Raw genomic sequence first — 57671 nt, forward strand, 5'->3', positions numbered from 1 at the left:
GTCGAACCCACCGGGTGGCCCTGGGCGCAGGCGCCGCCGAAGACGTTCACTTTGGCGTGATCCAGGCCCAAATCGTCGATCGCCATGAGCGTGACTACCGCGAACGCCTCGTTGATCTCGAAAAGGTCGACGTCATCCACGCTCCAGCCGACCTTTTTCAATAGCGACTCGATCGCCCCCACCGGGGCGATGGTGAACTCGCTCGGGTGGCGCGAGTGGGTGGCGTGGCCGAGCATGCGCGCCAGAGGCTTCACTTTCATGCGCTCGGCGCCTTCGCGGCTTGCCATGATCAGCGCCGACGCGCCGTCGGAAATCGAGCTTGCGTTCGCCGCGGTGATGGTGCCGTCCTTGGCGAACGCCGGGCGCAGGGTACGGATCTTGTCGAGGCGGGCCTGGAAAGGCTGCTCGTCCTTATCGATCACGCTCTCGCCTTGCCGGGTGGTGACCGTCACCGGCGCCATCTCGGCATCGAGGGAGCCGTTCTCAGTGGCCTTCATCGCCCGCTCGAGTGAAGCAATGGCGAAATCGTCGAGGCGCTCGCGGGTGTAGCCGCGAGCGCTTGCGATCTCCTGAGCGAATACCCCCATCAGCTTGCCGGTTTCGGCATCCTCCAGGCCGTCATAAAACATGTGGTCCTTGAGCTCGCCGTGGCCCAGCCGGTAGCCGCTGCGCGCTTTGGTGAGAAGGTGCGGGGCGTTGGACATCGACTCCATGCCGCCGGCCAGCATCACCGAGTTCGTGCCCGCCTTGATCAGATCATGACACAGCATTGCCGCCTTCATTCCCGAGCCGCACAGTTTGTTGATGGTGGTGGCGCCGATCGCATCGGGAATGCCGGCCTGGCGCATGGCCTGACGGGCAGGGCCTTGCTTGACGCCGGCGGGCAGCACGCAGCCAAGAATGCCCTCCTCGATGGCATCCGGGGCGATGGCGCACCGCTCTAACGCGGCGCGAATGGCGACCGCCGCCAGTGCCGGCGCGCTTTGGCTTGCAAGGCTGCCGCTCATCCCCCCCATCGGCGTACGGGTGGCGGATAGAAAGACGATGTCGTTGGCGCTGCTCATGGGAAGTCTCCTGATGGCATTGTTATAAAGACGGCTATAAAGACGGTTGTTAAGACGGCTATCAAGACGATTGTAAAAACGATTGTAAAAACGACTCCAAAAACCACTGATACGGCTGTTGTAGTGATGGTAGCCGTTGAAAAGTATCGCGATGAACAGGTGGCCTCAGCACAAGGCTCACCGTTGGGCGCGACCAACGTCTAACGCCGTTGTAGCGCCGCTCGCTTGCGCTGGCCCGGCAATCCTTTTAGCGTTAGCCAAAGGGCAAGTTTCCGTTAACGTAAACCAATGCCTGCGGAATGCAAGTCTCTTGTTGCACGCTCGATCCCATAGCTTGACCGAATAGCTCGACCCAATAGCTCGATTCAATAGCTCGATTCAATAACAACAGAGAGCCGCCATGACTCACACTGCTTCACTTCCCGCCTATGCCGACTATCTCGAGCGCTTCTCGGCTGACGCCGTGATCGAAGGTCTCGATACGCACAAGGATGGCAAGCTCAACGCGTTCGAGGCGTGCTGCGCGCGCCATCTTGAACAGGGGCGCGGCGAGACGCTGGCGCTGGTACACGAAGATACTCATCAGCAGGTGCATACGCTCACCTATCGCGAGCTCGACGCCGAAAGTGCGCGGCTGGCCGGCTGGCTACGCGACCAGGGCTTGAAAGAGGGTGACCGCATCGCCTGTATGCTGCCGCGTTCCAAGGCGCTGCTGGTGGCCGTGGTGGCGACCTGGCGCATCGGCGCGGTGTATCAGCCGCTTTTTACTGCTTTTGGGCCGGACGCGGTGGAATACCGTTTGAACCGCGCCGATACCCAGCTGGTCATCACCGATCACGCCAACCGGCACAAGTTCGACGGCATCGAGCGCTGCCCGCCGGTGCTGGCCGTCGGTGGCCCAACGGATGAGCACTCGGCGGATCTCGACTGGCAAACGGCGCTGGCGCACGCGCCCATGAGCGACGCGCCGCCGCGGCTCGACTCTCAGGCGCCGTTTCTACAGATGTTTACCTCCGGCACCGTGGGCAAGCCCAAGGGCGTGGCGGTGCCGCTCAAGGCGATGGCGGCGTTCGCGCTTTATATGGAGCTTGCGGTGGATCTAAAGCGCGAGGACCGGTTCTGGAACATGGCCGACCCGGGCTGGGCTTACGGGCTTTATTACGCCATCGCCGGGCCGCTGCTACTGGGTGCAACCACGCACTTCTGCGAGGCGGGCTTCAGCGCCGAAGGGGCGCTTGCGTTCATGAAGCGTCACGACATCACCAACTTCGCCGCCGCACCCACCGCCTACCGGCTGATGAAGGCATCAAGCCTGTTCGATGACGCCCATCAGAGTCTCAATCTTCGCGCGGCGAGCTCGGCGGGGGAGCCACTCAATACCGAGGTCGTCAACTGGGTCGAGAAAGCTTTGGGCTGCGCGGTGATGGACCACTACGGCCAGACCGAAACCGGCATGACCTGCAACTGCCACCACGGCCTCGATCACCCCAAACACGTGGGCGGCATGGGCGTGCCGCTACCGGGCTACCGGCTGGCGATTCTCGACGCCGAGTACAACGAGCTTCCGCCGGGTGAGCCCGGTGTGCTCGCGGTGGATATCGACAACTCCCCCGTGCATTTCTTCCAGGGCTACACCTGGCAGGAGAAGAACCCGTTCGTGAACGGCTACTACCTGACCGGCGACGTCGTGATCAAAAACGAGGACGGCAGCTTTCAGTTCGCCGGGCGCGACGACGATATCATCACCACCGCGGGCTATCGGGTTGGCCCGACCGATGTCGAAAACAGCGTCATGACGCACCCCGGCGTGGCAGAGTCGGCGGCGGTAGGCAAGCCTGACGAGATTCGCGGCGAGATCATCAAATCGTTCGTGGTACTGCGCGAAGGCTTCGAGCCGACCGAAGCGCTGGCCGAAGAGATCCGCACGCTGGTTCGCGAGCGCCTGTCGACTCACGCGTTTCCGCGCGAGGTCGAGTTCGTCGACGAGCTGCCAAAAACCCCCAGCGGCAAGATTCAACGTTTCAAGCTGCGCGCTCAGGCGAGCGCCACGTTTGATAATCCCGGCAAAGGGCTTTGATAAAAGGGCTTTAATATGGAAATAAATCAGCGCGCATTTCTGATCACCGGCGCCGCCTCCGGGCTCGGCGCGGCGACCGCCGAGCGGCTTTTGAGCCTTGGCGCAAGCGTGTTGCTGTGCGATGTGAGCGAGCGCGTGCATGAGCAGGCTAAAGCGCTCGGCGAGCGCGCCCGCGCCATGACCGCAGACATCACCTCGAGTGAACAGATGGAGAAGGTGATCGACGCGGCGGTCGAGCTCGGCGGCGAGCAGGGCTTGGCCGGCGTGGTGCACTGCGCCGGGGTGGTGAGCGTGGCCAAGCTGGTCGACCGCGAAGGCCAGCCGGCGGATCTCGACGCCTATGCCAAAACGGTTCAGATCAATCTGGTCGGCACCTTCAACGTGATGCGCCTGGCTGCCGCGGCAATGGCGAAGAACGCGCCGACGGCGTCCGGCGAGCGCGGGGTAATCGTCAATACCGCCTCGGTGGCCGCTTTCGACGGTCAGGTGGGGCAGTGCGCCTACAGCGCCTCCAAGGCCGGAGTGGTCGGCATGAGCCTGCCCGCCGCCCGCGAGCTTTCGCGCCACGCCGTGCGCGTCATGGCCATCGCGCCAGGGGTGTTCGAAACGCCGATGATGAGCGAGATTCCGCGCGATGCCTATGATGCCCTGGTGGCCGCCGTGCCGTTTCCCAAGCGCCTTGGCCGCGCCGAGGAGTTTGCCCATCTGGCCGAGCAGATCATCACCAACCCGATGCTCAACGGCGAGGTAATTCGCCTGGATGGCGGTATTCGCATGCAGTGAGCACGAACCGTTTGCGCCCGCGTTATCTCAAAACGGGCAAGTGACCGTTCGCTATTCGACTAAAGAGTGCGTGTAAGTAGCGGTCAAATTCAAACGCCTGCTTGACGGGCGTGCGGCGTCGCGCTAATTTCAAACAATCGTTTGAAAGCCGCCTTTTTCTATGGCTTTCGGCCACGGTTGAGGAGACCCGCGATGCCCAGCTACCAAGCCCCCCTGCGTGATCTGCGTTTCGTCATGGACGAAATGCTCGACTACCCCGCGCACTACGCCGCGATCGGCAAAGGCGACGACGCCTCATCGGACGTGGTCGGCGCCATTCTGGAGGAGGGCGGGCGCTTCGCCCGTGAGGTGCTGCTACCGCTCAACCAGATCGGCGATGCCGAGGGCTGTACGCGGCTGGAAAACGGCGATGTCAAGGCGCCGGATGGCTTTCGTGCGGCGTACCTGCAGTACGTCGAAGGCGGCTGGCCCGGACTCTCCGCCGAGGTCGAGCACGGCGGCCAGGGACTTCCGCCGTCGCTTGCCATGGCGCTCTCGGAAATGATCTGTGCCAGCAACCTGGCCTGGGGAATGTATCCCGGACTTTCTCACGGCGCCGTCGACGCACTGCGCCACCACGGTACCGACGAGCAGAAATCCACCTATCTCAGCAAACTGGTCGAGGGCGTCTGGACCGGGACGATGTGCCTGACCGAGCCCCACTGCGGCACGGACCTTGGCTTGATCAAGACCCGCGCCGTACCGAAAGAGGGCGGCGCTTATACCGTGACCGGCACCAAAATCTTCATCTCCGCCGGCGAGCACGATCTTGCCGAGAACATCGTGCATCTCGTACTGGCGAAGCTGCCGGACGCCCCGGAAGGCTCGAAAGGCATTTCGCTTTTTCTGGTGCCCAAGTTCCTGCCGAACGCCGAGGGCAACGTCGGCGAGCGTAACGGCGTGGTGTGTGGCTCGCTCGAGCATAAGATGGGCATTCACGGCAACGCCACCTGCGTGATGAACTTCGACGGCGCCACGGGTTACCTGGTCGGCCCACCTCACAAGGGCCTTGCCTGCATGTTCACCATGATGAACGCCGCACGGCTGGGCGTCGGTATTCAGGGGCTTGGGTTGATCGAGGCAAGCTTCCAGAACTCGCTCGCCTACGCCCGCGACCGGCTGCAGATGCGTGGGCTTTCCGGCAAGCAAGCCCCGGAAAAGCCCGCCGACCCGATCATTGTGCATCCCGACGTGCGTCGGATGCTGCTGACCCAGAAAGCCTTCGCCGAAGGTGGGCGCATGCTGGTGCTGTACGCGGCGCAGCTGCTCGACCAGGTGGAGCACGCAGCACCGGGTGACGAGCGCGAGCGTGCCGATACGCTGCTGGGGCTTTTGACGCCGATCGTAAAGGCGTTCTTGACCGAGGTGGGATTCGAAAGCACCAACGAAGGTGTCCAGGTCTTTGGTGGTCACGGCTTCATCAAGGAGTGGGGGATGGAGCAGCTGGTGCGCGACGCGCGCATCACGCGTCTTTATGAAGGCACCACCGGCATTCAGGCCCTCGATTTGCTGGGCCGTAAGGTGCTGATGAGCCAGGGCGAGTCGCTGAAGGTCTTTACCAAAGAGATTCACAGATTCTGTAAGACCGAAGCCGATAACCCGGCGCTCAAGGAGTTCATCGAGCCGCTTGCCAAACTCAACGCCGAGTGGGGCGAGCTCACCATGGGCGTCGGCATGAAAGCCATGCAGGACCGCGAAGAAGTGGGCGCAGCCAGTGTCGACTATCTGATGTACTCGGGCTATGTGGCGCTGGCTTATCTGTTCGCCCGCGCCGTCAAGAGCGCGGCGACCGGGCTCAACGGTGACGAGAAGGCGTTCTATCAGGCGAAGATCGACACCGCCCGCTTTTACTATCAGCGCCTGCTTCCGCGCACTCGGGCTCACGTCCAAATGATTCAGGCCGGGGCGGCAAGCCTGATGGCGATATCGAGCGAAGACTTCGGTCTGGGCTTCGAAATCTAACGCCGACGACCGGGCGATAACTAATTACCTTCTTGCCGGCAGTTCGATCTGCCGGCTTTTTGTTTTTGCCTGCTTCTTATAGCGTTTCGTTTGGCTCGCTGAACTTTTTGCACAAACCGCTTGCACTCGCCCGACCAAATCCGTAAAGTACGCATCCGCTGCCGGGGACGCCAAGCGTTTCCAGCGGTGGATGAAGGTGAAAACCTTCGGTTTGTCAGGAAGTTAGAGCACTGTTCGGCAGGTTTGAATGGCTCGCTTCACTCGCTGAAATCAGCGGTTGACAAATTCACCGGAATGCGTAGAATACGCCTTCCTCGACGGGCAAGCGGTTCAGGTCATCGAACGGTTCGTCGAACAGCTCTTTAACAATTTGATCAGGCAATTCATGTGGGCGTTTGCCGATGAGGGTGACAAGTCACCTTATATCAAGGCAGACGAACACAGCGATACCTTTCGAGGTATCACGGTAAATTCGTTTGAACCTTGAGCCAGGATTGATTCGCCTCTGCGTCATGTCTTCGTATGTGGGGCAGGCAAGAATCACACTGATTTTAAACTGAAGAGTTTGATCATGGCTCAGATTGAACGCTGGCGGCAGGCTTAACACATGCAAGTCGAGCGGCAGCACGGGAAGCTTGCTTCCTGGTGGCGAGCGGCGGACGGGTGAGTAATGCATGGGAATCCACCCGATAGTGGGGGATAACCTGGGGAAACCCAGGCTAATACCGCATACGTCCTACGGGAGAAAGGGGGCTTCGGCTCCCGCTATCGGACGAGCCCATGTCGGATTAGCTAGCTGGTGAGGTAACGGCTCACCAGGGCGACGATCCGTAGCTGGTCTGAGAGGATGATCAGCCACATCGGGACTGAGACACGGCCCGAACTCCTACGGGAGGCAGCAGTGGGGAATATTGGACAATGGGCGCAAGCCTGATCCAGCCATGCCGCGTGTGTGAAGAAGGCCCTCGGGTTGTAAAGCACTTTCAGTGGGGAAGAAGGCCTGCCGGTTAATACCCGTCAGGAAGGACATCACCCACAGAAGAAGCACCGGCTAACTCCGTGCCAGCAGCCGCGGTAATACGGAGGGTGCAAGCGTTAATCGGAATTACTGGGCGTAAAGCGCGCGTAGGTGGCTTGACAAGCCGGTTGTGAAAGCCCCGGGCTCAACCTGGGAACGGCATCCGGAACTGTCAGGCTAGAGTGCAGGAGAGGAAGGTGGAATTCCCGGTGTAGCGGTGAAATGCGTAGAGATCGGGAGGAATACCAGTGGCGAAGGCGGCCTTCTGGACTGACACTGACACTGAGGTGCGAAAGCGTGGGTAGCAAACAGGATTAGATACCCTGGTAGTCCACGCCGTAAACGATGTCGACCAGCCGTTGGGTGCCTTGTGCACCTTGTGGCGAAGTTAACGCGATAAGTCGACCGCCTGGGGAGTACGGCCGCAAGGTTAAAACTCAAATGAATTGACGGGGGCCCGCACAAGCGGTGGAGCATGTGGTTTAATTCGATGCAACGCGAAGAACCTTACCTGCTCTTGACATCCTGCGAACCCGGAAGAGATTCCGGGGTGCCTTCGGGAACGCAGAGACAGGTGCTGCATGGCTGTCGTCAGCTCGTGTTGTGAAATGTTGGGTTAAGTCCCGTAACGAGCGCAACCCTTGTCCCTATTTGCCAGCGCGTAATGGCGGGAACTCTAGGGAGACTGCCGGTGACAAACCGGAGGAAGGTGGGGACGACGTCAAGTCATCATGGCCCTTACGAGCAGGGCTACACACGTGCTACAATGGCCGGTACAAAGGGCAGCGAACTCGCGAGAGCAAGCGAATCCCGAAAAGCCGGTCTCAGTCCGGATCGGAGTCTGCAACTCGACTCCGTGAAGTCGGAATCGCTAGTAATCGTGGATCAGAATGCCACGGTGAATACGTTCCCGGGCCTTGTACACACCGCCCGTCACACCATGGGAGTGGACTGCACCAGAAGTGGTTAGCTTAACCCTCGGGAAAGCGATCACCACGGTGTGGTTCATGACTGGGGTGAAGTCGTAACAAGGTAGCCGTAGGGGAACCTGCGGCTGGATCACCTCCTTAAACGATGCGTCATCCTCGCGGTAAACGTCCACAATGAATTGCCTGATCAGATGCTGTTGATGAGCAGTGACAAGCCAGACGCCACGCGTTGTCTTGTCACTGCTTATGGCAGTCGCTCTTTAACAATGTATATCATGCTGACAGTATCGAATGACGATACGGTGACATGAGCTTCGGCTCCTGTAATCGTGACGTGATCTCGATACGCAATTGTTTTGTGATACGTCTCAAGCGTATCCGGCAATCGTTTCATTGCGGGCCCGGACTCCTTCGGGTTATAGGGTCAAGCAATGAAGCGCACACGGTGGATGCCTAGGCAGCCAGAGGCGATGAAAGACGTGGAAGCCTGCGATAAGGTTCGGTGAGGTGGCAAACGACCTGCGACCCGAACATCTCTGAATGGGGAAACCCACCGACCACAAGGTCGGTATCGTATCCTGAATACATAGGGATACGAGGCGAACCGGGGGAACTGAAACATCTAAGTACCCCGAGGAAAAGAAATCAACCGAGATTCCCCCAGTAGCGGCGAGCGAACGGGGACCAGCCCTTAAGTTGTGCAATCGATAGGCGAACAGTCTGGGAAGTCTGACCATAGCGGGTGATAGTCCCGTAGCCGAAATCCGAGCACAGTGAAATCGAGTAGGTCGGGGCACGAGAAACCCTGATTGAAGACGGGGGGACCATCCTCCAAGGCTAAATACTCCTGGCTGACCGATAGTGAACCAGTACCGTGAGGGAAAGGCGAAAAGAACCCCGGCGAGGGGAGTGAAATAGATCCTGAAACCGTGTGCGTACAAGCAGTGGGAGCAGACTTGTTCTGTGACTGCGTACCTTTTGTATAATGGGTCAGCGACTTATATTCAGTGGCGAGCTTAACCGAATAGGGAGGCGTAGAGAATCGAGTCTTAACTGGGCGACCAGTCGCTGGATATAGACCCGAAACCGGGCGATCTATCCATGAGCAGGGTGAAGGTTGAGTAACATCAACTGGAGGCCCGAACCAGGATCTGTTGAAAAAGATTTGGATGACTTGTGGATCGGAGTGAAAGGCTAATCAAGCCCGGAGATAGCTGGTTTCTCCTCGAAAGCTATTTAGGTAGCGCCTCACGTATCACCACCGGGGGTAGAGCACTGTTTCGGCTAGGGGGTCATCCCGACTTACCAACCCGAGGCAAACTCCGAATACCGGTGAGTGCAGCGTGGGAGACACACGGCGGGTGCTAACGTCCGTCGTGAAAAGGGAAACAACCCGGACCGTCAGCTAAGGTCCCCAAATCCTGGTTAAGTGGGAAACGATGTGGGAAGGCTCAGACAGCCAGGAGGTTGGCTTAGAAGCAGCCATCCTTTAAAGAAAGCGTAATAGCTCACTGGTCGAGTCGGCCTGCGCGGAAGATGTAACGGGGCTAAACCAGGTACCGAAGCTACGGGTTCATCCTCTGGATGAGCGGTAGAGGAGCGTCGTGTACGCCGACGAAGGTGGATCGAGAGGTCTGCTGGAGGTATCACGAGTGCGAATGCTGACATGAGTAACGATAAGGGGAGTGAAAAACTCCCCCGCCGGAAGACCAAGGGTTTCTGTTCGATGCTAATCAGAGCAGAGTGAGTCGGCCCCTAAGGCGAGGCCGAAAGGCGTAGTCGATGGGAAACGGGTCAATATTCCCGTACCGGACATGATTGCGATGGGGGGACGGAGAAGGCTAGGTGAGCCGGGCGCTGGTTGTCCCGGTGAAAGCAGGTAGGCTGAATGCTCAGGCAAATCCGGGCGTTCAAGGCCGAGATGCGAGACGAACTGACCACGGTCAGGAAGTCACTGATGCCACGCTTCCAGGAAAAGCCTCTAAGCTTCAGATCATGTGCGACCGTACCCCAAACCGACACAGGTGGTCAGGGTGAGAATCCCAAGGCGCTTGAGAGAACTCGGGTGAAGGAACTAGGCAAAATGGTGCCGTAACTTCGGGAGAAGGCACGCCGGCGTAGGGTAGAGGGACTTGCTCCCCGAGCCCGAACCGGCCGAAGATACCAGGTGGCTGCAACTGTTTAGTAAAAACACAGCACTCTGCCAACGCGCAAGCGGACGTATAGGGTGTGACGCCTGCCCGGTGCCGGAAGGTTAAGTGATGGTGTTAGCCCTCGGGCGAAGCTCCTGATCGAAGCCCGGTAAACGGCGGCCGTAACTATAACGGTCCTAAGGTAGCGAAATTCCTTGTCGGGTAAGTTCCGACCTGCACGAATGGCGTAATGATGGCCACGCTGTCTCCACCCGAGACTCAGTGAAATTGAAATCGCCGTGAAGATGCGGTGTACCCGCGGCTAGACGGAAAGACCCCGTGAACCTTTACTATAGCTTCACACTGGATACTGATGTTGCCTGTGTAGGATAGCCGGGAGGCTAGGAACTCCGGACGCCAGTTCGGAGGGAGCCACCCTTGAAATACCGGCCTGGCATCATTGGTGTTCTCACTCCGACCCGTCATCCGGGTCGAGGACAGTGTGTGGTGGGTAGTTTGACTGGGGCGGTCTCCTCCCAAAGAGTAACGGAGGAGCACGAAGGTACCCTCAGCACGGTCGGACATCGTGCAATGAGTGCAAGAGCATAAGGGTGCTTGACTGCGAGACAGACACGTCGAGCAGGTGCGAAAGCAGGTTCTAGTGATCCGGTGGTTCTGTATGGAAGGGCCATCGCTCAACGGATAAAAGGTACTCCGGGGATAACAGGCTGATACCGCCCAAGAGTTCACATCGACGGCGGTGTTTGGCACCTCGATGTCGGCTCATCACATCCTGGGGCTGAAGTCGGTCCCAAGGGTATGGCTGTTCGCCATTTAAAGTGGTACGCGAGCTGGGTTTAGAACGTCGTGAGACAGTTCGGTCCCTATCTGCCGTGGGCGTTGGATGTTTGAGAAGGGCTGCTCCTAGTACGAGAGGACCGGAGTGGACGCACCTCTGGTGTTCCGGTTGTCACGCCAGTGGCATTGCCGGGTAGCTATGTGCGGACGGGATAACCGCTGAAAGCATCTAAGCGGGAAGCCCCCTTCAAGATGAGACATCCCCGAGGCCTTGAGCCTCCTGAAGGGCCCAGCGAGACCAGCTGGTTGATAGGCACGGTGTGGACGCACCGCAAGGTGTTGAGCTAACGTGTACTAATGGCCCGTGAGGCTTGACCCTATAACACCCAAGGGGTTCGGCCCGCAGTGACAACGAAGCAAGAACCGGATACGCATGAGCATGAAGCGAAAGGCTTCATGTCGAACGGGACGATCACGAAACCGTCAGCCGATATACATTGAAAGTTACGCCTGACGACCATGGCTTGCGTGAACCACCCGATCCCTTGCCGAACTCGGAAGTGAAACCGCAACGCGCCGATGGTAGTGTGGGGTCTCCCCATGCGAGAGTAGGTTATCGTCAGGCACCTATTCGAAAAAGCCCCGAGCACTCTGTGTTCGGGGCTTTTTTTATGCGTGGAAAATACGTGTCCTGACGCGAGACAATGAAAAAGTTGGCAGTTGTGTTTCGTTGAATAAAAACCGTATGATGCAAAGGTCGTTTAATTCGGCAAAAAGGAGCGTAAAAAATGAAAGGAGACATGATGAAAAAACTATTGATGGCCGCCTTGATCGCACTGATGGCTGGCGGGCTTGCAGCCTGCGACAACGATCAGGGTCCGGCAGAAGAAGCGGGCGAAAATATCGATAACAGCATTGAAAGCGCCGGCGAGAGCATCGAAGATGCGGGTGAAGATATCGAGGATGCCGCAGAGAATTGATATTCGCCGCTGGTTATAGAAAAGCCGCCCCATGGGCGGCTTTTCTGTATTCGGGCTATCGAAAGCTCGCCGTGGCAAACGATGACAGCGTGATCTTATTGTAAATAAGCAGTTCGCGCCCGATAACGTGGCCTGCGATGGTATGATGCGCCTCGAATTCAATGCGACCGGCACAGAGTGGAGTCCCCCGTGAGTGAAATAGCGCCCTCAACCTGGCTTGTGTACTGCCGCCCGGGCTTCGAGCCCGATGCGCTGGCAGAGATGCAGCACCACGCCGCGCTGGCTTGCGTACCCTGCGTGCCACAGCGAGGGGAGGGCTGGGCGAGCCTGACGCGGACCGACGACGAGCCGATCAACACGCTGCATCGCGACGCGCGATTCGACAAGCTCATCTTTGCGCGTCAGAGTCTAGCCGCGCTGGCTCCGCTGTCGCTTTCGAAGGAGGACCGGCTCACGCCGATGCTCGAGCAGATCAAATCGAGCCGCTGGAGCTTCGAGGAGATCTGGCATGAAACGCCGGATACCAACGATGGCAAGGCGCTGGCCGGGCTGATCAAGGCATTGACGAAGCCGCTGGAGAGCTTATTGACCAAGCGCGGCGCGCTCAGGCGTAAGGCCGGCGGTCGGCGGCTGCACGTTTTCTGGACCAGCGGCGACCGGGTCCAGCTCGCCATCAGCTTTCCCGGCAATCGCAGCGAGCTCAAAAACGGCATTCGCCGGCTACGCTTTCCCTCGCGCGCGCCCAGTCGCTCGACGCTCAAGCTCGAAGAGGCGTGGTACGAGTTCGTTCCCCGGGATCAGTGGGATACCCGGCTTGCCGAACACATGCAGGCGGCAGATCTGGGCGCTGCCCCTGGCGGCTGGACCTGGCAGCTCGTTCAGCGCGGCATGTACGTCTACGCGATCGATAATGGCCCGATGGACAAGGCGTTGATGAAAACCGGCCAGGTCGATCACTTGAAAGAGGACGGCTTCGTTTGGGCGCCGGACCAGCGGCTGGACTGGCTGGTGTGCGACATCGTCGACAAGCCCGTGCGCGTATTGACCATGGTACAGCGGTGGCTGACGCGCCAATGGTGCCGTGAGGCGATCTTCAATTTGAAACTGCCGATGAAAAAGCGCTGGGACGAAGTGACGCGCTGTTTGGACACCCTTGAGGAGTCGCTGAAAGAGGCGGGGGTGAGTGCCGAAATTCGCTGTCGCCACCTTTATCACGATCGTGAAGAGGTGACGGTTCACGTGCGGTTAACGCACTAGACCCGCGTACCCGGCGAGCGGATCGTCACCTATCAAAGAGCGGCTTCAAATACCTGCACGGTTTCGTCTTCGGTGAGAAGTGGCAGGATTTGTTCCATCGCCCTGGCTCTTGCCTCGCTTTGGTGCCACTCTTTCCAGGCACGCAGATCGCGCCACTTGGTGATCATCAGGCGACGGTCCGGCTGGCCAACCCTGACCAGCGTCTCACCGCTGACGAAGCCACTGACGCCGAGCGAGACGCGCATCGCTTCTCGGGCCGCCTGCTCGTACTCCTGCTCAAGGCCGGGCATGATGCGCCGTTCGATGATAACTTTAACCATATGCCACTTCCTTACCGAGGCCCGAGATGACTGATACGACGCCCGCTTGTGACGCTACGCTGGATACTACCGGACTCTACTGCCCCGAGCCCATTATGCTTATGCATAATAAGGTCCGCGACATGAGTGCCGGGCAGGTTCTCGAAGTCGTGGCGACCGACCCCGCCACTACGCGCGATGTGCCCAAGTTCTGTCAGTTCCTGGGCCACGAACTGATGACCCAGCGTGAACACGAAGGCGAATACCGCTACTTCATTCGCCTTGCGTGAGCCATCGAGCGGTACCCGGCACTACTCGTCGTCGGGCACGACCATCATCGCCAGCGCCTCCAGTGTGGCCGGGTCCTCTTCGAGAATCCGATTGGCGATGTGGCGCTGAAAGAAGTAGATGGTCTGATAGCGGGTATGGGCATCGAATAGGCAAGAATCACCCAGGATGATCGGCGACATTTGCGCTTTCTCTTCGTCGGCGAGCAGCGCCTCGACGCTCCCATTGCTATAAAGACGCCAACCAAACACCGGTTTCATATGCCAGGGCGCATCTTCCTGGTTCATGCACAGCGCGTGGGTGCCGAGCGTGTCGGGAATTTGCTGAATCAGCGCCACGTCTTTTGACGCTTCGTACTCGAAGTAGTCTGCCGCCGCGATGAGTTCGGCGTGCTTATGCTCCGGTGGTAGCTCGAAAATTTCCTCGGTTTCCGGGTCGCGATAGCCGACGAAATGACCGTTTTCCTGGCTGTCGAGCTCGTTGCAGGCGCACAGCCCGTTCATCCAGGGCACCAGACCCACGACATTACCGTCGTCACGCAAGCCCCACGCCAGTATCGGCAGGCCGTAATAGGTGTCGGGACTCGCAGCGAGCTGGTAAACCATCTCGAGTCCGTCGAGCTCGGGGGCTAGACGAATCACGCACTTGCGCGCCTGCTGACGTTGGCGCGCGGTTTCCAGGTCGATGACCTGGGCAGAGTGGGGTGAATGGGGTCGACCCATAGTGTCCCTCCTGGTGCTGCGTGGTCACGACGTTGATAGGCGCGAAACTGCCTACCGCGTATTTCAACCAATAGCACAGGTTGGACGCCAGGTTAAGAGAACCTACTTATTTTTTAATCAACGCCTTGATTCCGTGTACACACCGGGTAGGCCGTGCGAAGCGCAAGGTGCTCCATCAGTGCGGCTTCAAAGCGTGGCCAGGGAGCACTTGCGGTCTCCAGAGAGAGCCACTGACGCTGATACTCGGCCACCGCCGCTGGGGCGTTTACCTCATGCGCATCGATCAAGGCGTTGACCTGGCCAAGCCAGCGCCGAGCGGCACGCGCCATATTTGCCAGCCAGTCGCTTTGCCAAGCCGGCAGGCATTGCGTGGCGGGCAGGTGGCTTGCGAGCAGCCGGTTGGCCTCGTTCAGGCGCTCGGCACCCAGCAACAGCGTGCGCAGCACTTCGGCGGTCAGCGGGCGCGCCTGAAGGGCTTTGAGATGCTGCTCGAGGGTGGCGGAGTCCGCCTGCCACTCGAGGTCGTAGGTGTTGAGGACCATGGTCTCGAGATAGCCTAGCGCCTCGAGTTCGCGGGTCATGTCCGGCAGCGCCGTCAATTCGAGCGGCTGGCTCGCGCGGGAGAAGTTCTTTTCCCACTCCTCTGAGTCGAACAGCGCATTGAAGCCTACGGCGGGCAGCTGTTCGGTCTTGAGCGCGGTCAGGTTCAAAAGCCGCGCTCGGTCGTTTTCACCCAGCCCTTCAACAACGTCACTTTGGGAGCAGCGTTCCAGACGCCGCCACAGCTCGCGCTCGTAAAGCCAGTGTTGGCTGGGGGGCGCGACGCGCCCAAGCTGGTTGTTACGCGCTGCTACCAGCGAGGTAATATCGCACTCGCGAAGCGCGTAGACGTTGAACATGCTTTCACGGATGTCCGGCACGTCGAGCAGCCGCTCGCGGCGGTCTGGAAAGGCGCCGATGTTGGAGGGTGCCTCGCGGGCGATCGGCTCGGCGTCGAGCGCGCTTTCAAGCGTCTGGTGATAAGCCTGCCAGGCCGGATCCTCATTGCTCCCACAGGCGCTCAGCAGCAGCGCTGAACACAGTGGGGTTATCATCGAAAGGCAACGTTTCATGCGCTTACCTCAGGCTGATCCGTTTCAGGCGCCACCCGAGAAGCAGTGCCGCGGTGCTTAGCCCGGCGATCAGGCCGACCCAGTAGCCGTGAACGCCGAGCGGCCCGGTGAGACCGCCAAGCCCCTGGGTGCCTAGCCAGTAGCCGCCGCCCAGGCCGACGATCCAGTAGGAGAGCACGGTGATCACCATGACGATCCGGGTGTCCTTGTAGCCTCTGAGCGCGCCGGCCAGATTCACCTGCAGCGAATCGGAGAGCTGGAAGATCACCGCCAGCGAGATGATCGAAAGCGTCAGCGTCTGAATCTCCGGGTTGGCGGTATAGAGTGCGATCACCGGCTTCGCGCTCAGCCATAAAAACGCGCTGTTGACCGCGGCGATGAGAACGCTCAGCGCGATGCCGTTCCAGGCGACATGCCTTGCGTGCGCCGGGCGCCCCTGGCCGAGCGTATTGCCTACCCGCACCGTCAGCGCCATGCTCAGCGACAGCGGCAGCATGAACAAGAGTGACGTATAGCTTAGCGCGATCTGGTGGGCGCCCACGGTGACTTCACCGAGGCTTGCGATGAACAGCGCAATCAGCGTGAACAGCGTCACCTCGACGAAGATCGCCACGCCGATCGGCATGCCAACGACGACCAGCTCGCGAATGCCGGCCCAGTATGGGCGATACAGGCGCTGCCAAAGCGCAATGCCCTGGTAGTTGCGGCTGCGGCTACGGGCGGTGTAGAAGGCCATGGCCAGCGCCATCGACCACATGGAAAGGGCGGTGGCGATCCCGCAGCCCAGCGCCCCAAGCGCGGGCAGCGTAGCAAGCGGGGTGGGTAGCCAGGCACCAAACAGGTCAATCAGGCCGTCGCCGCCGTAGATCAGCACGTAGTTGCTCGGTACGTTGATCAAAAGGCCGATCAGGCTGATCCAGAGCGCCGGGCGGGTATGGTTCATGCCGTCGGAAAACGCGCGCAGCGCCTGAAACAGCGCGATGCCCGGCATACCAAAGGCGACCGCGCCCAGATACGCGCTCGCCTCGCGCGCCACGGCCTCGGGTACGTCCATGCGCTCGAACACGGGAAGCGTCGCGGTATGCAGTAAAAAGGCGGCCACGATGCCGAGCACCAGCGCGACCCAAAGCGCCTGGTGGACTGCCCTGGGAATGTCCGCGGTGCGCTGACCGCCCAGCAGGTGCGCAACGATCGGCGTCACGCCCATGAGCGTGCCGGTCATGAACAGCATCAGCGGCGTCCAGAGACTCGAGCCCACCGAGACGGCGGCAAGCGAGGTGGCGCCAAAGCGCCCGGTCATCATGGTATCGACCACGCCGATAGCGGCCTGGGCGAGCTGGGCGCCCACGATGGGAAGCGCCAGCGCGATCAGCAGACGAGTTTCGGGCCCGTAGAGGGATTTGATACGATGAACGGCGGCGCCCACGGCTAGGCTCCTCCACGTGAGGGGGTCGATGAAAGGGCGCAAGCGTAGCAAATTTCGCCGCCGGATGCCTGTAAGCGGGTCTCGGCGGCCGCATTTACCGAGACCGTGTTTCCACCCCTTTTTTGAAGTGACGCGATAGTGACCAAGACCTTCGAGCGCTGGACGCTGGCCGATATCATCGCGCTGTTTGATGGCGTATTCGCCGACACCTACCAAACGCGGCTGATCAAGGGCGGCGACGAGCCGCTTTACCTGCCGGCGACGAGCGAGACGCCGTATCACCAGGTGATTTTCGCGCGCGGCTTCTTCGCCAGCGCCCTGCATGAAATCAGCCACTGGTGCATCGCCGGCGCCAAACGCCGCGAGCAGGAGGATTACGGCTACTGGTATCTGCCGGATGGGCGCGACGCTTTCGAGCAGGCGGCGTTCGAGCGCGCCGAAATCGCCCCCCAGGCGCTGGAGTATCTCTTTACCCGTGCGTGCGGGCGCGCCTTCAACGTGAGCGTCGATAACCTGGGCGGGGCGGTCGAGGTCGACCGGGCCGCCTTTGAGGCGAAGGTACTTGAGCGCGCGGCGCGTTTCGAGCGCGACGGGCTGCCACTTCGCGCCCGGGCGTTTCGCCGGGCGCTGTCACGCTTTTATCAGCAGGGGGATACGCTCGATGGCGCCGTTACAGCAGGTCTTGAAGCACTCGGCACCAAAACGCCCAATGACAAGGTGGCTGGCTAATCTTCGCGCTCGCTCAGGCGCTGGTGCAGGGCCAGCATCACCTCGACTTCGTGCTCGGCGCGCATGGGCTCGAGGCCACGGTCGCTGAAAGTGTCGCCGCGCAGGCGGTGCCACTCGCCGCTCGATAGCCGATCGTAAAGCACGTGGGCCGGCGCCAGCTCGATGAAGGGGTCCAGCCCGTAGGTGTCGAAAAGGCGGGCCAGCGCCGCTTCGTCCTCGCCGTTGTCGCTGGTGTAGAGCGTGGCGGAGAAGTGGTCGGTTTCGAGCTCGCGAATCACGTCCAGCGGGCTCACGCCCAGGCTTTCGAGCTCTTCGATGCTGTAGGCGCCGGAGACGTTGGTGTCCTCCTCGATCCAGCTGTCGTCGGGCTGAATCAGCGTCTGCTTGATGCGCCCCTCCGGCAGCGACCAGGCGATCGCCAGCGGCAGGCCATCCTCTTCGCCGGTTTCGATGGCGATAAATCCGGGCATTTCGGCCACGTTAATTCTCCTTCAAGGCGCTATCGAGATTGAAAAAGCGCCGGGCGGTGCGGGTGGTTTCATTGATCAGTGTTTCTTCTTCCACGCCGGCCCAATGAGCGATCTCCCGGCTGATCCAGGGCAGCAGTGCCGGTTCGTGGCGTCGGCCCTTGAGCTTGGCCGGCAGGTTACGTGGCAAAAGGTAAGGGCAGTCGGTTTCGAGCATCAGCCGGTTGAGCGGAATGTCCTTGCACAGCGGGCGCAGGTGATGGCCGCGGCGCTCGTCGCAGATCCAGCCGGTCAGGCCGATATGCAGATCCAGATCCAGGTAGCCGTAGAGCGTCTGCGCCTCGCCGGTGAAGCAGTGGATCACCGCTTTAGAAATATCGTCGCGCCAGGCCTTGAGTATTTCGCGCATGCGCGCGCCGGCGTCGCGTTCGTGAAGAAACAGCGGCAAACCGCTTTCGGCGGCAAGCGACAGCTGCGCCTCGAACGCCTTCTCCTGCTCCGCGGGGGTGGAGAAGTTGCGGTTGAAGTCGAGCCCGCATTCGCCGACCGCCACCACCGCGGGCGCTTTATGCAGCGCCGCCATCTGACGGGCGAGTTCATTACTCCAGCCGCTCGCATCGTGGGGGTGGACGCCGGCGGTGGCGTAAAGACCGGGAAAGCGCTTGGCCAACGCCACGGCCTGCTCGGCGTGGGCAAGATCGGTGCCGGTCACGATCATCGTCGTCACGTTAGCTGCCTGGGCGCGCTCGATGACCGCGTCCAGATCGCGCTCGAAGCTTTCGTGGGTCAGGTTGGCGCCGATATCCACCAGCGCCTCGCGCGGGCGAAAACACAGCGCCTCGGGTAAAAAGGATGGCGTGTCGGTTGTGGTCAAACCCGGCTCCTGCAGGTGGACGCCGTATCGGCGGGTGAGAGTCGCGCCATTGTAACGGCTTGGAGGGACGTCCGGCTAATACCAAAGCAGAAGTGGGAACGGATTGCGCCGGATCAACGGGCGGTGAACACTAAAGGCGATCAAACAGCCGTTTAACACAGCAATAAAAAGCGAGCCGCCCATGCCCAACGTCACCCCCAAAATCCTGCCCGCCACCGCCTCGGCGACGAACCCACCGCTGTTGATTGGGGATTTGCTGAGCGCCGGCGTACGCGCCGCCGGCGCCAACCCGATCGTCTACCGCGACCACAGCCGCCACGACTATCGCCACTTCGAGGAGCGCGTGCATCAGCTTGCGCACCTGCTGACCGCTCAGGGTGTCGAGGCCGGCGACGTGGTGGCGGTACTCGATTGGGATAGCCATCGCTATCTGGAGTGCTTTTTCGCCATCCCCATGATCGGCGCGGTGCTGCATACCGTGAACGTACGCTTGGCCCCGGAGCAGATTCTCTACACCATGCAGCACGCCGAGGACACCTTCGTGCTGACCCACGAGGATTTTTTGCCGCTGCTCGAGCCGCTGGCGCCAAAACTCGATCGGGTACGCGGCTACGTGCTTTGCCAGGAGACGCCACACGCGGTTAATACGTCGCTCAACGTCGTTGGTGAGTTTGAGGCGCTACTGGCCGAGCAGCCGCGTCGCTTCGACTTTCCCACCTTCGATGAAAACGCCGTGGCCACGCTTTTCTACACCACGGGCACCACCGGCAATCCCAAGGGCGTCTTTTTCACCCACCGCCAGCTCGTGCTGCACACGCTGAGCGAGGCGAACCTTTTCCAGGCGAAGGGCGTGGAGCTTTTGAGTCGCGACAAGGTGTACATGCCGATTACGCCGATGTTCCACGTTCACGCCTGGGGCGTGCCCTACACGGCCACGCTGTTGGGCGCCACCCAGGTCTATCCCGGCCGATATGACGCCGAGATGCTGGTCAAGCTGCTCGTCGAGGAGCGGGTCGATTTCTCCCACTGCGTACCGACGCTGCTCAACATGGTGCTAAGCACCGAGGCGGTCTCCTCCAGGCGGGTGGATCTCACCGGTTGGAAGGTGCTTTTGGGCGGCAGTGCCCTGACCCAGAGCCTTTCGCGGCGCGCCTGGGCGCTGGGGGTCGATACCCGCAGTGCCTACGGCATGTCGGAGACCTGCCCGGTGGTGACTATCGACGTTCTACCGCGCCACGTCGAGGAGGCCGACTATGAGACTCAACTTGCCTGGCGCTGCAAGGCAGGATTACCGGCGCCTTTCGTGGATCTTCAGGTGGTCGATACCGAGGGCCAGCCGCTACCCCATGATGGCCAAAGCGTGGGGGAAGTCCGCATGAAGGCGCCCTGGCTGACGCAGGCCTACTTCAAGGAAGAGACGCGCAGCGAAGAGCTCTGGCGCGACGGCTGGCTCCACACCGGTGACGTGGGCTCGATCGACGAGGCGGGGTTTTTGACCATCAGTGACCGCATCAAGGACGTGATCAAGACTGGCGGCGAGTGGCTATCGTCGCTCGAGCTGGAAAGCCTTTTGAGCCAGCACCCGGAGGTCGCGGAAGTGGCGGTAGTGGGCGTTGCCGACGACAAGTGGGGCGAGCGGCCGGTGGCTTGGGTCGTCGCGCAGAACCTCAACGAGCCGCCCTCTATTGAGGCGTTGATCTCCTTCATGGAGCGCTTCGTCGATGACGGCAAGCTCAACCGCTGGGGCGTGCCGCGAGATATTCGTCTCGTCGACGAGATTCCCAAGACCAGCGTCGGCAAGCTGGATAAAAAGCGCATTCGAAGCGGGCTCTGAGTCATCGGCGCCGGATGGCTCGGGCGGCGGTGATTCGAGTTCACCGTTCAACCGGGCCATGCGTTACACTGTGCGCCTGACGACATGGAGGATACCGCGTGACCCTGTTACGACTTGAGCAGCTACAACTGGCCTATGGCACACAGACCCTGCTGGACCGCGCTGAGCTTACGGTGGAGAAGGGCGAGCGGCTGGCGCTGGTGGGTCGCAACGGCACCGGTAAGTCGACGCTTTTGAAGCTGGTGGCCGGTGACATCCAGGCCGACGACGGCACCGTCTGGCGCGCGCCGGGCCTGAAGGTCGGCGTGCTCGCCCAGGAGCTGCCGGAGTCCTCCGGCATGACGATTTTCGACGTGGTGGCCATGGGCCTGCCGGAGGCCGGCGAGCTTCTGTCCGAATACCAGCACCTGATCAACGACCCCGACCCGGACATGAACCGGATGGCTACGCTTCAAACGCGTATCGAGGCGATCGACGGCTGGTCCTTTCATCAGCGTATCGATGTCGTGCTGACGCGCCTGGGGCTACCGCCGGAGGCGGAGATGAACGCGCTCTCCGGCGGCTGGCGCCGGCGGGTGGCACTGGCCCGCGCGCTGGTCTCCGAGCCGGATCTTCTTCTGCTCGACGAGCCCACCAACCACCTGGATCTCGACACTATCGCCTGGCTCGAGGAGCAGCTTCTCGCCTTCAACGGCGCGGTGCTTTTGATCACCCACGACCGGGCGTTTCTCTCGAAGCTTGCCACCCATATTCTGGAGCTCGACCGCGGCAAGCTCGGCCGATACCCGGGCAAGTACGAGGAGTACCAGGCACGCAAGCAGCACGAGCTCGAAGTCGAGGCGCGCGAAAACGCCGAGTTCGACAAGAAGCTGGCTCAGGAAGAGACCTGGATTCGCCAGGGCATCAAGGCACGGCGTACCCGTAACGAAGGCCGCGTGCGTGCGCTGGAAGCGATGCGCGCCGAGCGCAGCCAGCGCCGCGAGCGTCAGGGCAGCGCGAACCTCACGGTAGACAGCGGCGAGCGCACCGGCAAGCGGGTGGTCGAGCTCAAGGGTGTCAGCCAGCGCTTTGGCGACGAAGTCATCCTCGACAACGTCAATCTCGAAATCATGCGCGGCGACCGCATCGGCTTTTTGGGCCGCAACGGCGCGGGCAAGACGACGCTTTTGAAGATCCTGCTCGGCCAACTCGAACCCACCGAGGGCAGCGTCCAGCTTGGCACCAATTTGAAGGTCGCTTACTTCGATCAGCTGCGCGCGGGGCTGGAGCTCGACAAAACCGTCTACGACAACGTCGCTCAGGGCAGCGACCGTGTCAGCGTTGGCGGGCGCGACCGCCACGTCATGAGCTACCTGCAGGATTTTCTGTTCACCCCGGACCGGGTGCGCCAGCCGGTGAAGGCGCTCTCCGGCGGCGAGTCCAACCGGCTGCTGTTGGCCAAGCTTTTCACTCAGCCGGCGAACGTGCTGGTGCTCGACGAGCCGACCAACGACCTGGACATGGAAACCCTCGAGCTTCTGGAAGAGCTGCTGCTCGATTTCGACGGCACGCTGCTGCTGGTCTCCCACGACCGAACCTTCATGGATCACGTGGTGACCAGCATGCTGGCGTTCGAAGGCGACGGCGTGGTGCGCGAGTACGTCGGCGGCTACAGCGACTGGATTCGTCAGGGCGGAAAGCTCCCCCCGGCCCCCTGGGAGGGCGCGGCGCGCCAGAACACCGAGCCGACCGGCAAGGCTGAGGCAAAAAGTGCCGAGAAGCCCAAAAGCGCCCCGGCGAAAAAGTCGGCCAAGCTCTCCTACAACCTGCGCCGTGAGCTCGAGGCGCTGCCCGGCGAGATCGAAACCCTGGAAGAGGAGATAGCGGCGCTTGAGAAGGTGATCGGCGAGCCGACGTTCTATCAAAAGCCCGCCACCGAGGTAACGGCAAAGCTCAACGAGCTGCAGGGCGTACAGGCGCGGCTGGAAACGGCCATGGAGCGCTGGATGGAGCTCGAGGCGATGGCGGGCGAGTAGACAGGCCGGCTGGATTTGGCAGGATGTGGAATAGTTTGAAAGACAAAAGGCGCCCCGCGGGGCGCCTTGCGCTAGCGGGGCCACGGCATCATTCGTCGGTCTGCTCGCCTTTTTGGCCCACGCGCACCGCCAGCACGTCGCAGGGCGCGCCGTGGAGAACGCCGGTCGAGGTGGAGCCCAAAAGCAGCGCGAAGCCGTGACGGCCGTGGGAGCCCACCACGATCAGGTCGACACCGCGATCGTTGGCGAAGCGATGAATTTCGGTATCCGGCATGCCGACCACCACGTGCTGATCTTCGGGCTTGACGTGGGGCGTGGCGATCTCCGACAGGCGCTTTTTAGCGTGGTCGTCCAGCTGATCCTGAATGCTGGTCAAATCCATCGGAATATCGCCCCCGTAGGCGAAACCGAGCGGCTCCAGGGTGTGCATGATCGAAATTTTGGCATGCTCGTTTCGCTGCGAGACGGCGATCGCGCGCTCGAGCACCCGGTGGGAGTCCTTGGTCAAATCAACCGCGACCAGAATATGGTGATAGCTCATGGCCCATCTCCTTCGCAATAAGCAACAAAGAGCACCTTTGTCGGGTAATGTTCACTGTAAGCGCAACGCATGGGGTTCACAACGGCCCAAACGCGGGTTTTTTTAACGCAAGTATCGATCGGTTGAAAGAGGGATGTCGTAAATGGAATGGTTGATCGTGCTGGGCGTCGTGCTGTTCGTGGCCGCGCCGGTCATGTGGCTCAAACCCAATCCGCGCCAAACGCGGCAGAATGCGCTTAGAAGCTTTGCGCGCAAGGAAGGGGTGGAGGTGAAACTGGCCGCGCCGCCGCTGCATAACTTCAAGGGCTTCATGCCAGGCTACCGGTTTGCCTACGCGCAAAAAGCACCGGGGCCGGATTTCGTGCTGGTGCGCGATGCCCACGCAAGCGAGGCGCTGGAGCACTATCACGCCGGCTGGCGTTGGCGCATCGCGCCGCTCAGGCCGCTGCCGGCGGCGGCCGAGACCTCGCTGAAGGCGCTTTTGGAGCGCCTGCCAACGGATGCGCTGGTGATCGAGTCCAGCGCCCAGGCGATGACGCTTTGGTGGTGGGAATCGCAGGGGCCTGAGCGCTTTACGCTCTATGTGGCGTCCTTTCGCGAGCTCACTCAGACGCTCGCAGGCCAGGCGGATAATTTGGCGCTGAGCGCCTCTTCGCGTTAGGCGATGGGGCCCTGCTGGTCGCGGGACTGGATGGCGAGGCCGTTGGATTCGATCACGCCCAGCCACTCGTCGAGCGTGTCGAGCTGCTCGTCGCTCAAGCCCGCGAACATCTCTTCGCGCGCCTGACTTGCCACGCTGTCGATTTTTTCGAGCAGCGGCGTGGCCTTCGGTGTCAAAAAGATGCGTTTACTGCGCCGGTCGTTGTCGCAGGCACGCCGCTCGATCAGCCCCTGCTCCTCAAGCTGGCCAAGCGTGCGCACCAAGGAAGGCGCCTCGACGCCGATCGCCTTGGCCAGATCGCACTGGGGGTGGCCTTCGCCCAGGCGCCATAAATGGTAAAGAGTCACCCAGCGGGTTTGCGTAAGCCCCAGCGGCGCCAGCCTTCGATCCAGAATGGAGCGCCACAGGTGCGGTAAACGCGCAAGCCGAAAACCTATTGTTGAAGCCATGAGTCACGATCCGTGAGTGTGTTCAGCGAATTGTCATAACCTCGGGCGCTGATTGCAAGCGCCCGCCGGATATTAGCGGGCCTCATTGGAGACGTTTTCAACGCTCTCATCACTCTCGACGCCTTCCTCGCTTTCACTATCTTCTTCACTTTCGCCCCGCCCGGCAACGAACCGCCCCAGGTGTAGCCGGCTCATGCCGCTGGCGCGAATGCGACCATCGGCGACGCTTGCCTCATTGGAATCGGCCGCCACCACGAAGCGAATCAACCCCAGCCGCTGGCCGCCGGCGGTCATGATATCGACTCGCCAGTTGCCGGTCGGGTCCTGGGGGAAGTTGTTCTTATGACTCCAGGCGCGGTAGCCCTGCTCGCGACCACCGCTGATATCGAGCTCCACCGTATCCAGCTCCTGGCTGTTGTGGTGCCAAACGTGGTGAACGGTTTCGCTCAAGCCTCGCGGGGCGCGAATGGCGGTATAGACGTAGAGCCCACGGCTTGCCAGCGCCTCTGGCGTTAGCGTCATCTCACCCAGCGGCGTTCGATTGGCGGTGTCGAATTCTGGTGAAAGCGCGCTTCCCGTCATCCAGAGCGTGGCCGGCGGCACCCACACCCGCGCGACCCAGCCCGCAAGCGCCAGGCTGACCAGCAGAAGGAGAAACAGGCACAGGCGCGTAAGCGTTCTTGCCTTGACCAGGTGCCAGAAGCTTGGAAGCGCAATCAACACCGTCAAGCCGAGCGCCAGCGCAAGACTTTCCCCGGTGGTCAGGTGCACCATGATCGGTAAAATCACCAGCAGCACGAGAAACACGCACAGGGCGTGGAACAGAAAATAAAGGCTTCGCGAGCGCCCGGCCAACTTGTAATAGAGCGGGTCGACGATCGACAAAATCGCCATCGCCAACACGAGTAGTGCAAAGATGAGCTGGCCGCTGTTCCACACCGTGGTGATCAAAATGAAAGGCAGGGTGAAAAAAAGCGTTTCCTGGTGGATCATCTGCGCGATAAAGGTGGTGACCATGCGCGGCAGGCCCTCCTGACCACGCTTTCTCAGTACGCGCGACAAAAGGCTCTCCGAGAGCATGAGCCCCCAGGCCAGCAATAGTCCCAGCGCCAGCGCCGCCCCCAACCACTGCTGACGGTCCACCAAAAAGAAACTGCCGAGCCCGGCGGCGAAGGCGATGGGTGGCCATAAAAAGGCCCAGGGCTTGACCCGGAGAACGATTCGCTCGGCAAGTGACTGCCACTTGGCCATGCGGGTAGGAGTCAGAAAAGCGCCCATGACGGTCCACTCGTTGAGAAAGCGCCTATAATCCCAGGGATTGCAACGAAAGTCGATAGAGCCTCGCCAGGCCTTGAACGGCAAGGGCTGCGTCTTCTAACGTAGCGTTTTGCGGGCGTATCGTCCGCTTGAGGCGTCGTTGGAGGCTTGACCTTGACAGGCAACTCGACCAGGCTTGAGCGATCAAACGACCGTATGAAAATTGCGGCAGGCCCGCGTTCGGCCCCCGCCCGATTTGTAGAGCTCGTATCTGTAAAGCCCGTACCAGTGGAGACAGCGCGGATGATCTATCAAGGCAACGCCATCACGGTGGAGCGTCGTGACACCCAAGGTGGCAACAGCATCGCAACGCTCACTTTCGATTTGAAGGATGAGTCCATCAATAAGCTTTCCAGCGCCGTGGTGCAGGAGCTGGGCGAGGCGGTCGGCGCGATCGAAGGCGAGCGCGACCTCAAGGGCCTTTTGATCAAAAGCGCCAAGGATGTCTTCATTGTCGGCGCCGACATCACCGAGTTTCATTCGCTGTTCGACAAGGGCGAAGCGTATCTTGAAGAGATGAACCTCAAGGTCCACGACATCTTCAACGCCATCGAGGATCTACCGTTTCCCACCGTGGCCGCGGTCAACGGGCTGGCGCTGGGCGGCGGCTGCGAAGTGCTTCTGACCTGCGATTTTCGCGTCATGAGCGAGAAGGGCAAGATGGGCCTGCCGGAAACCAAACTGGGCATTTTGCCGGGCTGGGGCGGCTGCGTGCGTCTGCCGCGCATCATCGGCGCGGACAACGCCATCGAGTGGATTGCCGGCGGTAGCGAAAACCGCCCGGCCGAGGCGCTCAAGATGGGCGCGGTCGACGCCGTGGTCGCCCACGACCAGCTCGAGGCCGCCGCGCTCGATATGCTCGACCGCGCCAACGCCGGCGAGCTCGACTACCAGAGCCGCCGCGCCGAGAAGAAGGCGCCTTTGAAGCTCAACGCCATCGAACAGATGATGGCCTTCGAGACCGCCAAGGGCTATGTCGCCGGCAAGGCGGGCCCGCACTATCCGGCGCCCATCGAAGCGATCAAGGTCATCCAGAAAGGCGCCGGCGAGGAGCGTGCGCGCGCCCAGGCGATCGAGGCGAAGGCGTTTGCCAAACTCGCCATGACCAGCGTGGCGTTCAACCTCGTCGGGCTCTTCCTGAACGATCAGGTGGTCAAGAAAAAGGCCGGCAAGTACGAAAAACAGGCCCGCCCGGTCAAGCAGACCGCGGTGCTGGGCGCGGGCATCATGGGCGGCGGTATTGCCTACCAGAGCGCCTCAAAGGGCACGCCGATCCTGATGAAGGACATCAAGGGCGAGGCGATCGAGCTTGGTTTGAAAGAGGCGCGCAAGCTTTTTGGCAAGCAGGTCGAGCGTAAAAAACTCACGCCTGAAGAGATGGCTGAAAAGCTCACCAACATTCGTCCGACGCTCTCCTACGGCGACTTCGAAAACGTCGATCTGGTCGTCGAAGCGGTGGTCGAGAACCCGAAAGTGAAAGAGGGCGTACTGGCCGAGGTCGAGAAGAACGTCGGTGAGAACACCATCCTCACCTCGAACACTTCGACGATCTCGATCAACCGGCTGGCAAAGAACCTGGCGCGCCCGCACAACTTCTGCGGCATGCACTTTTTCAATCCGGTGCACCGCATGCCGCTGGTGGAAGTCATCCGTGGCGAAAAGACCTCTGACGAGGCGGTCGCAGCGACCGTCGCCTACGCCCGCGCCATGGGCAAGACGCCGATCGTGGTCAACGACTGCCCCGGCTTTTTGGTCAATCGCGTGCTGTTCCCCTACTTTGGCGGCTTCAGCTTTCTGGTCGAGCAGGGCGCCGACTTCCAGCACGTCGACAAGGTGATGGAGAAGTTCGGCTGGCCAATGGGCCCGGCGTATTTGCTCGACGTGGTGGGGATGGACACCGCGGTGCACGCCAACGAGGTGATGGCGGAAGGCTTCCCGGATCGCATGGCGCGCGAAGGCAAGACGGCCATTCAGGTGATGTTTGAGAACGACCGCCTGGGCCAGAAGAACGACAAGGGCTTCTACGCCTATGAGGAAGACAAGAAGGGCAAGCCCAAAAAGGTCACCGATGAAAAAGCCTACGAGCTCATCAAGGAGGTCGCGGGTGAGCAGAAGGAGTTCTCGGACGAGGACATCATCGCGCGGATGATGACGCCGCTGTGTCTGGAGACCGTGCGCTGCCTGGAAGACGGCATCGTCGACACGCCCGCCGAAGCCGACATGGCGCTGATCTACGGCATCGGTTTTCCTCCCTTCCGGGGCGGGGCACTGCGCTATATCGACGCCATGGGCGTGGACACCTTCGTGGCGCAGGCCGAAAAGCTCAGCGAGGAACTTGGTCCGCTTTACGCGCCGACTGAAAAGCTCAAGCAAATGGCGCAAAACGGCGAGCGTTTCTACAAAGACCAGGCCTAAGTCACCGCGAACAGGAGAAATATGATGAGTTTGAATCCAAGGGATATCGTGGTGGTCGACGGGGTTCGTACCGCCATGGCCAAGGCCAAAAACGGCGCATTTCGCAACGTGCGCGCCGAAAACCTGTCGGCGGCGGTGATGCAGGCGCTGTTCGAGCGTAACGCCAGCCTGGACCCGGCGGAGGTCGACGACGTGATCTGGGGCTGTGTGAATCAGACCCTCGAGCAGTCGATGAACATCGCCCGTAACGCGGCGATCATGACCGGCATTCCGCGTACCGTGCCAGCACAAACCGTGAACCGGTTGTGCGGCTCCTCGATGACCGCGCTGCACATCGCCGCGGCGAACATCAAGGCGGGTATGGGCGACATGTACGTCATCGGCGGCGTCGAGCACATGGAGCACGTGCCCATGGTCCACGGTGTCGATGTCAACCCGGCGGCGAGCAAGTACGCCGCCAAGGCCGCCATGATGATGGGCCTGACCGCCGAGCTTCTGGGCAAGATGCACGGCGTCACCCGTGAAGAGCAGGACAAGTTCGGCGTACGTTCACACCAGCGGGCCAAGGCCGCCAACGAGAAGGGCTACTTCGACAACGAGATCATCGGTGTCGAAGGCCACAACAGCAATGGCTTCCGGGTCAACGTCAAGCACGATGAAGTCGTGCGCGGCGACGCGAGTATGGAGTCCATGGCCGAGCTCAAACCGGTGTTCGACCCGCGTAACGGTACCGTCACCGCGGGCACCTCCTCGGCGCTTTCTGTTGGCGCCTCGGCGATGGCAATCATGAGTTACGAGCGCGCTCAGGCTTTGGGTCTCGAGCCGATCGCCCGGGTACTTTCGACGGGTGTGGCCGGCTGCGACGCCTCCATCATGGGCTACGGCCCGGTGCCGGCATCGAAAAAGGCGCTCAAGGCCGCCGGGCTTTCCGCCAGGGATATCGAAACCGTGGAGCTCAACGAAGCCTTCGCCGCCCAGGGCATTCCGGTATTGAAGGATCTTGGTTTTCTGGACGATCTCGATCAGAAGGTCAATCTTCACGGCGGCGCGATCGCGCTGGGCCATCCGCTGGGCTGCTCCGGCTCGCGCATCTGCACCACGCTTTTGAACGTGATGCGCCAGCAGGACACCACGCTTGGCCTTGCCACCATGTGTATCGGCATGGGCCAAGGCGTGGCCACGGTGTTCGAACGGCTAAAATAGGCGTCAAGTACGTCTTACGCGTGGCAACGCAAAACGGCACCTTCGGGTGCCGTTTTTGGGTTTAGACGATGCCCGCTTCCAGGCTCGCCGCCATCGAAAGCCCGAGTTCTCTGCACTGGTCGATGAACACCTCGTCGAAATCGCCCTGGCAGATCAGCGGCGCCTGAACCAGACGCCAGCGAAGACCGGTGGTGATTGCCTCGAGGGCTCGGCGCGTGCCGGTACCGTCGAGCCCGGCCCTGACGTAGAAGGCAAACGGAAGGCCCTCGGTATGCTCGATGCATGGATAGTAGCAGCGATCGAACACGTCCTTGATCAGCCCGGCCATGTAGCCCAGATTTTCCGTCGTGCCGATGACCACCGCGTTGGCGGCGATGATCTCGTCCGGGGTGACGTCGAGCGGGGCGAGCGCGCGCACCTCGATACCTTCGACCGCCTCGTCGCTTGCGCCTTCGATCACGGCGTCGCGCAGCCGGCGCGTGTTGGGAGAGGGCGCATGGCTAATGATCAAAAGCCGTTTGGCACTCATGGTAGCGCTCCTTCATTGATGATGAGCGCTACGCTACACGTTTATACGCCGGCAGTGCCAACTCGAACGGTTCGACGATGCGACGAGGGGCGGCCCGGCATCAGTCTTCGCGCATGGCGCGGGCGAGCATGTCCGTGATCGGTTTGGCGATATAGCTTGCAAAACTGCGATCGCCGGTTTTGAGCATCACTTCGGCAGGCATACCCGCCAGAAGCGTCATGCTCTCGGTCATGTTCTCCTCGCCTTGCGGTGTGACCCGTAAACGCACCTTGTAATAGCGCGCTCGCGTCGCTTCGTCCTCGAAGCTGTCGGCACTGATATGCACGACTTCGCCTTCGATCACGTTGGAGAGACGCTGATTGAAGGCGCTGAAGCGAATTTCCGCCGGCTGTCCATGATAGAGATGGTCGATATCGTGATCCGGCACCCGAGCCTCGACGATGAAGCCGACGTTCGAGGGTACGATATCCATGAGCGCCTCGCCGGGGCGAATGACGCCGCCGGGCGTGTGCACCTGAAGCCCCACCACGGTGCCCGTGACCGGAGCGATCACCTCGGTGCGATCAACGTTATCCAAAAGCGCGGTCAGGCGCTCCTCGGCGTCTGCTACCTCCGCCTGGGTTTGACGCAGCGCCTCACCGACCTGCTGCTGGAACTCCTGCAGGCGCACCTGTTTTTGCAGCGTGTTTTCACTCACCTGAGAATTGAGCCTGGCCACGTCGGCGGCGTGCTGAGCGTTGACACTTTGATACTCAAGACTTTCGCGCTCGAGCTCGTGCAGGCGCTGACTGCTGATCATGCCTCTTTGAAAGAGCTGGCGATGGTTCGCCGCGTCGTTTTCCAGTGAGCCGATGCGCCGCTGGTTGATCGACTGGGTGTTGGTCAGACCCTGGATCTGTTCGTTCATCTGGGTAACCTGCTCGTCGAGCGAGGCCAGCGTGCTCTCCAGCGATGCGCGCCGTGAATGAAATAGCCGCCGCTGCACATCGAGCACATCCTGTACGCGTGGGCTAGTGGATTCGGTCAGCTCGACAGGAAAGTCGAGAGTATCGGCGTCGCTGAGCTCGGCCAGTAGCCGGACTTCCGTGGCCCGGCTGATGAGGTAATTGGCGCGGATGACCTCGAGCTGGGAACGCGCCTGGGTGTCATCGAGTACCATCAGTACATCGCCGGCGCCGACGTGGTCGCCATCCTCGACCAGAATGCGCTCCACGATGCCGCCCTCCAGGTGCTGAACGGTTTTGGTAAAGCTTTCAACGGAGACCGAGCCCGGTGCCACCACAGAGACCGCCAGGTTGGCGAACACCGACCAACTGCCGAAGCCACCGATCGCCACGGCCAGAATGATCACGCCCATGCGCCGGTAGCGGGTATCTTCCAGCGGAAGCTCATCGTTGGCGGCGGCGGGGAAGCCCGGGGGTGTTTGTGTGTTCATGGCTGATTCTCCTGTGGATTACGGCCACGGGCGCTAGGGCGTAGCGTGGTCACCGGCTGGGGACGAAGGCCGTCGGCGGTCATGCGCACAGCGGGCTGAACGCGTGCCGGCGGTTTGAGCGAGGCGATGCTGCCATCCTTGAGCACCAGAATTCTGTCGACGCTCTGTAAAAGCCGCGTGCGGTGAGTAATCACCAGCGTCGTCGTGCCTTCCTGGCGCAGACCCACCAGACACTCGGCAAGCGATGCCTCGCCGGCGTCGTCCAGGTTGGCATCGGGCTCGTCCAGCACGATCAGTACCGGTTTACCGTAGAGTGCCCGGGCAAGCCCGATACGCTGGCGCTGGCCTGCCGATAAGGCGTTGCCCCCATGAGAGAGCCAGGTGTCGTAGCCGTTTTCCAGCGCCAGAATCATGTCGTGAACGCCCGCCTTGCGCGCCGCCCTGACCACCGCCTCCGGGTCGACCTCGCCCAAGCGAGCGATGTTCTCCGAAACCGTGCCGTCGAAAAGCTCGATATCCTGGGGCAGGTAGCCCACATGAGGGCCCAGTGCGGCGCGATTCCACTGAGCGATATCCGCGCCGTCCAGACGCACGCAGCCAAGCTGGCTGGGCCAGATACCCAGCACCACCCGGGCCAGCGTCGACTTACCCGCGGCACTCGGTCCGACGATCGCGATCTGCTCGCCGCGCGCCACGGTAAGATCGATGTCGCGAATCGTGGCGAGCTTTTGCCCGGGGGGCGCGGCACTCACGCCTTCGAGCACTAGCCGCCCCTTGGGTGCGGGCAGCGGCATGCGCGGCTGCTCAGCGGGAATGGCCACCAAAAGCTCCTCGAGACGCGCTTTGGCAGTGCGCGCGCCGGCAAAACCTTTCCAGCCATTGATCATTTGATCGATTGGCGCAAGCGCCCGGCCCATCAAAATCGAGCCCGCGATCATCATGCCCGGGGTGATATCGCCGGTCAGCACCAGGTACGCCCCAAGCCCGAGAATCAGCGATTGGAACATCAGCCGCAGCACCTTGGAGGTATTGGTGATCACCCCGGCGCGGTCGCTGGCGCGGGACTGCAGCATCAGGTAGTCGTAGTGGCGCGCGCTCCAGCGCCCCATGATGCCCGGCAGCATCCCCATCGCGTGAAGTACCTCGGCGTTTCTCAGGTTGCTGTTAGCCAGATCCTGGGACATGACGTGCTGACCGTTGGCATCGTTCAACAGCGCCTTGGTGCTGAGCTCGTTGATAATGGCAAGCGTTGCCAGAATGAGCCCGGCGCCGAGAGCGAAGAGCCCGAACCAGGGATGGAAGAGTGCCAGCACGGCGATGTAAACCGGCACCCAGGGGGCATCGAAGAAGGCGAACAGGGCATTGCCCGTCAGAAACTGGCGCAGCGTGGTGAGATCATTGAGCGGCTGGGCGGAGGGTTTTCCCGGGCTCATCAGTGAGCGCTGAAACATCGCGGCGTAGAGCCGACGGCTGAGGCGCACGTCGAGTTTGTTGCCAACCCGCACCAGAATGCGCGAGCGCATGAGCTCAAGCCCCCCCATGACCAGAAAGAAAAATACCGTGACCAGCGTCAGCATGAGCAGGGTCTCGAGACTTCTCGTGGTGATCACCCGGTCGTAGACCTGCAGCATGTAAAGCGGTGGAACGAGCATCAACAGGTTGATGAAAAGGCTGAATATACCCACGTAGATAAAACTTCGTCGGCAGGTGCCGAGCACCTTCGCAAGATCCGAGCCTTCTTTGGGTTTTAGCATGGCACGCTCCAGGGCAGGATTGTCGTTATTATTGGCCGCCCCACCGTGGCGTATGGGTCGGTTCGCTTGAAACATCAAGGCGTTGGTAAGAGGGCTGCAAGATGAACGCAGGGTCATTTTGTTATTGTTATCAGTTTTGCCAGCGTATCAGGATCGCTGTTTTAACCTCGGGCTATTTTTTTCAATTTTCCATTATTTAATTAATAAGAGAGAAGAACAGTAAGTCTTAGGAGCTAATGTTTTCTGTGATCATTAAATTAATAATCAAAAGCTATTATTTTCGTTAATACCGTTTTCTTAAGTTCCCAATGTTTTTCGGATATCGCGGTTTAGTTAGCGTTTTAAGAGAGCTGAATTAACAAGTTTTTATTTTTCCGCTCACGTGAAGCCCGCATGTAGCGTGGGCTCCAGGCTTTCTGATACCCACTTCCGCTTGCTTTTGAAGTCTGATTAAACTCCATGCTAACCACGCGCTGGGCCCGGGAGGTCAGGTGAGGTTGGCAAGTGTCTCTGGCGAAGGACATCGTCGTTTCATACTTATAAAAATGCTCCGATGTCCACTGCGCTTTAAAGGCTCTTGATAATTCCAATAAAAATGGGGTGGGCCATGTACTTAGTATCGCTTTTAGATAATCAATCCAAAGCGTTATCAAGCCTCTCGGGAACAGAAAAAAAGTGGGAGGGAACGATATTTGCGAACAGCAAACTTCATATCGATACCCAACACACTGCCTGGGACGATGCCATTCATACGCTGCGCCTGTATTGGCAGGACGCAAACAACCAAACCAGGGTGCTCGAAAGTCTCGAACACCCGTTCGTTTTCGAGTCACTACCTGCCCCACCTGCGGGCCCTTTAAGCCTGAGACTCGAGGCGCTGGACGAGCAGCGCAGGTTGCTCCCCGACTCGCTCTACACGCTCAACCTGACCGTTACAGACGGTAGCAGCGCACAAGCGCCTGTCGCACCCCAAACGCACGATGCCTTCGCTGTACAAGCCTTGATGATCGACCCCGAGACCTCGATGGAGCCTGACGCCATGATCAACGCCGCCGCCGTATCCGGTTTTACTCCCATTCGTATCCAGGCCGAAAACCAGGAGGTGTCCAGCGGTGCCTACGCGACGCTGAGCGGCCCGGGGATCAACGTGGTTTCCGGACCGGAGGTGGCCAACGCGGTCAACGCCGACGGCCAGGCCTACGTCGATTACGGCGATGGCGTAGCTGGCGGCGAAACGCTGACGTTCATATTCAGCGTCGAGCAGGACGGTGAATACGACCTGGCGCTGGGCTACGCGCTGAGCCAGAATGCCGATGGCAGCGAGCGCAACCGCCCGCTGCGTCTGGACGTCAACGGCGAGCTCGTCGATCGCATGTTCGATCTACCGAGCACCACCTTGACCTCTGAGCCAACGGATTTCAGCGACTTTGGTGAGCGCACCGTGCGCGTGCAGCTCAAGGCCGGTGAAAACAGCGTTAGCTTCACCTCCAACGGCGCCAGCGGCCCCAATCTCGACTTTCTGGAGGTGCGCGCACCCAACCCGAATGTCTACGTCGTGCAGGCCGAGGACATGGTGGTGTCACCCAGCGCCGATGTAAAAAACAGCGCCACCAACCGCGCGACCACGGTCGACAACATCGCAAGCTTCACCACGGGTAGCGAAACCTTCCGGGTCGGCGCCGAAGGGGCAGGCTATCTGGATTGGGCGCTTGGCAACGCCGACGCTTATGGTGAGTTCACGCTGGATGTCGCCACGGCCGGCACCTACAACGTCACGATCACCTACGCGACGAGTTCTTCACGCCCGCTCAATCTGGGCCTTGTCGAGGGTGGGGCGGTCAGCCCGTTGGGCACGTTCGCCTTCGCGCCGACCAACGCGCCGGCTTACTACCCGGACGACGTGTCCGATGTGCCGCAAGCCAACCGCCCGGCTAACCTCGCCGCCAGCCAGTGGGAGGGGTGGTCGACGGAAACGCTCGAGATTACGCTTGCCGCCGGCAGCAATACGCTGCGCCTTGGCGGTGCCGCCAACGGGCCCAACATCGACAAGGTTGAAGTCGCACTGATTGCGCCGACGGTCGTCGACCCCGAAACGCCGGCTAACCCGGTCATCGAGCCGGTCGTCATTCAGGCCGAGGAGGCCACCCTTGGCGCCACCAACGGCGCGGCGACGCTGGTGCGCGATGCCAATAACCCCGAAAGCGGCACGACGTTTTCAGGCCTGCGCCCGGACTACTCCGGCACTGGCTACGTCGATTACGGCAGCCAGCCCGGCGATAGCCTGACCTTCATCGTCAACGTTCTGGAGGCCGGCGAGTACGATCTGAATTTTCGCTACGCCAGCAACGGCAATCGGCCCATGGCGCTTTTTGTTAACGGAGAGGCGCTGGGCAATCAGCCCTTCGTCACCACCGACCCCAACGCCACCAACCTTGCGCCGGAAGGCTTCGACGTCTGGGGCTATCAAAGCCTGACCACCGAGCTCACCGCCGGTGAAAATATCATCGTGCTGAGCATCCCAGCTGGCGCCTCCAGCGGCCCGAACCTCGACCGGCTCGAGGTTACCACTGCCGGCAGCGGCCCGGTCGGCGACGTCAGCGCCGACGCCGACGCCACAACGCTTGATTTCAGCGCCGATACGCTCGTCATCGATACGTCTGATGCCGCCACCGCCGGCTTCAGCGTGACCGGGCTCGACGACGATGTGACCTTCGTTGGCGTCAGCTTCGACGATGGTGTAAGCGTCGAAGAGGTCACCCCGGACGAAAGCGGCCGCTTTTTGCTTGATCTGTCACGCTTCGAGGAGGGCGCACTTTCCGCAACGCTTCTGGTGCGCGACGCCTTCGGCAACCGCGCCGAGCGTACTCTCGCGCTGACCCTCGAAACCGTGGAGGAGGAGCCGGCGCCTGCCGCGCTCGATGTGCTTTTCGGTGATGCCACCATCAGCGCCTACAACGACGCCCAGGACAATCCGGCAAGCGGCACGGGGGCGACGGTATCCGATGAAGGCGCAACGCTCACGCTGACGGATAACGTCTGGAAGCGGGCAGGGCTTGGCGAAAGCTATACCATCAACGACCAGTCTCAGCTGACCCTGGAAATCGCGATTTCCGAGTCGCCGGTGCCGGAGATCGTCGCGGTTGGCTTTGACAACGATGCCAACCCCTTCAACGGCGGCAACAGCGTCTACCAGCTGGGGGGCACCCAGTCCCAGGGCGGCTTCGTCGACCTGCGTGGCCAGGGCGTGGATACCGGTAACGGCACGCTGCGTTTCACCATCGACCTAGGCAACCACGCCGGCACCACGATCGACTCGCTGGTGTTCATCAACGACGACGATATCGGCGCCAAGGGCAGCACTCGCTTCAGCGATGTGCGCCTTTTTGACGCCGCCGAGGCCGACACCAACAGCGCCCCGCGCGTGGTGGGCGGCGGTATCGCCGATCTGAGCCTGGAGGAAGGTGCGACGCTCGAGATGGATCTGCCCTTCGTTGACGATGACGGCGATGCGCTCAGCTACCGCTTCGATATCATCGACAGCAGCGGCCAGCCGGTCACCGTGGCCGGTTTGAGCATCGTCGAGCAGACCCTGGTCGGAAGCCTCGATGGCCTGACGCCGGGCACCTATACCGTGTCGATCACCGCCGACGATGGCGCCGCCACGACGTCGACGGATTTCGCACTCACCATCGAAAACGTCAACCAGGCGCCGGTCGCCACACCCGCGGCGCTCGAGCCCTACTTCGGCGAAGTGGGGGAGAGCTTCACCGCGATAGCGCTTGATGATCTGGCCGCGCTCTTTAGCGACCCGGATGGCGACAGCCTGACGCTGAGTGCCGAGAACCTGCCCGACGGACTCGAGGTGGTCAACGGCGTCATCCAGGGCACTCCGACCATAAGCGGTGCCTTCGACATCGTCATCCGCGCCACCGACCCGGCGGGGCTCTCTGCCACTCAAACGCTGAGCTTTTTGATCGAAGGGGTCGAGGTCGGCGGGGCGGTCACCATCGAGGCGGAGAATTTCACCGATCTCGAGGCGTCCAATCTGATCGTCACCGGTAACGCCAGCGCCTCCAACGAGCAGCTGATTCGCCTGACCAGCAACGCCCCGGCCACTATCGGTACCGATCTTGCCGCCGGCGGGATAGAACCTGGCTGGTACGTGGCGAAACTTTACGTGTTCGATGAAAACGACGGCGAAGGCTCGCTGACGCTCACCATTGGCGACACCGTACTGCAGGCGCGCAACGTTCAAAGCAACAGCCTGAGCGACAACGTGGTGCTAAGTGACGCCTTCGGCACGCTGGTGGGAGTGGGCGCCCGCGGCAACGCCGGCCAGAGCGGTAACCGCAAGGAGATCGTGTTCGAAACGCCGTTTGAAGTGACTGCCGGCGATATCGCAAGCCTTGCGCTTCGCGGCGCCGGCGGTGAGCTGATGCGCATCGACTCGCTGGTGTTCGAGCGTATCGACGCTCCAGTCAACGCTGCACCCACGCTGGAAGGCCTCGCGGCGAACGTTGCTATCGACGAAAACAGTACGCTGATAGCCAACCTGGCGTTGGCAGACGCCGACGGCGACGCGCTGTCGGTTCAGCTATCCGGCAGTGACGCGGCGCTTTTCCGCTTCGATGCGGCGACCGGGGCGCTATCGTTCATCAACGCGCCGGATGCGGAACTTCCCGCTGACACCAACGAGGACGGCGTTTACGAGCTGACCGTCACGGTATCCGATGGGCAAACGAGCGTCTCGCAGAGCACGCTGATCACGGTCAACGATATCGACGAAGGCGGCGGCGGTGAAGCGCCGGTGGTCGAACCCTTCACGATCCAGGCCGAGACGGCGGTGGTCACTGATGTGGGCGGCACCGCCCAGGGCGCGGTCACCCGGGTGGTCGATGCCGCCAACCCGGACGACTTCGGCACCTACCGCGAAGGCGCGGTGGGCGGGGCGTACCTGGACTTCGGTACCGACGCCGGCGACCGGATCACCTTCAACATCGACGCGCCAGCAGCGGGCACCTACACGGCAACGATCCGCTACGCCAACGGCGGTACCGCCCCACGACCGCTGGATCTGGCCGTCAACGGCGCCGCCAGGCCACAGCTGGCATTTGCCAATGCCCCCGACGACGGGGTCAACGACCCTTGGGATGCGTGGCTCGAGCAGACCGTCGAGGTCACGCTTGAGGCCGGCGCCAATACGCTGTCGTTGACCATTCCTGCCGCGGCAAACGGCGGTGTGGCCAACGGTCCCAATATCGACCAGATCACGTTTGCCCTGTCGGAAGAGGGCGAAACGCCGACGACGCCGCCTTTCGAATTCACCATCGAAGGCGAGGCGCTGGCCATCGATGACCCGAGCAACGTGGGGACGACCCTGGATACCCAGGTGCGCAACGCCGCCAACCCGGAAACCAATGCCGACGCCGGCGCCGATGGCCTGTGGGACGGCTTTACCGGCAGTGGCTACCTGGACATGGGGAGCAATATCGGCGACGCCGCCTCCTTTAACGTCGTCGTCGACCAGGCGGGGACCTATCAGCTCACGGTGCGCTACGCTAACGCCGGCACCAGCGGTGTCGACCGGCCGATGGACGTGCTGGTGGGCGGTGCCTCCCAGGGCAGTCTTGCCTTCGCCTCGACCGGCGTGGGCGCCACCGACTGGCAGAACTGGACCGAGACCACGCTCGACGTCGAACTCGTCGCGGGCAGCAACACCATACGCCTGGCCAACCTGACCAACGCCGGTCCCAACATCGACCGTGTGAGCATCACCCGGGAAGGCGTCGAGCCACCGGTCGTCGTCGAACCCGGCGAACGCTTTGCCATCAAGATCAACTTCCAGCCGGAAGGGGTGGCGATTCCTGAAGGCTATATCGCCGATGTCGGAAAGGGCTTTGGCACTCAGTCGGTGACCGTCGATGGCCAGGTGTATCGCTACGGCTGGGTCACCGAGGCGTCGATTTACGACGGTGAGCCCGGCACCACGCCGCTGGATATTTCGAGTTTGACCAGCGTGGCGGTCAACGACCGCACCGACGACATCGCCGGGCTCGACCCACGCCTGGGGACCTACGCCCACTTCGACCAGCCCGGAAGCGCCTACGTGCGCGCCGGTTGGGAGATCGAGCTCGAAGATGGCTACTACGAGGTGACCATGTCGATCGGCGACACATCCGGGCCTTACGATAGCCGCAACGTGCTCAACGTCGAGGGGGAGCTGTTCAATACGCCGTTCACGCCGTTCCGCCCTGCGGACTTCCCGGCGGACACCAACCCGGCCGACGACACCCAGGGCGTACGCTCGGATCTGGTCACCCGCATCGTTCAGGTGTCTGATGGCCGCCTGACGCTGGACTCGCTGGGTCTCGATAACGAAAACACCGAGATCCAGTACATCGAGATCCAGGCGCTGCCGGATCTGACGCCGAACGACGACCGCCCGGCCTTCGAGGACTACGCCTTTTTCACCGACGCCCGTGCCATCGCCGGCGTGGGGGAGAACGAAGTCGAGGTCAATCTCGAGCCCGACGATAGCGCCGTGGCGACCGGCGTCGACCCATCGTCCGACATCTTCGTCGGTATCTCGGTGGTCGACGGCCGGGGCGGCGCGCTGCTCGAAAGTCTCACCGACGGCTCGGTGAACCTGTTCGAAACCGTCAGCGGCCAAGAGGTCGCCTTCAACGTCAACACCACCGGCGGCTTCGACTCGCTGACCATTTCGCCGAGTCAGATGCTCAAGCCGTTCACCAGCTACACCCTGGTGATCGACGGCTTCCAGGACCGCGGCGCCAACGACGATCTCACAGCGCCCACCCGCGAGTTCCAGAAGTACACCAACACTTTCGTCACCGGCGCCGAGCCGGAAGTGGTGGCGCGTGACGTGGCCTTCAACGATGTGATCGAGCTTGACGGCGCTGCCGATGGCGCCTTCGGCTTTACCTCGCTCGAGATCACCGCCGACGGCTCGACCATGTACATCGCAACCATTGGCGGTCAGATTCTGCGTTATGATATCGACCCTGCGACCGGCTCGCTCGGCAACCGTCAGGAGCTTTCGCTTCCCGGCGACTACTTCTTCGAGGCGGGCGCGGAGAGCGGCAACGACCGGCGCGGCATCATCGGTCTGGTGGTCGACCCCACTGATCCAAACGTGCTCTGGATCACCGACAACTATCCGATTCCGCTCAACGGCCGCGACAACGGCGTGCCGGAGTTCAGCGGGCGGATCACCAGGATCACTCTCGACGACAATGGCGGCTTCTCCGGCACCGCCGAGCCCTACATCACCGGGCTTCCGCGCTCCAACGGCGACCACGTCACCAACAGCCTCGAGTTCCGCGCCAATCCGGAATACGACGCTACCGCCAACCCGGACGTGCCGACGCACCTTTTGTATCTCATCCAGGGCTCCAACTCGGCGATGGGCGAGCCGGACAGCGCCTGGGGTAACCGCCCCGAGCGGTTGCTCAACGCCGCGGTCATGGAGATCGACCCGACCCGCGATGCGCCGCCCGGAGGCTTCGATGTCTCCACCGAACCAGTGCCGAACAACGGCCAGAACACCCGCTACAACGACCCGGATGGCCATCCCAAGGATGACCCGATTCCGATGGGCAACGGCGAGTTTCTGGTCTTTGACGAGCGCGGCGTGGCCACGGTGCAGGACGCCGATGGCAACGTGCTGCAAAGCTACTACGACCCCTTCGCCGAGGACGCGGTGCTGACGATCTTCGCCACTGGCGCGCGTAACGCTTACGATCTGGTCTGGCACTCCAACGGCTTCTTGTATGTGCCGACCAACGGCTCGGCGGCGGGCGGCAACGTCCCCGATGACCCGTCGACCCCGGTCAACGAGCGCTACACCAACGTCGAGAAGCAGGACGACTACCTGTTCAAGGTGGTCGAGGGCGGTTACTACGGTCACCCCAACCCGCTGCGCGACGAGTACATCATGAACGGCGGCAACCCGACCGGCGGCGTCGACCCCCATCAGGTGGACCGCTACCCGGTCGGCACCAATCCGGAGGGCACCTACGACATCGGGGGGGTCTATTCACTCGGTGAGAACCGCTCGCCCAATGGCGCGGTGGAGTACAAGAGTGGCGTGTTCGGCGGCAACCTGCAGGGCAACGTGCTGTTCACCGAGTACTCCGGCGGCGACGACGTGCGCAGCATAACCCTCGATGCCAACGGCAATGTGATCGGTGACGACGTGCTGCGCGACCCCCAGGGCAACGTCATTAGCTATGTCGACCCGCTCGACATCATCGAGAACCCGATCACCGGCCAGCTCTATATCCTGACGCTGAACCGCGCCAACGGGCAGAGCCAGATCATCCGCCTCGACCCGGCCCCCGGCGGCGTCATCGATCCCGTCGATCCGGTGCCCGGCGAGCTCGAATCACTGCTGGTGATCCAGGCCGAGGATAGAACGCCGGAGGACGCTACCGCGGTGACTATCGCCACCGGCGCCGGCGCCCAGATTCAGATCCGGGACGCCATCAATCCCGAAACCACCGAAGGCTTGCCCAACGGCCTGCGCCCCGGCTCCTTTGGTATCGACGGCAATACCAACGATAACGACGGGGTGCTCGGCGGCTACGCAGACTTCGGCTCCACCAACGTGGACTTTTTGACCTTCAGCTTCGATCTCGATACCGCGGACGCCGGCGAGTCAGTGCTGCGGCTTCGCTACGCCAACGGCGGCACCACCGACCGGCCGCTGGAAGTGTTCGTCAATAACGTGAGCGTTGGCGTGTTCGACTTCAGCCCGCCGGCGGGACTAACCGGCGATGCGGCCTGGGCCGAGTGGCTCACCGAGGACGTGGCGGCCACGCTCGTTAGTGGCCAGAACACCGTGCGGCTGCAGGCCGTGGCCAATACCGGCCCCAATGTCGACCAGCTCGAGATTCTGCGCGTGGTCGGCGACGATAACCCCGCAGGCTTTACCGACTACGAAGCCGAGAACGCCGTACTCGACGGCGCGGTGGTGGTGCCCGAAAGCGCCGATGACCGCAACGCCTCCGGCACGGGCTACGTCGATTTCGACGGCACCAGCGATCAGAGCATTACCTGGACGGTGAACGTCGATACCACCGGCAACTATGACGTGGGCTTTCGTTACGCGCTGGCGGCTACCAAGGCAGACCGGCCGCTGTCGCTCACCGTCAACGGCATTGATCTGGGGCTGGTCAATTTCGCTGGTCAAAGTAACGCCGCAGAAAACGACTGGTTCTTCCAGAACGTGCTGATCAATCTGCAGGCGGGCAGCAACACCGTAAGCGTCACCGCCCCGGGTGCCAACGGGCCCAACATCGACTTCTTGCGGGTGTTCGATGCGCCGGCGGATACGTTCATGCCGGTGTACGCCGACGTGTCCAGCGGTGCGCGTATCGAACTCGAAAGCGGTGACAGCGCCCGTACCATCAACGATCTGACCGCGGATTTCTACTTCAACGTGGACGCCGACGGTCTCTACCGGCTCGATCTGGCGGCCAACGCCGGCGCCGATAACGGCCAGGGGCTGACGCTGACGCTCAACGGCCGGCCGGTGGAGGTACTGAGCTACCCGGGCGCGGGCGATGCCGGTGAGCAGGGCACCTACGTGGCGCTGAAAGCGGGCGTCGACTACAACCTGCGCGTGGTCTCCAGCGCCAACGGCGCAAGTGATCTGGACTATCTCGACGTGGCCCCGGTGGCGGTCAACGAAAGCGCCGATCTGGTCATTGAAAGCGGCGACGCGGCCTACTTCTCCGATCGACTGCACTTCAACTATCTGGAGAACAACAGCGCCTCGAACCCGAACCGCGACTTCAAGGAGAGCGCAACGGTCACGCTCTCCAACACCGGAAGCGAGGATCTGGTGATTCTCGATGCCGATATCGATGGCCCCTTCGTGCTCGCCGATCCGGACGCTTTCGAAGGCCTGACGCTGGCCGCCGGCCAGTCGCTCGACATTGCCGTGCTGTTCGATCGGGCAAGCTACACGCCGCCCACCAACGATGCCGGCGACGGCGTGTTCGAAGGGCGCATCCGCCTGATCACCAACGACGCCGAGACGCCGGTCGCCGAAATCCACATGGCCGGCTTTTGGCAGGCCCGCGATGAAGGCGGCTGGGAACCCAACGTCAACGAGGTGTGGGAGGTGTTCGGCTTCGGTAACCGGATCGAGGGCCTGACCACCGTCGGCGGCGGCGAGAACTCGGTGCTCAACGACTTCGACCTTTACCGCCCGGTCAACGACGACGAGGTGTTGTCGCGCTACTGGTCGCTGGCCGATGGCGTAAGCCAGGCGAAGATCACCCAGTTGGCCGCCTACCACGGCGATGGTGGGGCGACGATCGGTATCCATAATCCTGGCAACAAGAACCAGGATATCATCTTCAGCAACCACGCCGGCAATAACAACCAGAGCCTCTTGCCGATCAAGAGCAACGGCGAATTTTCTACGGCCACGTTCACCCGCGCCGATATCCCTGGCGGCTGGACCGGGCAGGGTCTCTTCGGCATCGAGGTGGCGAATCTCTCCACCGACCCGGCGCTCAATCCACAAGGCGGCGGCACGCCGCCGGCGGATGCAGCGGGCATCGAGCGCGGCTACACCGTGCGCATGTTCCGCGCGCTCGACGGTGAAGGCAACGTGATTCCCAATACCTACCTGGGCGTCATGGACTACACCGGCATCAACTACGACTACAACGACAACATGTTCGTGATCGAAGGTGTCTCGCCGGTGACCGGCGGTCAGCTCACGGTGATCAACAACGACGCCGTGCCCTCCAATGACCGGCTGGTGATGTCGCGCATCGAAAATCCGGCCAACGCCGCCCAGGTGGTCCACGACGAAGTCACGATGACGCTGCGCAACGATGGCATCGAGGTGCTCGATATCGATGCCATCGCGGTCAGCGATACGACTCTGTTCGAGCTTACCCAGCCGTTTACGGCAGTGAGTTTGCAGCCGGGCGAGTCGGTCGACGTAACGGTGCGCTTCATCGCCGACGACCCGGACGATGCAAGCCTCTATGAGGCGAGCCTGGTGATCAGCTCGAGCGACGCCGACTCGGCGCAGAAGACGATCGCCCTGGCGGGCCTGGCCCAGAACCGCTCCGAAAGCGGGCAGGAGCCGCTGGTTCAGGAGATCGTCAACGCCTTTGGCTACTCGACCAACGTGGCGGAGGGCATCATGAACCGCGGTGGGCTGGTGGAAGCCAACGGCGACGAGATTCTCTCGCCCTACTTCCAGCGCGCCGAGGCGGGTGCGCCGGTCAAGATCACCCAGCTTGCGGCCTACCACACCCAGGGGGACGTGGCGCGACTGTTCATCCACGATGTGGATAGCCGCGACCGCGACGAAATTCTGGCCCACGACGGCGCCGACGGGCAGACGCTTCTGCCGCGCACCCTGGGCGGAAACGGTTTGACCGCCACGACGCTCGATCGCGACGCGCCGTTTGGCTTCTTTGCCGAGATCTCCGGTCGCCAGGGCTACATCTCCTGGTCGGACCCGGACGCCAACCTCTACGAGGACACCATCGACGCCATCGGTAATCCCGGTACCAACCTCAACTGGGACCAGAACGACGGCCACCTGATTCGGGTGTATATCGCCAGGGACGCCGCGGGTAACGTGATCCCGAACACCTACATCGTCATCCAGGACTACGCGGGGGTGAACTACGACTACAACGACAATATCTTCCTGGTCGAAAACGTCGCCACCTACGACCCCACCGGGGCGGAAGACGCCGACGGCAACGGCCGGGTGGATCTCTACGATGACGACGATAACGACGGTGTACCGAACTTCCTCGAGGCGCCGGCGCCGGTCGAACAAAGTGCCTATAACGCCACGGAAATGCCCTGGGCGGTGGGCAGCGACGGCCTGACGCTGGCGGCGAAGTTGTATGATAACGGCGGCCAGGGGGTGGCCTACAACGACACCACCGCCGCGCACCAGGGCGCTGCGTTTCGTGCCAATGAAGCGGTAGACATCTCCAACGGCAGCGAGGCGATCGGCTATGTCGCCAACGGCGAGTGGGTCGAGTACACCCTGAACGTCGAAACCGCCGGCACCTATACGCTGAATTTCTCGACCTCGGCGACCAGCACCGGCAAGAGCATCACCGCCGCTTTCGAGCAAAACGGCGGCTTCTATACCCCGGCCCAGACCCAGAGCCTGCCCAACACCGGCAGCTTCGGTAACTTCCAGACCGTGGGGCCGCTGACCTTCGAGCTCGAAGAGGGCGAGCAGGTTCTCAGGCTCACCTTCAACGGCGGTCAGCTCGATTTAGCCTCCTTCACGCTGGACTTCGAGGCCCCGGCAATCGAGGATCAAAGCGCCTTCAATGCGACTCAAACGCCGTGGGCGGTGGGGGATGAGGGGCTCAGCCTTGAAGCGCGGCTTTATGACAACGGCGGCCAGGGCGTGGCTTACAACGATACCACCGTCGAGCATTTCGGCAGTACCTTCCGCAGTGACGAAGGGGTGGACATCTCCACGCCTTCCCAGGCGATCGGCTTCATCGAGAACGGCGAGTGGGTCGAGTACACCATCAACGTCAGCGAAAGCGGCGTGTATGAGCTGGACTTCCTCACCTCGCTGGGCGCCACCGGCGGCGCGGCGCGCTCGATTACCGCAAGCTTCGCCAAGGGGGATGCCCCCTACGTGACGACCTCCTCGGTGGGCGTGGCGTCGACCGGCAGCTGGACCAGCTTCACCCGCACCGACACCACCCAGGTGGCGCTCGAGGCCGGCGAGCAGGTAATGCGGCTAACCTTCAACGGCGGCTCGATGGATCTGGCCTCCTTCGATCTGACGCGCGTCGAGTCACCGGTGGAGCCGCCGGTCGAACCTCCGGTGGATGACGGCCAGCGCGCCTTTACAGAGGACGGCGATCCCTGGCAGGTCGGCAGCCGGTTCACGCTGGACGCGGTGAACTACGATGAAGGGGGACAGAACGTGGCCTACAACGACGCCGAGGCCGACCAGATCGGCAGCGATTTCCGCCCCGGGGATGGCGTGGATATCGTGGGTGACGGTGAAGCGATCGGCTGGGTGGACGAAGGCGAGTGGATCGAATACACCCTCGATATTCAGCAGGCCGGCGTCTATGACCTGTCGTTTTTGTCGGCGCTGGGTGATGGCAGCGGCCCGCAGCGCAGCATTACCGCGACCTTCACCCAGGGCGAGGGTGCGCCTTATGTCACAAGCGAGGCGGTCGTGGTGTCACCCACCGGCGGTTGGGGCAACTTCCAGCGCACCGAGCTTTCCCAGGTAGCACTCGAGGCCGGCGAGCAGGTGCTTAGGCTGACCTTCAACGGCGGATCCCAGGATCTGGCGTCGTTCACTCTGGCGCGTGATGGCCAGCAGGCCTTTAACGCCGGCGGCGTGCCCTGGGCCGTGGATGCCGATGAGGGCCTCACGCTCAATGCGGTGGACTACGATGAGGGCGGGCAGGGCATCTCCTACAACGACGCCGACGATTTCCAGATTGGAACCGACTATCGTCCTGGCGATGGCGTGGATGTGGTCGGCGACGGCGAGGCGGTGGGCTGGGTAGACGAAGGCGAGTGGCTGGAGTACACCATCAATATCGAGCAGGCCGGCACTCATACGCTATCGTTTGTGACCGCCAGCCCTAACGGTGGGCGTACGATCACCGCGGCGGTGGAGCAAAACGGCGGCTTCTACGAGCAGGCAACGGCCGCGGTGCCCAACTCCGGCAACTGGGGCGTGTACGTCGAAGGGGCGACGCTCACGCTCGACTTGGCCGAAGGGGTTCAGGTGCTGCGTGTGACCTTCAACGGCGGCTCGATGGATCTGGCCTCGTTCCAGATCACCCGCGACGCCGGGCAGGACGCGCAGGCCTTCAGTACCACCAGAACGATGGCGTTCGACCCCGAGGCCGAGGCGATGGGCTTCCCGATGGATGACGTGGTGGCGTTCAGCAGCGACGTCAGCCTCGGCGGTTTGCAGGAACAGGGGGAGTGGAGTTGATCGCTCGATAGTCCTCACCAACGCGCCGGGTAATGCGCCCGGCGGCTCGACCCTCGAGCCCGCGCTTTTCCCAAAGCGCGGGCTTTTTTATCGATGTTCATCGCCCACTGCGGCTTGCGTTGTCCCCGGGCAGTGCCACACTGAAGTCTCGAAAGGGAGCGACTGCCCATGAATCACCCTGACATTTCCAAACGCGATAATCTGCGGGTCTTTTACGACGGCCAGTGCCCGAGCTGTCGCAAGGACCGGCGAATTTTCGAACGCTTGGCCGGGCGGCGAGGCGACGATATCGCGTGGTGCGACGTCACCGAGTACGAGCAGACGCTCAACGCGCGCGGCATTGCACGCGACACCGCGCTGCGCTCGCTGCACATCGAGCTTGAAAACGGCCGTATCATCGAAGGGATCGACGCCTACCGGCTGTTGATGAAGCGTATTCCCTGGCTCGTGCCGGGGGCGTATATTATCGGCCTGCCCGGCATCAAGCAGGGGCTTCGCCGCTACTACGACCACTGGGTCGAAAAGCGCCTCAAGCGCCAGGGGCGCTGGTCATCATGATCGGCGGCCTTCACCCAATCGCTACGCCTTGACATGAGAGAAGGGCCTGAGAAAACGTGATGAACATGGGAAAACGCGCACGTGCCGTACTGGCGCTCGCCGTCGCCGCTTTATTGGCCGGCTGCGCAGGCCGCACGCCACCGCCGGCCACGCCGGCAACAGCGCCAGAAACGCCGCAAAGCACCAGCACGGGCTACACGACGATGCCTCGCTACGGCATGACCGATATCTACTGGGAGCCGCCGCTGGCCACCAGCCCCGAAGAGCGGGCGGCCTACTTCGTTAGCCGACTGTCGGATCCGCGCTTTGTCGCGCCGGGCAGCCACGGGCCCCGCTATGTCGCCGCCGAGAAGCTCGGCGAGATCGGTCTGCCGGCGGTGCCGCTGTTGCTGGCCCGCCTCGATACTCGAGACGATTTTGAGCTGATGCTCGCGCTTTACGCGCTGGAGCTCGCCACCCAGGACCCGCTCTTGATGGCCAGAACCCGCGGCGACACGATTACCCTTGATGGGGCGCTCGACCCAAACACCAACGCCGACAACGTGGCCACGGCTCGCCAGTGGCAGCAGCAGCACGCCGATGCGCTGGCGCTGCCCGCCACGTACTAACGCACTAAAACCGCGGGACGGCGCCCGCTTACATGGACGACACTTGAAGGAGCTTTCACATGGCCTTTGCGCTATCCACGATGCAAGTCACCAGCCCCGCTTTTTCTGATCACCAGCCGATACCCGCCCAGTACACCGGCGAGGGCGACGATGTCTCGCCGGCGCTTGCCTGGCAGGGCGCCCCGGAAGGCACGAAAGGCTTTGCAGTGATTTGCCATGACCCGGACGCGCCGCTGGTCAAAAACGGCGGCTACGGTTTCGTTCACTGGCTTTTATACAACCTGCCAGGCGATTTGTCCGAGCTTCCAGAGAGCGCTACCACCGGCACCGCCGGCAATAACGATTTCGATAAACCCGGCTACGCCGGCCCCATGCCGCCGGAAAATCATGGTAAACACCTCTATTACTTTTGGGTGCTGGCGCTGGATCAACAGACCTCGCTACCCGAGGGGCTGACGCTGTCGGAACTGCTCACCGAAATCGAGCCGCATCTTCTCGGTATGAACCGCCTGGTCGGTACCTACCAGCGCTAAGTGCTGGTGTGACGGGCGCAATGTGTGTAGGCTCCCTCGCTTTGTTTTCCCGCGATGGAGCCTTCGATGAGCGAGCTGCCCAACTGTCCCGCCTGCCATTCCGCCTATACCTACGATGATGGCCTGCAGTACGTCTGCCCGGAGTGCGGTAACGAGTGGTCCAAAACCGGTGAGGCAGAGGTACAGACTGAAAGCGTGGTACGCGACGCCAACGGCAACCCGCTCGTCGATGGCGATACCGTCACGGTCATCAAGGATCTGAAGCTCAAGGGGAGCTCCTCGGTGGTCAAGGTCGGCACCCGGGTCAAGAACATCCGCTTGGTCGACGGCGATCATGACATCGACTGCAAGGTCGACGGGATCGGCCCGATGAAGCTCAAGTCGCAGTTCGTCAAAAAAGCCTGACGTAATCGATACGGGGCCCGCCATTTGGCGGGCCTTTTTGCGTCGGTTCGATAGTACTTATAATAGTACTTACAAATGAGAATGATTGGCTTTTATGGTTCTATTGGCGGCGAACGTGCACGAAAACGCCGCTTTTCGTTGAATAGGCGAGTCCGGGGCTTCACATCATTTTCATACAGGACTAAAATGGTCCTCAATCGAAAGCGACCCCCATCGGGAGCCTCAATGCTAAAGCTTTCTCGGCTGACAGATTACGCAGCGGTGGTGATGGCCCAAATTGCCCGCCACCCGGAAACGCCGCACGCGGCGGCGGACCTGGCCGGCACCGTCAACCTGCCTCACCCCACGGTGAGCAAAACGCTCAAGATGCTGGCGAAGGCGGGGCTTTTGACGTCCCAGCGTGGCGCTCAGGGCGGCTACCGGCTTGCGCGCCCCGCCTCCCAAATTACCGCGGCGGACATCATTGCCGCCATCGAAGGGCCGGTGGCGATGACCGAGTGTAGCCATGCCGAAGGCGAGTGCGAGCTTGCGGGCAGCTGTGGCGTCTCCGACAACTGGCAGCGGGTGTCGATTGCGCTGCGCACGCTCCTCGAGAGCGTCACGCTTTCGCATCTGGCCGATACCTCACCGATCAAACTGCCTATTGCGCTACCTATTCAAACGATCAGCCTGTCGGCGGTGTCTGCTTAAGACACGCAAAGGCGTTAACTTTATGGACGGCGAGCAGGCTCGCCACCCAACGGCCTGGAGGGTACGACCATGGCAAGCGAAGAGATGGAACAGCTGGTTCGTCGCGAATACAAAGATGGCTTTGTGACCGACATCGAGAGCGACACGCTGCCACCTGGTTTGGACGAAAACACCATCGCCTTTATTTCCAACAAGAAAGGCGAGCCAGAGTGGATGCTCGAGTGGCGCCTGGACGCCTACCGTCAGTGGCTCAAAATGAAAGAGCCTTCCTGGGCGCACCTGGATTACCCGCCGATCGACTACCAGGCGATCTCGTATTTCAGCGCGCCCAAGCGCCCGGAAGACCGCCCGCAGAGTCTCGACGAAGTCGACCCCAAGCTTTTGGAAACCTACGAAAAGCTTGGCATTCCGCTGCACGAGCGAGCGGCCCTTGCCGGTGTGGCCGTGGACGCGGTGTTCGACTCGGTGTCGGTGGCGACCACGTTCAAAAAGCAGCTGGCCGAGGCGGGCGTGATCTTCTGCTCGATTTCGGAGGCGATCCGCGACTATCCGGAGCTGGTCAAACAGTACCTGGGCACCGTCGTACCCAAGGCGGATAACTACTTCGCCGCGCTCAACTCGGCGGTGTTCACCGACGGCTCCTTCGTGTTCGTGCCGGAAGGCGTGACCTGCCCGATGGAGCTCTCGACCTACTTCCGTATCAACGCCGCCAATACCGGCCAGTTCGAGCGCACCCTGATCGTCTGCGAAAGCCGGGCCACGGTGTCGTATCTCGAGGGCTGCACCGCGCCGATGCGCGACGAGAATCAGCTCCACGCCGCGGTGGTCGAACTCGTGGCGCTCGATGACGCCTACATCAAGTACTCCACCGTGCAGAACTGGTACCCGGGCGACGAGAACGGTGTCGGCGGTATCTACAACTTCGTCACCAAGCGCGGCGAGTGCCGCGGTGATCGCGCGCGCATTAGCTGGACCCAGGTCGAAACCGGCTCGGCGATCACCTGGAAATACCCCTCGTGCGTACTGCGCGGCAAGGACAGCATCGGCGAGTTTTACTCCGTTGCAGTCACCAACGGTCGCCAGCAGGCAGATACCGGCACCAAGATGATTCACGTGGGCGAGGGTACGCGCTCCTACATCGTCGCCAAGGGCATCTCCGCCGGGCGTAGCGATCAGTCCTACCGTGGACTCGTCAAGATCGGCCCCAGAGCCAAGGGCGCGCGTAATTTCACCCAGTGCGACTCACTGTTGATTGGCGATACCTGCGGGGCGCACACCTTCCCGTATCAGGAGATCGGCAACTCCACCGCGAAAATCGAACACGAAGCGACGACCTCGAAGATCGGCGAAGACCAGCTCTTCTACTGCCAGAGCCGGGGTATCAGTGAAGAGGACGCGGTGAGCATGATCGTCAACGGCTTCTGCAAGGACGTCTTCCAGGAGCTGCCGATGGAGTTCGCCGTCGAAGCCGAGGCGCTTTTGAACGTGACGCTGGAAGGCGCGGTCGGCTAAGCGCCGACGCCAGCATTTTTCGCCACTACCTGTTGTTTAAGCGTCGCACCTGCGACTCGCTGGATTTTGAAGGGTTATTACCATGTTGGAAGTTACCGATTTACACGTCACCGTCGAAGGCAACGAAATCCTCAAGGGCCTGACGCTGACCATCAACGCCGGCGAAGTTCACGCCATTATGGGCCCCAATGGCGCCGGCAAGTCGACTCTATCGGCGGTCATCGCCGGTAAGGATGGCTATGAAGTGACCCAGGGCAGCATCACGTTCGAAGGCAAGGACGTGCTGGAGATGGAAATCGAAGAGCGCGCCCAGGCGGGCCTGCTGCTCGGTTTCCAGTACCCGGTCGAGATTCCGGGGGTCAAGAACATCTATCTGCTGAAGTCGGCGCTCAATGCCCAGCGCGCTGCTCGCGGTGAAGGCGAAATGCCCGCGCCCGAGTTCATGAAGCTGGTTAAAGAGAAGCTTGGTTTCATGAAGATGGACGCAAGCTTTCTGCAGCGTGCGGTCAACGAAGGCTTCTCCGGCGGCGAGAAAAAGCGTAACGAGATCCTCCAGATGCTGGTACTTCAGCCGAAACTGGCGATGCTCGACGAGATCGACTCAGGACTCGACATCGACGCCATGAAAGTCGTGGCCGACGGCGTCAACAGCCTGCGCGCCGAGGATCGCGCCATTTTGCTGGTCACGCACTACCAGCGTCTTCTCGACTACATCGTGCCGGACAAGGTGCACGTGCTGGTCAATGGCCGCATCGTCAAGACCGGCGACGCCGAGCTTGCCAAATCCCTCGAGGCGAACGGATACGAAGGTATCGAGGAGTCCGTGGCATGAGCGATACCCAGACGTTTTTGGATACGCTAAAAACGCGCAGCGTCAACTACAGCGGCGAGCCGAGCTGGATCGCCGCCCGCCGCCAGGCGGGCGCGGCCCGCTTCGAGGCGATGGGCTTTCCCACCCGCCGCGACGAGGAGTGGAAGTACACCGACGTGCGCGCCATTGCTCAGGGCCACTTCAAACTTGCCGACGATGGCGAGTTCTCCCAGGCCCAGGCGGCAACGCTGACACTGCCGGTCGAAGCGTATCGCCTTTCCTTCGTCGACGGCGTTTTCGCACCGAAGCTTTCCGATATCGATGCGCTGCCCCAGGGCGTTCAGGTGCTGCCGCTCTCGAAAGCCCTGGAAGAGAACCACGAAGCGGTCGGCGGGCCGCTTGGTCGGCTGACCAGCGTCGACTTCTCGGCGTTCGCCGCGCTCAACACGGCATTCATGGAAGAGGGCGCGGTGGTACGCATCGCACCCAACACCGTGGTCGACAAGCCGATCGTTTTGCAGTTTCTCTCCCGCGAAGGTGAGGCGGTCATGTGCCACCCGCGCATTCTCGTCGAGGCGGGCGGTCGCAGTGAAGCGACGGTGATCGAGCACTACGCCGGCGAAGCGAATGCCGCCAACTTCACCAACGTGGTGGCGGAGCTGATGCTCGATCGCGGCGCGATCCTGACCCACTACAAGCTTCAGGAAGCGCCGATCGGCGATTTCCACGTGGCGAGCATTCACGTGGAGCAAAGCCGCGACAGCGTCTACACCTCGTATAACCTGAACCTTGGCGGGGCGCTTGCGCGTAACGACATCATCGCTGATCTCAACGGCGAAAACGCTTATACCAACCTGTACGGGCTGTTCTTTGGCCAGGGTCGCCAGCACGTGGACAACCACACCAAGGTGAACCACAACGCGCCGCTGACGTTCTCCAACGAGAACTACAAGGGCATTCTCGGTGACCGCGCTCACGGCGTGTTCAACGGCCGCGTTTACGTCAAGCGCGACAGCCAGAAGATCGAAGGCTTTCAGAGCAACCAGAACCTGCTGCTCTCGGACCGTGCCCACATCGATGCCAAACCGGAGCTCGAGATCTACGCCGACGACGTCAAGTGCTCTCACGGCACCACGACCGGCCAGCTCGACGAAGAGGCGGTCTATGCGCTGCGCACCCGCGGTATCGACGAGGCCACCGCACGCGGTTTGCTGACGCTGGCTTTCGCCGGTGAGGTGCTCGAGCAGGTTACGCTCGATGAGATCAGCGAGCGCGTCGAGCTCGCCGTGGCGGGCAAACTGCCCGAGCGCTTCAACCTGGCGGGGCTGGTCGAGATCGCCGCCGCCCTCAACGAGTAAGCGCTTAATCACCAAGGAGCGAGCCATGCCTGACACCGCCATTGATGTGCGTCCTGCCGTCCAGGCGCCTTTCGATTTGAAGGCGCTGCGCGATGAGTTTCCGATACTCGCTCGCGAGGTTCACGGAAAGCCCCTGGTGTATCTGGATAACGCGGCGACCAGCCAAACGCCTTCGCGCGTGATCGACGTGTTCAACCACTACTACACGCGTTACAACGCCAATATCCATCGCGGCCTGCATACGCTGGCCGACGAGGCGACGGCGGCGTTCGAAGGCACCCGTGCCCGGGTTCAGGCGTTTTTGAACGCCGAGGATTCGCGTCAGGTCATCTTTACCCGCGGCACCACCGAGGCGATCAACCTGGTGGCGCAGAGCTGGGGGCGCCAGAATCTGAGCGCCGGTGACGAGGTGCTGATCTCGATGCTGGAGCACCACTCCAACATCGTGCCCTGGCAGCTTCTGGCCGCCGAGCGTGGTTTTACCCTCAAGGTGATTCCGGTCGACGAGCGCGGCGCGCTCGATATCCGCGCTTACCGCGGGCTTCTGAACGAGCGCACCAAACTCGTGGCGGTGAACCACGTCTCCAACGCTCTGGGCACCATCAACCCCATCAAGGAGATGGCAAGGCTTGCCCACCAGCAGGGGGCGCTGATACTGGTCGACGGCGCCCAGGCCGCGCCGCACCAGAAGATCGACGTGCAGGATCTGGACGCCGACTTCTACGCCTTCTCCGGGCACAAGGTATACGGGCCGACCGGCGCGGGCGTGCTCTACGGCAAGAAGGCGCTGCTCGATTCGATGCCGCCCTGGCAGGGCGGCGGCGAGATGATCAAGACCGTCTCGTTCGAGCCCTCTGGCACGACCTTCGCCGAGACGCCGCACAAGTTCGAGGCGGGCACGCCGGCAATTGCCGAGGTGATCGCCATGGGCGAAGCGCTTGGCTGGGTCGAAAGCGTGGGGATCGAGGCGATCGGTCAGTGGGAAAGCGCGCTTTTGGCCCACGCCACCGAGCGGGTAAGCCAGATCGATGGGCTCAACATCATCGGTACCGCACCGAACAAGGCCGGGGTGCTGTCGTTCGTCGTCGACGGCGCCCATTCCCAGGATATCGGGCTTTTGATCGACCAGTTGGGCGTTGCCATTCGCACCGGCCACCACTGCGCGCAGCCGCTTTTACACCATTTCGGGGTCGAGGCGACGTGCCGCGCCTCCTTTGCGGCGTATAATACGCTCGAGGAGGTCGACACGTTCGTGGCGGCGCTCGAACGTGTCATTAAAATGGTGAGATAACGCCTATGGATATCGAGCAAATCGCAAGCCTGACCCGAGGCCAGAAATTGCCGCTGCAGCGTGATGTCGAGGCAATTGCCATTCCCTTTGGCACCACCCAGACGCTGGCCGAGGATAGCGAGGTCAGCGTCATGCAGGCCAAGGGCAGCACGGTCAGCGTGGGCTTCGAAGGGCGGCTCTACCTGATCGAGGGGCGCCACCTGGACGCGCTGGGGCTCGAGTCCCTGCCCACACCGACACTCGATGAGTCGGCCTCCGAGGCGGAGATCGAGGCGTTCGTCTGGGATCAGCTCAAAACCTGCTTCGACCCGGAGATTCCGGTCAACATCGTCGATCTGGGGCTGGTCTACGGCTGTCGCATCGACCGGCTGATCAGCGGCGAACGGATGGTGACCGTTCGCATGACGCTGACCGCCCCTGGCTGTGGTATGGGCGAGGTGATCGCCGCCGACGCGCGCAGCAAGATCCTCGGCGCGCCGCAGATCTCGAAGGTGCATACCGAGATCGTCTTCAGCCCGCCCTGGAGTCGGGACATGATGAGCGACGAGGCCAAGCTTGAGCTCGGCATGTTCTAAGGGCGGCCGGGGCGCTGCTGAATGGCTAGTTTCGTGAAACGCACGATCAAGTGGCTACTGATATCGCTGGCAGCGCTTTTGCTGCTGGCGGCATTCGTGTTTATAGCCGGCAACGTTTGGGTGTTGGCCAGCACCGCCCGCTATATCGACCGGCCCGTGGCCCAGTGCCGTACAAGTGACGTGGCGGTGGTATTCGGCACCTCGAACTGGACTCGCAGCGGGCTTCGAAACCCGCACTTCAACGCCCGCATGCGCACCTCCGCGGATTTGATCGCGCGCGAGCGCGTCAATCACCTGCTACTTTCCGGCGATAACCGCACCCAGGCCTATAACGAGCCGCGAGCCATGTGGCGCGACCTTCACCGCCGCGGTGTACCGTCCACGCAGATGACGCTGGATTTCGCCGGCTTCAGTACCTACGACACCTTGGCGCGGGCGAAGGACGTCTTCCAGCTCAATGAGGCGGTGCTGGTGACCCAAAGCTGGCATCTGCCGCGGGCGGTTTACATCGGCCGGTCGCTGGGGATGGAGGTGACGGGGTGCGTGGCGGAGCAGCGCCGGGCGGCGGGGGAGTGGCGCTTGCGGCTTCGCGAAGTCGCCGCCCGAGTGGCTACCCTGGGCGATCTTTATCTTTGGAGGCGCGCGCCCCACTTTCTCGGCCCGGCGGAGCCCATCGAGGTGGGCCCCGGCGAGGCGCAAGAGGCCGGCTACGTACCGCTGGTCTACCGGCTGCCGGTCGTACTCTCTTTAAAGGACGCCGCGCTGGAAGAGGGCGATGCAACGCTCGAGCGCCAGGCACCGAAGAAGCCCGCTCGGTAAACGTTCAAAAGCTCAGCGTTTGGCGCGCTGCTTTTGCAGGCTGTAGAGCTCGCGAATCAGCTCGCGACACGCTTTCATCGCGGCATCGATCACCGGTTCGATCGGCTCGGGCAGCGGGTGGGTGAAGAGCGTGGAGAGCGCCTGCATCAGCACCCGCTCCTGCTCCAGCAGCTCGTTGATCAGCACTTGGCTGTCGTTACCCACGAAGCTTTTTAGCCGACTCCAAAGCCACAGAAAGTCGTCGCGTTCGACGTCGGCATCGCGAGGCAGCATCTTGAGATGGGTGCGCGCAAGCGACTGTAGCTGGCGCATCTGTTTGAGCCTGGCGGCGTAGTACGGTTTGAGGCTGTCACGCAGCGAGGGACGCAGGCGTTCAAGGTTATCCTGGAAATAGTCAATACTGTCGGCCAGCGCTTCCAGCACGCTGTCCATCGCCACCTGGCGATTATCAAGAAACATGAGCGTCTACCTCCTTCGGTGACGCAAATTGTGGCGGGGGTGGCCGGGATTTGCCACCCCTTGAGCGGATTATTTTAGCGGTTTTACCTTAACCTTTAGGCTTGGGCGGGGCCTTGCGCGATGGGGCCGCGTTTTTCTCGATCTGCTCGATGATCAGCCCGGCGATGTCCTTGCCCGTCGCGGTTTCGATACCCTGAAGCCCGGGCGAGGAGTTGACCTCCATGATTACCGGGCCGTGGTTGGCGCGTAGAAGATCCACCCCTGCGACCTGAAGTCCCATCGCCTTGGCGGCGCGGATCGCCGTCGAGCGCTCCTCCGGCGTAATACGGATGACGCTGGCGGTACCGCCACGGTGCAAATTGGAGCGAAACTCGCCTTCGGCGGCCTGGCGCTTCATCGCCGCCACCACCTTGTCGCCGATCACGAAGCAGCGAATGTCGGCGCCCTTGGCCTCCTTGATGTACTCCTGCACCATGATGTTGGCCTTCATGCCCATGAACGCCTGCACCACCGACTCCGCGGCCTGGTTGGTCTCGGCGAGCACCACGCCGATTCCCTGGGTACCTTCGAGCAGCTTGATCACCAGCGGCGCGCCTTTCACCATGGTGATTAAATCGGGAATGTCATCCGGTGAATGGGCAAAGCCCGTGATCGGAAGCCCGAGCCCCTTGCGCGAGAGAAGCTGCAGCGAGCGCAGCTTGTCGCGCGAGCGGGTGATCGCCACCGAATCGTTGACCACGTAAGTACCCATCATCTCGAACTGGCGCAGTACCGCGCAGCCGTAGAAGGTGACCGAGGCGCCGATACGCGGAATGACCGCGTCGAAACGCTCGATCTCGGCGCCCTTGTAGTGAATCGACGGGTGGTGGGCGGCGATGCTCATGTAGCAGCGCAGGGTATCGACCACGCGAGCCGTATGGCCACGGGCCTCGGCGGCCTCG

39 protein-coding genes and 3 rRNA genes (2 of these 42 only partly in view) are annotated in these 57671 nt (G+C 61.8%); 27 read left to right on the forward strand and 15 right to left on the reverse strand.

Going from position 1 to position 57671, the window contains the following annotated elements; translation table 11 throughout:
- On the reverse strand, positions 1-1064 hold the 5' portion of the coding sequence (locus OCT39_RS06105) for an acetyl-CoA C-acyltransferase (protein WP_263586775.1). 124 nt of this gene lie to the left of the window's left edge; the window shows 1064 of its 1188 coding nt (coding positions 1-1064); its start codon is at positions 1062-1064; its stop codon lies beyond the left edge, outside the window.
- A 400-nt stretch (positions 1065-1464) separates the two neighbouring features.
- On the opposite strand from OCT39_RS06105, the gene OCT39_RS06110 reads away from it, so the two are divergent.
- The 8 genes from OCT39_RS06110 to rlmM all read left to right on the forward strand — a co-directional run bounded on the left by OCT39_RS06110 (position 1465) and on the right by rlmM (position 13039).
- The gene (locus OCT39_RS06110; RefSeq protein ID WP_263586776.1) at positions 1465-3141 is read left to right on the forward strand and encodes an AMP-binding protein; all 1677 of its coding nucleotides are present in this window, start codon (positions 1465-1467) and stop codon (positions 3139-3141) included.
- A gap of 15 nt (positions 3142-3156) precedes the next feature.
- The gene (locus OCT39_RS06115) at positions 3157-3924 is read left to right on the forward strand and encodes an SDR family NAD(P)-dependent oxidoreductase (RefSeq protein WP_263586777.1); all 768 of its coding nucleotides are present in this window, start codon (positions 3157-3159) and stop codon (positions 3922-3924) included.
- A gap of 192 nt (positions 3925-4116) precedes the next feature.
- Entirely contained in the window at positions 4117-5925 is a 1809-nt protein-coding gene (locus OCT39_RS06120; RefSeq protein WP_263586778.1) for an acyl-CoA dehydrogenase C-terminal domain-containing protein, read from the forward strand.
- 553 nt (positions 5926-6478) lie between these two features.
- Positions 6479-8013: ribosomal RNA gene (locus OCT39_RS06125) — 16S ribosomal RNA — on the forward strand.
- A 281-nt stretch (positions 8014-8294) separates the two neighbouring features.
- Positions 8295-11181, forward strand: a 23S ribosomal RNA gene (locus OCT39_RS06130).
- A gap of 130 nt (positions 11182-11311) precedes the next feature.
- Positions 11312-11427 (forward strand): 5S ribosomal RNA (rrf, locus tag OCT39_RS06135).
- Together the 16S, 23S and 5S rRNA genes form the textbook arrangement of a ribosomal RNA operon.
- A gap of 163 nt (positions 11428-11590) precedes the next feature.
- Positions 11591-11782: a hypothetical protein gene (locus OCT39_RS06140; RefSeq protein WP_263586779.1), complete on the forward strand. Its 192-nt coding sequence runs from the start codon at positions 11591-11593 to the stop codon at positions 11780-11782.
- Between the two features lie 189 nt (positions 11783-11971).
- Complete coding sequence (gene rlmM, locus OCT39_RS06145; protein WP_263586780.1) at positions 11972-13039, forward strand: 23S rRNA (cytidine(2498)-2'-O)-methyltransferase RlmM; 1068 nt, start codon at positions 11972-11974, stop codon at positions 13037-13039.
- Between the two features lie 32 nt (positions 13040-13071).
- On the opposite strand, the gene OCT39_RS06150 is transcribed toward rlmM, so the two are convergent.
- Complete coding sequence (locus OCT39_RS06150; RefSeq protein WP_263586781.1) at positions 13072-13359, reverse strand: antibiotic biosynthesis monooxygenase family protein; 288 nt, start codon at positions 13357-13359, stop codon at positions 13072-13074.
- 26 nt (positions 13360-13385) lie between these two features.
- Between OCT39_RS06150 and tusA the strand changes: the two genes are divergently transcribed.
- A complete protein-coding gene (gene tusA, locus OCT39_RS06155; RefSeq protein WP_263586782.1) occupies positions 13386-13628 on the forward strand; it encodes a sulfurtransferase TusA in 243 nt (80 codons plus the stop codon).
- Positions 13629-13649: 21 nt separating this feature from the next.
- On the opposite strand, the gene OCT39_RS06160 is transcribed toward tusA, so the two are convergent.
- The 3 genes from OCT39_RS06160 to OCT39_RS06170 form a co-directional block, all read right to left on the reverse strand.
- A complete protein-coding gene (locus OCT39_RS06160) occupies positions 13650-14348 on the reverse strand; it encodes a hypothetical protein (protein ID WP_263586783.1) in 699 nt (232 codons plus the stop codon).
- Between the two features lie 113 nt (positions 14349-14461).
- The gene (locus OCT39_RS06165; RefSeq protein ID WP_263586784.1) at positions 14462-15442 is read right to left on the reverse strand and encodes a DUF3080 domain-containing protein; all 981 of its coding nucleotides are present in this window, start codon (positions 15440-15442) and stop codon (positions 14462-14464) included.
- Between the two features lie 22 nt (positions 15443-15464).
- Positions 15465-16886: an MATE family efflux transporter gene (locus OCT39_RS06170; RefSeq protein WP_263586785.1), complete on the reverse strand. Its 1422-nt coding sequence runs from the start codon at positions 16884-16886 to the stop codon at positions 15465-15467.
- Between the two features lie 138 nt (positions 16887-17024).
- Here OCT39_RS06170 and OCT39_RS06175 point away from each other — a divergent pair, with 138 nt between their 5' ends.
- Positions 17025-17615, forward strand: coding sequence for an elongation factor P hydroxylase (locus tag OCT39_RS06175; protein ID WP_263586786.1), 591 nt, complete (start codon positions 17025-17027; stop codon positions 17613-17615).
- Here the strand turns inward: OCT39_RS06175 and OCT39_RS06180 are convergent.
- Together OCT39_RS06180 and OCT39_RS06185 are read right to left on the reverse strand one after the other, a co-directional pair.
- The gene (locus OCT39_RS06180) at positions 17612-18094 is read right to left on the reverse strand and encodes a hypothetical protein (RefSeq protein ID WP_263586787.1); all 483 of its coding nucleotides are present in this window, start codon (positions 18092-18094) and stop codon (positions 17612-17614) included. The two genes, OCT39_RS06175 and OCT39_RS06180, sit on opposite strands and share 4 nt — an antisense overlap.
- A gap of 1 nt (position 18095) precedes the next feature.
- Entirely contained in the window at positions 18096-18956 is an 861-nt protein-coding gene (locus tag OCT39_RS06185; protein ID WP_263586788.1) for a TatD family hydrolase, read from the reverse strand.
- Positions 18957-19137: 181 nt separating this feature from the next.
- Here OCT39_RS06185 and OCT39_RS06190 point away from each other — a divergent pair, with 181 nt between their 5' ends.
- On the forward strand, positions 19138-20790 hold the full coding sequence (locus OCT39_RS06190; RefSeq protein WP_263586789.1) for a fatty acid--CoA ligase: 1653 nt from the start codon (positions 19138-19140) through the stop codon (positions 20788-20790).
- 98 nt (positions 20791-20888) lie between these two features.
- Positions 20889-22805 (forward strand): ATP-binding cassette domain-containing protein, encoded by a 1917-nt coding sequence (locus tag OCT39_RS06195; protein WP_263586790.1) that lies wholly within the window; start codon positions 20889-20891, stop codon positions 22803-22805.
- 88 nt (positions 22806-22893) lie between these two features.
- Here OCT39_RS06195 and OCT39_RS06200 read toward each other — a convergent pair whose 3' ends face one another.
- The gene (locus OCT39_RS06200) at positions 22894-23346 is read right to left on the reverse strand and encodes a universal stress protein (RefSeq protein ID WP_263586791.1); all 453 of its coding nucleotides are present in this window, start codon (positions 23344-23346) and stop codon (positions 22894-22896) included.
- Positions 23347-23488: 142 nt separating this feature from the next.
- Between OCT39_RS06200 and OCT39_RS06205 the strand changes: the two genes are divergently transcribed.
- Complete coding sequence (locus tag OCT39_RS06205) at positions 23489-24007, forward strand: preprotein translocase subunit YajC (RefSeq protein WP_263586792.1); 519 nt, start codon at positions 23489-23491, stop codon at positions 24005-24007.
- Here OCT39_RS06205 and slyA read toward each other — a convergent pair.
- On the reverse strand, positions 24004-24456 hold the full coding sequence (gene slyA, locus OCT39_RS06210) for a transcriptional regulator SlyA (RefSeq protein ID WP_263586793.1): 453 nt from the start codon (positions 24454-24456) through the stop codon (positions 24004-24006). The two genes, OCT39_RS06205 and slyA, sit on opposite strands and share 4 nt — an antisense overlap.
- Before the next feature lie 72 nt (positions 24457-24528).
- Positions 24529-25734 carry a DUF2914 domain-containing protein gene (locus tag OCT39_RS06215; RefSeq protein ID WP_263586794.1) on the reverse strand — a complete coding sequence of 402 codons (1206 nt, stop codon included), beginning with the start codon at positions 25732-25734 and terminating at the stop codon, positions 24529-24531.
- A 282-nt stretch (positions 25735-26016) separates the two neighbouring features.
- Between OCT39_RS06215 and fadB the strand changes: the two genes are divergently transcribed.
- Both fadB and fadA read left to right on the forward strand, forming a co-directional pair.
- Positions 26017-28188: a fatty acid oxidation complex subunit alpha FadB gene (gene fadB / locus OCT39_RS06220; protein ID WP_263586795.1), complete on the forward strand. Its 2172-nt coding sequence runs from the start codon at positions 26017-26019 to the stop codon at positions 28186-28188.
- A 24-nt stretch (positions 28189-28212) separates the two neighbouring features.
- On the forward strand, positions 28213-29391 hold the full coding sequence (gene fadA / locus OCT39_RS06225; protein WP_263586796.1) for an acetyl-CoA C-acyltransferase FadA: 1179 nt from the start codon (positions 28213-28215) through the stop codon (positions 29389-29391).
- A 61-nt stretch (positions 29392-29452) separates the two neighbouring features.
- Here fadA and OCT39_RS06230 read toward each other — a convergent pair whose 3' ends face one another.
- The 3 genes from OCT39_RS06230 to OCT39_RS06240 all read right to left on the reverse strand — a co-directional run bounded on the left by OCT39_RS06230 (position 29453) and on the right by OCT39_RS06240 (position 33109).
- Positions 29453-29920: a flavodoxin family protein gene (locus OCT39_RS06230; RefSeq protein ID WP_263586797.1), complete on the reverse strand. Its 468-nt coding sequence runs from the start codon at positions 29918-29920 to the stop codon at positions 29453-29455.
- Between the two features lie 100 nt (positions 29921-30020).
- Complete coding sequence (locus tag OCT39_RS06235; protein WP_263586798.1) at positions 30021-31355, reverse strand: HlyD family type I secretion periplasmic adaptor subunit; 1335 nt, start codon at positions 31353-31355, stop codon at positions 30021-30023.
- Positions 31352-33109: a type I secretion system permease/ATPase gene (locus tag OCT39_RS06240; protein WP_263586799.1), complete on the reverse strand. Its 1758-nt coding sequence runs from the start codon at positions 33107-33109 to the stop codon at positions 31352-31354. Before OCT39_RS06240 ends, OCT39_RS06235 begins: the two co-directional genes overlap by 4 nt.
- A 607-nt stretch (positions 33110-33716) precedes the next feature.
- On the opposite strand from OCT39_RS06240, the gene OCT39_RS06245 reads away from it, so the two are divergent.
- The 12 genes from OCT39_RS06245 (at position 33717) to OCT39_RS06300 (ending at position 56271) form a co-directional block, all read left to right on the forward strand.
- Positions 33717-47111 (forward strand): carbohydrate-binding protein, encoded by a 13395-nt coding sequence (locus tag OCT39_RS06245; RefSeq protein ID WP_263586800.1) that lies wholly within the window; start codon positions 33717-33719, stop codon positions 47109-47111.
- Positions 47112-47279: 168 nt separating this feature from the next.
- The gene (locus OCT39_RS06250; protein ID WP_263586801.1) at positions 47280-47669 is read left to right on the forward strand and encodes a thiol-disulfide oxidoreductase DCC family protein; all 390 of its coding nucleotides are present in this window, start codon (positions 47280-47282) and stop codon (positions 47667-47669) included.
- 65 nt (positions 47670-47734) lie between these two features.
- Positions 47735-48277: a hypothetical protein gene (locus OCT39_RS06255; protein ID WP_263586802.1), complete on the forward strand. Its 543-nt coding sequence runs from the start codon at positions 47735-47737 to the stop codon at positions 48275-48277.
- A gap of 59 nt (positions 48278-48336) precedes the next feature.
- Entirely contained in the window at positions 48337-48810 is a 474-nt protein-coding gene (locus OCT39_RS06260) for a YbhB/YbcL family Raf kinase inhibitor-like protein (protein WP_263586803.1), read from the forward strand.
- Between the two features lie 66 nt (positions 48811-48876).
- On the forward strand, positions 48877-49215 hold the full coding sequence (locus OCT39_RS06265; protein WP_263586804.1) for a zinc ribbon domain-containing protein YjdM: 339 nt from the start codon (positions 48877-48879) through the stop codon (positions 49213-49215).
- Positions 49216-49440: 225 nt separating this feature from the next.
- Complete coding sequence (locus OCT39_RS06270) at positions 49441-49905, forward strand: SUF system Fe-S cluster assembly regulator (RefSeq protein WP_263586805.1); 465 nt, start codon at positions 49441-49443, stop codon at positions 49903-49905.
- Between the two features lie 69 nt (positions 49906-49974).
- Complete coding sequence (sufB, locus tag OCT39_RS06275; RefSeq protein WP_263586806.1) at positions 49975-51417, forward strand: Fe-S cluster assembly protein SufB; 1443 nt, start codon at positions 49975-49977, stop codon at positions 51415-51417.
- 82 nt (positions 51418-51499) lie between these two features.
- The gene (gene sufC, locus OCT39_RS06280; RefSeq protein ID WP_263586807.1) at positions 51500-52249 is read left to right on the forward strand and encodes a Fe-S cluster assembly ATPase SufC; all 750 of its coding nucleotides are present in this window, start codon (positions 51500-51502) and stop codon (positions 52247-52249) included.
- Entirely contained in the window at positions 52246-53586 is a 1341-nt protein-coding gene (gene sufD / locus OCT39_RS06285; protein WP_263586808.1) for a Fe-S cluster assembly protein SufD, read from the forward strand. The genes sufC and sufD overlap by 4 nt, the downstream gene beginning before the upstream one ends.
- Positions 53587-53611: 25 nt before the next feature.
- Positions 53612-54877, forward strand: a complete 1266-nt coding sequence (locus tag OCT39_RS06290) for a cysteine desulfurase (protein WP_263586809.1) — start codon at positions 53612-53614, stop codon at positions 54875-54877.
- 5 nt (positions 54878-54882) lie between these two features.
- Entirely contained in the window at positions 54883-55452 is a 570-nt protein-coding gene (gene sufT, locus OCT39_RS06295) for a putative Fe-S cluster assembly protein SufT (RefSeq protein ID WP_263586810.1), read from the forward strand.
- A 21-nt stretch (positions 55453-55473) separates the two neighbouring features.
- Positions 55474-56271: a vancomycin high temperature exclusion protein gene (locus OCT39_RS06300; RefSeq protein WP_263586811.1), complete on the forward strand. Its 798-nt coding sequence runs from the start codon at positions 55474-55476 to the stop codon at positions 56269-56271.
- 12 nt (positions 56272-56283) lie between these two features.
- Here OCT39_RS06300 and OCT39_RS06305 read toward each other — a convergent pair whose 3' ends face one another.
- Entirely contained in the window at positions 56284-56730 is a 447-nt protein-coding gene (locus OCT39_RS06305; protein ID WP_252109740.1) for a hypothetical protein, read from the reverse strand.
- Between the two features lie 88 nt (positions 56731-56818).
- Positions 56819-57671, reverse strand: the 3' portion of a protein-coding gene (gene rimK, locus OCT39_RS06310; RefSeq protein ID WP_263586812.1) for a 30S ribosomal protein S6--L-glutamate ligase. Its footprint extends 56 nt past the window's final position; 853 of the gene's 909 nt are visible here — the last part of the coding sequence; its start codon lies beyond the right edge, outside the window; it ends in the stop codon at positions 56819-56821.

The sequence above is a fragment of the Halomonas sp. GD1P12 genome (assembly GCF_025725645.1).
GTDB lineage: Bacteria > Pseudomonadota > Gammaproteobacteria > Pseudomonadales > Halomonadaceae > Vreelandella.

Coding starts and splice junctions, on each gene's coding strand:
- OCT39_RS06110 (WP_263586776.1), top strand. CDS start 1,465: ATGACTCACACTGCTTCACTTCCCGCCTATGCCGACTATCTCGAGCGC.
- OCT39_RS06115 (WP_263586777.1), top strand. CDS start 3,157: ATGGAAATAAATCAGCGCGCATTTCTGATCACCGGCGCCGCCTCCGGG.
- OCT39_RS06120 (WP_263586778.1), top strand. CDS start 4,117: ATGCCCAGCTACCAAGCCCCCCTGCGTGATCTGCGTTTCGTCATGGAC.
- OCT39_RS06140 (WP_263586779.1), top strand. CDS start 11,591: ATGAAAGGAGACATGATGAAAAAACTATTGATGGCCGCCTTGATCGCA.
- OCT39_RS06150 (WP_263586781.1), bottom strand. CDS start 13,359: ATGGTTAAAGTTATCATCGAACGGCGCATCATGCCCGGCCTTGAGCAG.
- tusA (WP_263586782.1), top strand. CDS start 13,386: ATGACTGATACGACGCCCGCTTGTGACGCTACGCTGGATACTACCGGA.
- OCT39_RS06160 (WP_263586783.1), bottom strand. CDS start 14,348: ATGGGTCGACCCCATTCACCCCACTCTGCCCAGGTCATCGACCTGGAA.
- OCT39_RS06165 (WP_263586784.1), bottom strand. CDS start 15,442: ATGATAACCCCACTGTGTTCAGCGCTGCTGCTGAGCGCCTGTGGGAGC.
- OCT39_RS06190 (WP_263586789.1), top strand. CDS start 19,138: ATGCCCAACGTCACCCCCAAAATCCTGCCCGCCACCGCCTCGGCGACG.
- OCT39_RS06200 (WP_263586791.1), bottom strand. CDS start 23,346: ATGAGCTATCACCATATTCTGGTCGCGGTTGATTTGACCAAGGACTCC.
- OCT39_RS06205 (WP_263586792.1), top strand. CDS start 23,489: ATGGAATGGTTGATCGTGCTGGGCGTCGTGCTGTTCGTGGCCGCGCCG.
- slyA (WP_263586793.1), bottom strand. CDS start 24,456: ATGGCTTCAACAATAGGTTTTCGGCTTGCGCGTTTACCGCACCTGTGG.
- OCT39_RS06215 (WP_263586794.1), bottom strand. CDS start 25,734: ATGGGCGCTTTTCTGACTCCTACCCGCATGGCCAAGTGGCAGTCACTT.
- fadB (WP_263586795.1), top strand. CDS start 26,017: ATGATCTATCAAGGCAACGCCATCACGGTGGAGCGTCGTGACACCCAA.
- fadA (WP_263586796.1), top strand. CDS start 28,213: ATGAGTTTGAATCCAAGGGATATCGTGGTGGTCGACGGGGTTCGTACC.
- OCT39_RS06230 (WP_263586797.1), bottom strand. CDS start 29,920: ATGAGTGCCAAACGGCTTTTGATCATTAGCCATGCGCCCTCTCCCAAC.
- OCT39_RS06235 (WP_263586798.1), bottom strand. CDS start 31,355: ATGAACACACAAACACCCCCGGGCTTCCCCGCCGCCGCCAACGATGAG.
- OCT39_RS06240 (WP_263586799.1), bottom strand. CDS start 33,109: ATGCTAAAACCCAAAGAAGGCTCGGATCTTGCGAAGGTGCTCGGCACC.
- OCT39_RS06245 (WP_263586800.1), top strand. CDS start 33,717: ATGTACTTAGTATCGCTTTTAGATAATCAATCCAAAGCGTTATCAAGC.
- OCT39_RS06250 (WP_263586801.1), top strand. CDS start 47,280: ATGAATCACCCTGACATTTCCAAACGCGATAATCTGCGGGTCTTTTAC.
- OCT39_RS06255 (WP_263586802.1), top strand. CDS start 47,735: ATGGGAAAACGCGCACGTGCCGTACTGGCGCTCGCCGTCGCCGCTTTA.
- OCT39_RS06260 (WP_263586803.1), top strand. CDS start 48,337: ATGGCCTTTGCGCTATCCACGATGCAAGTCACCAGCCCCGCTTTTTCT.
- OCT39_RS06265 (WP_263586804.1), top strand. CDS start 48,877: ATGAGCGAGCTGCCCAACTGTCCCGCCTGCCATTCCGCCTATACCTAC.
- OCT39_RS06270 (WP_263586805.1), top strand. CDS start 49,441: ATGCTAAAGCTTTCTCGGCTGACAGATTACGCAGCGGTGGTGATGGCC.
- sufB (WP_263586806.1), top strand. CDS start 49,975: ATGGCAAGCGAAGAGATGGAACAGCTGGTTCGTCGCGAATACAAAGAT.
- sufC (WP_263586807.1), top strand. CDS start 51,500: ATGTTGGAAGTTACCGATTTACACGTCACCGTCGAAGGCAACGAAATC.
- sufD (WP_263586808.1), top strand. CDS start 52,246: ATGAGCGATACCCAGACGTTTTTGGATACGCTAAAAACGCGCAGCGTC.
- OCT39_RS06290 (WP_263586809.1), top strand. CDS start 53,612: ATGCCTGACACCGCCATTGATGTGCGTCCTGCCGTCCAGGCGCCTTTC.
- sufT (WP_263586810.1), top strand. CDS start 54,883: ATGGATATCGAGCAAATCGCAAGCCTGACCCGAGGCCAGAAATTGCCG.
- OCT39_RS06300 (WP_263586811.1), top strand. CDS start 55,474: ATGGCTAGTTTCGTGAAACGCACGATCAAGTGGCTACTGATATCGCTG.
- OCT39_RS06305 (WP_252109740.1), bottom strand. CDS start 56,730: ATGTTTCTTGATAATCGCCAGGTGGCGATGGACAGCGTGCTGGAAGCG.